Source organism: Nocardioides marmoribigeumensis (assembly GCF_031458325.1).
Lineage (GTDB): Bacteria > Actinomycetota > Actinomycetes > Propionibacteriales > Nocardioidaceae > Marmoricola_A > Marmoricola_A marmoribigeumensis.
Genome location: NZ_JAVDYG010000001.1, coordinates 4,230,177 through 4,286,440 on the forward strand (window position 1 = coordinate 4,230,177; position 56,264 = coordinate 4,286,440).

The window sequence follows — 56,264 nt, forward strand, 5'->3', positions numbered from 1 at the left end:
GCCGCACGGGGCCGGCTTGGGGAACGCGATGCGGGCCACGCGGTCGGCGCGCCGCTCGCCCTCGACGCCCTCCATCAGGCGCTCCGCGCGCTTCATCATCGACTGGGCGGCCTGGGCCTTGGTCGCCTTGGCGCGCATCTTGTTGGCCTGGTCCATCAGCGAGCTGGCCTTGCGCTCGGCGTTGGCGCGCTCGCGCTTGCGGCGGCGCTCGTCGATCTCGCGCTGCTCGAGGTAGGCCTTCCAGCCCATGGCGTAGACGTCGACCTCGGCCCGATTGGCATCGAGGTGCAGCACCCGGTTGACGCACGCCTCCAGGAGCCCGACGTCGTGGCTGATCACGATGAGGCCGCCCTTGTAGGTGCGGAGGTACTCCCGCAGCCACACCACGGAGTCGGCGTCGAGGTGGTTGGTCGGCTCGTCGAGCATGAGGACCTCGGCGTCGGAGAACAGGATCCGTGCCAGCTCGACGCGGCGCCGCTGCCCTCCGGACAGCGTCCGCAGGGGCTGGTCGAGGATGCGGTCCTCGATGTTGAGGCTGGCCGCGATGCGTCGCGCCTCGGACTCCGCGGCGTAGCCACCGCCGGCGTGCAGGGCGGCGTCGGCCCGCTCGTACTTCTTCATCGCCTTGTCGCGGACGACCGGGTCGTCGGAGCCCATCTCGTGCTCGGACTCGCGCAGCCGGCGTACGGCGTCGTCGAGGCCCCGCGCGGACAGGACGCGATGGAGCGCGAGCACCTCCGGGTCACCGCTGCGGGAGTCCTGCGGCAGGTAGCCGATCTCCCCCGAGCAGGTGACCTTGCCGGAGGCAGGCAGTGACTGGCCCGCGAGGACCTTGGTCAGCGTGGTCTTGCCCGCGCCGTTGCGGCCCACCAGGCCGACGCGGTCGCCAGGTCCCACGCGGAACGACACGTGCTCCATGAGCAGTCGAGCGCCGGCGCGTACTTCGAGGTCGGTGACGGTGATCATGGCCGTGTGCAAGCCTACGTGCATGCGTTTCAACCCTCGGGCCCGGCTGGACTCCTCGCAGGTGCAGGTACGCCGCGGCGGGGGTGGCGGTGGCCGTGGCCTGCCGATCCCGATCCCCTCGAGCACGGGCGGCCGAGGTGGTCTGGGCGGCGTCGTGCTGCTGATCCTGATCTTCGTGATCGTGCAGGCGGTCAACGGCGGGGGCGGCGGCGCGGGCGGTGCCGGCGGTGCCGCGCCCGACGACTCGCAGGTGCAGGGGCTCGACTGCACGTCCGGCGCGGACGCCAACAAGACCGAGCAGTGCGCGCTGGTCGCCGACGTCAACAACATCCAGGCGTTCTGGGCCGGCGAGCTGCCCCAGCAGGCCGACGTGGCCTACTCCAAGAGCCTCGCGGTGTTCTTCTCCCGCAGCACGCAGACCGGCTGCGGCGGCGCCACCGCCCAGGTCGGGCCGTTTTATTGTCCGACTGACAAGACTGTCTACCTCGACACGACGTTCTTCAAGGACATGCTCCAGGGTGACCTCGGCGCCAAGGGTGGGCCGTTCTCCGAGGCCTACGTGCTGGCCCACGAGTACGGCCACCACGTCCAGGACCTGCTCGGCACGATGGGCAAGGTGCGCACGCAGAAGGGGCCGCAGAGCGACACCGTGCGCCTGGAGCTGCAGGCCGACTGCTACGCCGGCATGTGGTCGAAGTACGCCACGACGGTCGAGGACGCCAACGGTGAGGTCTACATCCTCGACCTCACCCAGGACGACATCGCCCGCGCGCTCGACGCCGCGGCGGCCGTCGGTGACGACCGGATCCAGCAGAAGTCCGGTGGCCGGGTGAACCCCGAGTCCTGGACCCACGGATCCGCCTCGGCCCGGATGTACTGGTTCAAGACGGGCCTGTCCCAGGGCACGCTCGACGCCTGCGACACCTTCAGCGCCCGCGACCTGCACCTCTGACCGGCCACACGACCTCGAACCGCTCGAACACGACCGGGATGGCGTCGCTGAAGTCCCAGCCGTTGGCCTCGCACTCCCGGCGGAAGAAGCGGGTGTGCGCGTCGAGCCACCAGTCCCGACTGCGGTCACCCTCCCCCTCGTCCCAGGCGAACGCATCGTCGACCGACGAGAGCGGGCCGACCCGCACGTCGGTGGTGCGTACGACGGCCAGCGGGCGCCCGGCACCGTCGAGCACGACGCACCGGTCATCCACCTGAGGCATCGGGTCGCCGTCCCCTCCGAACGCCTGCGCCAGCTCGGCCGTCGCCCGCTTGGGTCCGTGCAGCACCAGCTCCCCCAGCTCGTCGGCCAGCTCGGGGCTGTCGCCGAAGGCGTAGGAGGTGACCAGCGGGCCGTCGTACCCACTCGCGCTGACGTACGACGCCCAGAACGCGGCGACCGTGTCACCCGTCGACTCCACCCCGGCAGGCTACGTCGCCACCCCTGCGGCGCGGATGGTCACCGGCGAGCGGACCACCGGTCATGCCCTTGGTCGCGATCTGGAGCGACCTTGTGCCCGATCCGGCAGGAAACCCTCGCGCCGGCCGTGACCGGTGGCACATCCTGGGACGACATCGCGGAGATGGGGGGCATCATGCGCGAACCTGACACCACCACCCTCTTGTGGGCCTCGACGGCGGTCGTCCTCGGCCTCGGGCCGAGCCGGGAGACCGAGACCTTCCTCACCGGCCTGCTCGTCGTCGGCGCCGCGACCGCGGCCACGGGCCTTCACCACCTGCTCGTGCCGCCTGCGCAGCACGACTGACCGCCGGACGCTGTTTCGTCGCCCAGGATGCGGGGAACCTCCGGATCGAGTCGCACGCTCAGATCTCGGGGGTGTCGTCTTCCAAGCGCACCAGTGCACAGCGTCCTCCCAGGCCGGCACCGGCGCGAACAGAGCCGCCCAGGTCGACGCCCTCCCACGTCGCGGGCGGCTCTCTTGGTCTGCGGTGGTCTGCGGGGCGGCTCTCAGGCGAACTCGTCGGCCACGGCCTGCAGCCGCGCGCGATAGGCCTCCCACCACGCCTCGTCCTCGGGCGGCAGGTTCGGCGCGGTCCGCAGCATCCCGACCGGACCGTCGAGCTGCTCGCGCAGGATGTCCATCTGGCCGGCGTGGCGGTTGGTCTCCGCGACGACGTGGACCAGCACCCGCCGCAGCGAGGGGTGCCGGCGCTCCTCGGGCCACCACGGGACCTCGCCCAGGTCGTCGAGCCCGACGGTCGCGAGCGTGTGGTCGCCGTGCTGCCAGACGCGGCGATAGAGGTCGACCACCCACTCCCGGGACTCCTCCCGGGTGGCCCACATGTCGGCGTTGTGCTCGCCGTCCTCGGCCATCCACGGCATCGGCTCGGGCCACGGGTGGCCGAAGCAGGAGCCGAGGTACTCCACGTCCACGCTCGCCAGGTGCTTCACGACGCCCAGCAGGTTGGTGCCCGTGGGCGTGAGCGGCCGTCGTACGTCCCGCTCGGAGAGGCCCTCGAGCTTCCACAGCACGGTCTCGCGGGCCCGCTGGAGGTAGGTCCTCAGGATGGTCAGGTCGTCCAGGGCGTCGGGCATGGGCCCACCCTCGCACCGGGGCTGGACAGCACGCATGCGCGTTTCCGGTGCGGGTACGACGGCCTCGTGCAGACCGTGCTCCGCTCCCTCCCCTTCGGCCCTCTGGTGATCGCCTGGCACGAGGGCGTCCTCGAGCCCCGTCCCTGGACAGCCGCGCAGTCACGCTGGGCCGCCGCGCTCGCCGCCGACCTGCCCGCCGGGCCGCTGCTCGAGCTCTGCTCCGGAGCCGGCCACATCGGGCTGCTGGCGGCGCACCTGTCCCAGCGCCCGGTCGTGTGCGTGGACGTCTCCCCCGCCGCCTGCGCCCTGACCCGGCTCAACGCCGAGGCCGCCGGCGTCACCGTCGACGTCCGAGAGGGGCCGATGGACGCCGTGCTCGCCGCAGACGAGCGCTTCGGCCTGGTCATCGCCGACCCGCCGTGGGTGACCACGCAGGAGGTCTCGGCCCACCCCGCCGACCCGGTGCTCGCGATCGACGGGGGTGACGACGGGCTCGCCGTCGCGCGGCTGTGCCTGGCTGTCGCCGAGGCGCACCTCGGTCCCGACGGCTTCCTGCTCCTCCAGCTGGGCGACGAGGCCCAGGCCGCGGCGCTGGCCGCCGAGACGGTCCTGTCGCTGGAGGAGGTACGCCGCGAGGAGCGTGGGGTGCTGGCGCTCTGGCAGCGCGTGTGACAGCACCACCCAGATCACTCGAGGTTTGGGCGCACGGCCATCGACACACGATGTGTGCGCAAGCGCATTGATCGTTCGAAGGGACCCCATGCCGTCGACTCACGACCTCACGGTGCACCTGGGACACGACGAGCTGGTGATCCGGCGCCGCTACGAGTCGCTCAGCATCGCCAACGACGTGCTCATCGCGCTGTGGTTCGTCGTGGGAAGCGCGTGGTCCCTCTGGGGGTCGGGCCAGGTCGCCGACTGGCTGTTCCTGCTCGGCAGCGTCGAGTTCCTCGCCCGCCCCGCGATCCGGCTCGCGCGCCGCGTGCACCTGCGACGTGCCGGCCACGAACCCACGAGCGACGCCTCGTCCGACTTCTGACCAGCTCCGACCCGAGGAGATCCATGAACCCCTCCGACCAGATCGTCCACGACCTCGAGCGCCTCCTCCGCGACCACGCCGACCTCGGCCCACTCCTGGAGCGGTCCCTGGTCCAGGCGCGCGAGCGCGCGCACGCCGACCTCGACCCCGAGCTGTGCCACGCGCTCGAGTGGCCCACGGACCTCTCGGAGTACGCCGACTACCTGCGGCGGTTCATCAGGTGGATCCCGCAGCAGACCGACGCCCCCGCCTGGAAGGCCACCGCCCCGGAGGAGAGGTACGCCCAGGAGGTCAGTGACCGGCTCGCGCACTTCTTCTGGCTGGTCGACCAACGGGCCGCAGGCGAGGAGGGGGACGGCCGCGCGATCGCCGAGAGCATCCCGGCCTTCCAGGACTGGCTGACCGACTTCGCCCGGCAGTGGGGCAGCTTCCTCGACACCCCGGAGTCGTTCGGTCCCGACGTGCTCGACTCGTTCCTCGCCAACGCGCCGGAGTACGGCGTCGAGGAGTCCCTGGTCGACGGGCGGCCCAACTCGCCGAGCGGGTGGCTGACCTTCAACCAGTTCTTCGCCCGCGAGCTCAACCCTGGGCTGCGCCCGATCTCCGAGCCGACGGACAACTCGGTGGTGACCTCACCGGCCGACTGCTTGTTCCGCCAGTCCTTCGACATCGACGACGACTCCAACATCCCGGCCGTCACGATCAAGGGCACCCACCGCTACGGCAACATCGCCCAGCTGCTCGAGGGGTCGAGGTACGCCGAGGCGTTCGCGGGCGGCACGTTCGTGCACTACATGCTGCCGCCCTCGTCCTACCACCGCTACCACGTGCCCGTCTCCGGCCGGGTCGAGGAGTCGTTCGTGGTGCCCGGCAGGGTCTACATGGAGGTCGCGCTCGAGGACCACCAGCTCAGCTCCAAGGACCGCACCCAGTCCGGCTACGAGTTCAGCCAGGTGCGCGGCGTGCTGACCCTCGACACCTCCGCCTCCGGCCACGGCGACCTCGGCACCGTGGCGGTGGTCCCGGTGGGCATGTCCCACGTCGCCTCGGTCACCCTCAGCACCGTCCCGGGGACCGTGGTCACCAAGGGCGAGGAGTTCGGCTACTTCCAGTTCGGTGGCTCCGACATCATCATCCTGTTCCAGGAGGGGGTCGACCCGCAGGTCGACACGAGCACCGCGCTGCGCCACGTGGGCTCCCCGGTCGCCCGCATCGGGTCGTCCGGCTGAGCCCGCGACCACCGCTCCGTGCCGACGACGTCGGGCAGGCGTCACGGACGCTTGTCGGGCGGCAGCAGCTTGTGGGTCCCGTCGCACCACGGGAGGTCCTGGGAGCGCCGGCAGCGGCAGACCGCGTTGACCGGGCGGCGGGTCAGGTGCACCTCGCCGTCGGCGTCCTCGACCGGCCGTCCGCGGCCCCTCAGCAGCATCGGACCGCCGGGGCACAGGACGACGTCGGGGTGGTCGAAGGACGCGGTCACGCGACGGACTCCCAGCCCTGCAACGCCATCCGGGCGAAGCGGTCCTCCAGGTCGAGGGACGCCCACGCCCCGAACATCACGTCGTCCCGCAGCGACGGCTCGTCCTCGACCAGCGTGGCGCAGATCGACCGGGCGGCGAGCTGGTCGTGCACGGCGTCGGCCTCGACGTGCTCGCGGTAGTAGTCGACCAGCGGCTCCCCCAGGTCGAGCCGCGAGAGCCCTTGGGCCATGCGGCGCGACGGCACGGAGCTGGTGATCTCGAATGCCGCGAGGTGGCCCATCGCCGCACCGCGCAGCCGGCGCTGCAGGCCGAACATCCGACCGGCGTTGTCCTGCTCGAGCACCTCCAGCGGCGCCTCGTCGACGTAGCGGCCGTAGCCGGACTCGAGACCGGCTCCCTCCAGCCCGAGGACGAACAGGTGGTGGTGCAGACGGTTGGGGTCGCCGGCGCCGTACTCGTCGTACTGCAGCTCGGCCAGGGCCGCCTTGGCCCGCACCGGCAGGGTCGGCACGACCCACGCGACCGGGTCGGACTCGTGCAGGTGGTAGACCGACCTCATCCGCAGCAGCTCGCGCACCTGCTCGGCGCCGGCCTGCGCCTTGACGAACTGCGCGATCGAGGCGCCGTCGTGCGCCTCCACGAGGTCGAAGAGGTCCTGCGCCACGTCACCGGAGTCGGGCCGCTCGGTCACCGCCGCCCACCGCCGGCGCAGTCGCCCCTCGAGCTCGTCCTCCAGGTCGCGCCGCAGGGCCAGCAGCGCCGGAGACCGCTCGGCCCGGTCGTCGACGTCGTCGAAGCCTCGGTGGTGCAGCGAGTGCAGCATCCACAGCGCGATCGCGCGGTCCTCCGCGCCGTCGTCGGGCAGCCCGACGGGCAGCGCGTCGGGGTCGTCGCGGAGGGCGGCGTGCAGGCGCATGCTGAGGCGTCCGCGGGGCTTGGGGGCGTCCATGAGCGGGACGTACCCGACGGGGCGAGTCGCACGCCCTCCCTGGGGGTGATTTCAGTCGGCGGGGTCGGTGACGACCACGACTGCCGACAGCAGGTCGGCGACGGCCTTGTCCACGACGCCGGCGTCGGGGTCGCCGAGCGCCAGGTGCAGGGAGGTACGCCGGGCCGCCACCTCGCGCAGCCGGGCGTCGGCCAGCACGTCCTCGACGGCCTTGCGATCGCCCCCGGTGACCAGGGCCGAGACCCCACCGAGCTCGTCGACCAGCAGGCGCACGGCGTGGTCGGCGGCCGCCTCGAACGCGGTGCGGGCCTGGTTGTCGCGGCGCCGGGCGTAGCGCTGCTGGCTCCAGCCCCCCGCCTTGGTCTTGCCCTGCACGTGCCGGCGACCGACCTTGCGGACGCCGACCGACGGGCCGGCTCCCCCGGCGACCGCGAACCCGCCCCGACGCACGACCAGCAGCCCCCAGCGGACCGGGTCCGCGGTGGCGGCCGCGAAGGCAGCCGGGTCGGCCGGGCCGTCGTACGACCGGTCGAAGGGGAGGTGGGCGACCGCCTGCGCGCCGTCCGACGCCGTGGCCGAGAGGGCGCCGCCGGTGACGGTCAGCGACGCGGCGCCGTGGCGGCCCTCGAAGTTGTCGAACCAGCGGACGACCCGCGCCGCGGGCACGTGCACCCGGCGCGGGTCGGTCATCGACTCAGCCGACCAGGGATCAGACGTTGAAGCCGAGGGCGCGGAGCATCTCGCGGCCGTCGTCGGTGATCTTGTCCGGGCCCCACGGCGGCATCCAGACCCAGTTGATGACGACGTCGTCGACCATGCCCTCGAGGGCCTGACGGGTCTGGTCCTGGATGACGTCGGTCAGCGGGCAGGCCGCGGACGTCAGCGTCATGTCGAGCACGACGTCGTTGCCGTCGATGTTGACGCCGTAGAGCAGGCCGAGGTCGACGACGTTGATGCCGAGTTCGGGGTCGACGACGTCCTTCATGGCCTCCTCGACGTCCTCGACGGTGAGGGTCCCGGCAGCCGAGCCGGCGGTGGACAGGTCCACCTCGGGCAGGTCGCTGTGGTCGGTGGTCATCTGGTCTCCCATCGTCATCGTCCGGCCGCGACCTGCGCGGTCGCGTCCTTCCAGGCCATCCACCCGAGCAGGGCGCACTTCACTCGGGCGGGGAACTTCGCCACCCCCGCGAACGCGACGCCGTCCTCGAGCACGTCCTCGTCGGGCTCCACGTTGCCGCGGCCCTGCATCAGCTCCACGAACGAGTCGAGGATGCGCATCGCCTCGGCGACGGGCTTGCCGATCACCAGCTCGGTCATCACGCTCACCGACGCCTGGCTGATCGAGCAGCCGAGGGCGTCGTACGACACGTCCTCGACGACCGCGTCGTCGCCGCTGCCGTCGAGGTGCACCCGCAGGGTGACCTCGTCGCCGCAGGTCGGGTTGACGTGGTGCACCTCGGCCTCGAACGGCTCGCGCAGTCCGGCGTTCTGGGGGTTCTTGTAGTGGTCCAGGATGATCTCCTGGTACATCGCGTCGAGGTCAGACACAGCGCTCCTTCTCAGCCGACCTTGAAGTAACGCTTGGTGTGCTCGAGACCTTCCACCAGGGCGTCGATCTCGCCCGGCGTCGTGTAGAGGTACGACGACGCGCGCACGCTCGCCTGCACGCCGAACCGCGCGTGGGCCGGCTTGGCGCAGTGGTGACCCGCGCGGATCGCGATGCCCCGGCTGTCGAGCAGCTGGGCCACGTCGTGGGGGTGGACACCGGCGAGCTCGAAGCTGACCGCTCCCCCGCGCTCGTGCGCCGAGGTCGGGCCGATCACCGTGACGCCCGAGACCGAGGCGAGGCCCTCGAGCAGGTAGCCGGTGATCGCCTCCTCGTGGCGGCGGATGTTGTCCATGCCGACGTGGGAGAGGTAGTCCACCGCGGCTCCGAGACCGACGGCCTCGACGATCGGCGGGGTGCCGGCCTCGAACTTGGCGGGGGCGTCGGCGAAGGTCGACCGCTCCATCGTGACGGTGCGGATCATCTCGCCGCCCCCGAGGAACGGCGGCAGCTGCGCGAGCACGTCACGTCGCCCCCACAGCACGCCGATGCCGGTCGGGCCGACGACCTTGTGACCGGTGAAGGCGATCAGGTCGGCACCGCTCTCGGTGACGTCGACCTTCATCTGGGGCGCGGCCTGGGAGGCGTCGAGCACCACCAGGGCGCCGACCGCCTTGGCCCTGGCCGCGATCTCCGTGACCGGGTTGATCGTGCCGAGCATGTTGCTCACCCAGGTCAGCGAGACGACCTTGGTGCGCTCGTTGAGCAGGTCGTCGATGTTGCTCAGGTCGAGCCGGCCGTCGTCGGTGAGACCGAACCACCGCAGCGTGGCGCCCGTGCGCTCGCACAGCAGCTGCCACGGCACGATGTTGGAGTGGTGCTCCATCTCGGTGATGACCACCTCGTCACCGGGACCGACGCGCAGGTCGTCGGGCGCCCACACGAGCGTGTTGGCCACGAGGTTGAGCGCCTCGGAGGCGTTCTTGGTGAAGACCACCTCGTCGCGCTGCGCCCCGATGAACGCCGCCACCTTGTCGCGGCCGCCCTCGAACGCCTCGGTCGCCTCGGCGCCGAGCTGGTGCATGGCGCGCGCGATGTTGGCGTTGTGCCGCTCGAGGTGGTCGACCATCGTGTCGATCACCACCTGCGGCTTCTGCGAGGTGTTGGCTGAGTCGAGGTAGACCAGCGGCTGGCCGTGGTCAAGGGTCCGCTGCAGGATCGGGAAGTCCTTGCGGATCAGGTCGAGGCCGTCGAGGAGCCCGGGCAGCTGGGTCGACATGGTCAGACCGCGGACTTGGTGTACGCGGCGTACCCCTCCGCCTCGAGCTTGTCGGCCAGCTCGGGACCGCCCTGCTCGGCGATCCGGCCGTCGACGAACACGTGGACGTGGTCGGGGGTGATGTAGCGCAGGATGCGCGTGTAGTGCGTGATCAGCAGGACGCCCTTGTCGCCGTCCTTCTTGAACCGGTTGACGCCCTCGGAGACGACCTTGAGCGCGTCGATGTCGAGGCCGGAGTCGGTCTCGTCGAGCACGGCGACCTTGGGGTCGAGCAGCTCGAGCTGCACGATCTCGTGACGCTTCTTCTCACCACCGGAGAAGCCCTCGTTGACGTTGCGCTGGGCGAAGGCACGGTCCATCTGGACCTCGTCCATCGCGGTGTTGACGTCCTTGATCCACGTGCGCAGCTTGGGCGCCTCGCCGTCGATCGCGGTCTTGGCCGAGCGCAGGAAGTTGGACACCGAGACGCCGGGGACCTCGACGGGGTACTGCATGGCGAGGAAGAGCCCCGCGCGCGCCCGCTCGTCGACCGACATCTCCAGCACGTCCTCGCCGTCGAGGGTCACGGTGCCGCCGGTGACGGTGTACTTCGGGTGGCCGGCGATGCTGTAGGCCAGCGTCGACTTGCCCGAGCCGTTGGGGCCCATGATCGCGTGGGTCTCGCCGGCGGTGATGGTCAGCGTGACCCCCTTGAGGATCTCCTTGGGGCCGTCCTCGGTCTCGACCGTGACGTGCAGGTCCTTGATCTCAAGCGTGCTCATCGTTTCTCCGTTAGTTCAGGGGGTTCGCGACGTCGACGAGCACGTCGTCGCCGTCGATGCGGACGGGGTAGACCGGGACCGGCTCGGTCGCGGGCAGGACGTCGGGCTTGCCGGTGCGCAGGTCGAAGCGCGACCCGTGCAGCCAGCACTCCACGTGGCAGTCGTCGACCTCGCCCTCGGACAGCGGGATCGAGGCGTGCGAGCACTCGTCGAAGATCGCGAAGACCTCACCGCAGGTGCGGATCAGGGCCACGTCGACGTCGTCGAGCTCCACCCGGCGCGGCTCGTCCTCGGTCAGCTCGGACAGCGCGCAGACCCGCTCGAACGTCATGCCGGGACCGCCGTGACGTTCTTCTCGAGCTCGGCCTCCACCACCGCGAACAGCTTGTCCTCGATGGCGGGCACGCCGATCCTGCGGATCAGGTCGTTGAAGAACCCGTGCACGACCAGACGCTTGGCCTCGTCGGCCGGGATGCCGCGGGACTGCAGGTAGAACAGCTGCTGGTCGTCGAAGCGGCCGGTCGCCGAGGCGTGGCCCGCGCCCTCGATCTCGCCGGTCTCGATCTCCAGGTTGGGGATCGAGTCGGCACGGCACCCGTCGGTGAGGACCAGGTTGCGGTTCTCCTCGTAGGTCTCGATGCTCTCCGCGACCTTGCGGATCAGCACGTTGCCCACCCACACGGTGTGCGCACCCTTGCCCTGCAGCGCGCCCTTGTAGGAGGCGTGGCTGCGGGTCCTGGGCGCGGTGTGGTCCACGAAGAGCCGGTGCTCGATGTGCTGGCCCTCGTCGGCGAAGTAGAGGCCGAGGAGCTCGGCGTCACCGCCCGGGCCGTCGTACGTCACGTTGGCGTCCATGCGGATCAGGTCGCCGCCGAAGGAGATCGCCGCGTGCTTGTACGACGCGTCGCGGCCCACGCGCGCCTGGTGGTGCGAGAGGTGCACCGCGTCGTCTGCCCAGTCCTGGATGGACACGACCGTGACGTCGGCGCCGTCGCCCACCACGATCTCGCAGACCGCGGCGACCGACGCGGAGCCGGTGTGGTTGACCACGACGACGGCCTTGGAGTGCGTGCCGAAGCGGAACACCAGGTGCCCGCCGGTCGTCTCCGAGGCGTCGGTGCCGGTCACGTCGATGACCAGCGGCTCGGCGACCTCGGTGTCGGCCGGCACGTCGACGAGCACCGTGGCCGGCACCTCGTCGACGACCCGCGCCGACCAGCGGTCGGACGGGGCCCAGCCGCTCACGCCACGCAGCGCGCGGGCGTCGTCACCGGTCACGTAGGACACCGAGGCGCCCTCGACGTCGTTCCAGGTCAGCTTCTGGGTGCGGCCGGACAGACCGGCGTCGGCGTGGAGCCCACGCAGCCGCTTGAGCGGGGTGAAGCGCCACACCTCCTCGCGGCCCGTCGGCGTCGCGTGGTCGGCGACGTCGAAGGAGCCACGCGGGTGGAGGTGGGACTCGACGTGGTCCAGCTCCAGCGCGGACCTCACGTTGTCAGTCAGTGTCACTCGTCTTCTTCCTAGATCGCAGTCGTCACCAAAGGCACCCCGTCGGGCGGGAGGCGCTAGCCGACCGCCCCTTCCATCTGCAGCTCGATCAGGCGGTTGAGCTCGAGGGCGTACTCCATCGGGAGCTCCTTGGCGATCGGCTCGACGAAGCCGCGCACGATCATCGCCATCGCCTCGTCCTCGGCCATGCCGCGGGACATCAGGTAGAACAGCTGGTCCTCGGAGACCTTGGACACCGACGCCTCGTGACCCATCGACACGTCGTCCTCGCGGATGTCGACGTAGGGGTAGGTGTCGGAGCGGCTGATCTGGTCGACCAGCAGCGCGTCGCAGAGCACGTTGGACCGCGATCCGTGCGCACCCTCGTTGATCTGCACGAGGCCGCGGTAGGACGTGCGCCCGCCGCCACGCGCGACCGACTTGGACAGGATCGAGGAGGACGTGTTGGGCGCCGCGTGCACCATCTTGGAGCCGGCGTCCTGGTGCTGGCCCTCGCCGGCGAAGGCGATCGACAGCGTCTCGCCGCGAGCGTGCTCGCCCATGAGGTAGACCGCGGGGTACTTCATCGTCACCTTGGAGCCGATGTTGCCGTCGATCCACTCCATCGACGCGCCGGCCTCGCAGACCGCGCGCTTGGTGACGAGGTTGTAGACGTTGTTCGACCAGTTCTGGATCGTCGTGTAGCGGCAGTGGCCGCCCTTCTTGACGATGATCTCGACGACCGCGGAGTGCAGCGAGTCGGACTTGTAGATCGGCGCGGTGCAGCCCTCGACGTAGTGCACGTGGGCACCCTCGTCGACGATGATCAGCGTGCGCTCGAACTGGCCCATGTTCTCGGTGTTGATCCGGAAGTAGGCCTGCAGCGGGATCTCGACGTGCACGCCCTTGGGGACGTAGATGAACGAGCCGCCCGACCACACCGCGGTGTTGAGCGCGGCGAACTTGTTGTCGCCGACCGGGATCACGGTGCCGAAGTACTCGCGGAACAGGTCCTCGTGCTCGCGCAGCGCGGTGTCGGTGTCGAGGAACAGGACGCCCTGCTCCTCGAGGTCCTCACGGATCTTGTGGTAGACGACCTCGGACTCGTACTGCGCGGCGACGCCGGCGACCAGGCGCTGCTTCTCGGCCTCGGGGATGCCGAGCCGGTCGTAGGTGTTCTTGATGTCCTCGGGGAGCTCCTCCCACGAGGTCGCCTGCTTCTCGGTGGAGCGGACGAAGTACTTGATGTTGTCGAAGTCGATCGTCGACAGGTCCGCGCCCCAGGTGGGCATCGGCTTGCGGCCGAAGAGCTTGAGGCCTTTGAGGCGCAGGTCGAGCATCCACTGCGGCTCGGACTTCTTGCCCGAGATGTCACGGACGACGGCCTCGGTCAGGCCGCGCTGCGCCGCCGCGCCGGCGACGTCGCTGTCGGACCAGCCGTACTCGTACTTGCCCAGGCCCTTGAGCTCGGGGTTGAGCTCCTCGATGGCGTTGGGCGCCACGGGAGCGTCGGGGTGCGTGGTCATGAGGACCGCCTCTCCGAAGGGGTTGGGTGGGGGGTGGTACGGGCAGGGATCGAGGTGGTGCAGACACCGTCGCCGTGGGCGATGGTGGCCAGCCGCTGGACGTGGCTGCCCAGCACGCGCGAGAAGACCTCGGTCTCGGCCTCGCACAGCTGGGGGAACTCGTGGGCGACGTGGGCGACCGGGCAGTGCTGCTGGCACAGCTGCTCGCCCATCGGCCCCTGGAGCACGCCGGCGGCGAAGCCGTGGGTGCGCAGCACCTGGGCGAGGGCCTGGGGCGCGCTCAGCGACGGGTCGGCGGCGCGGACGTCGGCGACCGCCTCCTCGACCCAGGACAGCCGCTGCCGGGCGAAGGCCAGCACGGCGTCGTCGCCGGCGGTCTGGGACAGGAAGCGCAGCGCCTGGGCCGCGAGGTCGTCGTACTGCTGCTCGAACTGGTCGCGACCGGCCGCGGTGAGCGCGAACTCCTTGGCCGGGCGCCCGCGGCGACGCTCCTTGGTGCGGGCGTCCTGGGCGACGACGGCGCCGGTGGCCAGCAGGTGGTCGAGGTGGCGCCGGATCGCCGCCGGCGTCAGGTCCAGCAGCTCGGCCAGCGTGGCCGCGGTGCTGGGGCCGTGCTCGAGGATCGCCCGGGCCACGCGCTGACGCGTGGGCGCGTCGACGTGCTCGAGGACCTCGATTTCCATGACGCCATTGTTGCGTTAATCAAAACCGCCCTTCAAGTAAGGGTCCCCTTAGTCGCCCCGCGACGTGTGACCCGTTCGTCATCCAGGTCCGGCGGGCGGGGCCGTGGGCGCTCCTAGACTGGGGGTCGTGCCGTCCACCCCCTCCTCCCCCGCGTCGACGTCTGCCGTCGACATCCGCGGGCTGGTGATGAGGTACGGCGCCAAGACGGCCGTCGACCACCTCGACCTGACCGTCGAGCGCGGGACCATCACCGCGGTGCTCGGGCCCAACGGCGCCGGGAAGACGACGACCCTGGAGACCTGCGAGGGCTTCCGCCGGCCCCAGGAGGGCACCGTCCGTGTCCTGGGCCTCGACCCGGTGGCCGACCGGCAGGAGCTGCTCCCCCGCATCGGCGTGATGCTGCAGACCGGTGGTGCCTGGACCGGCGTCCGCGCAGTGGAGATGCTCCGCCACGTCGCCTCGCTGCACGCCCACCCGCTGCCCGTCGAGCTGCTCGTCGAACGTCTGGGGCTCGACGACTGCGGCCGCACGGCCTACCGCAGGCTCTCCGGGGGCCAGAAGCAGCGGCTGTCCCTCGCCATGGCGCTGGTCGGCCGGCCCGAGCTGCTCTTCGTCGACGAGCCGACCGCGGGCATGGACCCGCAGGCGCGCCGCGACACCTGGGAGCTGCTCGAGGAGGTCCGGGGCGACGGGGTCACCACGGTGCTCACCACCCACTACCTCGACGAGGCCGAGCGCCTCGCCGACCAGGTCCACATCATCGACCGCGGACGTCTCATCGCCAGCGGCTCCCCGGCCGAGCTGGTCCGCGGTGCCGGCGAGCGCACGCTGCGGCTGACGGCCGTCGCCCCCCTGCCCGCGGACGCCGAGCAGACCCTCGGCGCCGACCTCGGCTCGCTCGGCGAGGTGCACCTGGTCGACGGCCACACGCTGCTGGTCAGCGGCGCGGTGGACGCCAAGGCGCTGGGCGTCGTCGCCACCTGGTGCGAGCGGCGCGACGTCGAGCCCGACGCGCTGGCGATGGGCCAGCGCACCCTGGAGGACGTCTTCCTCCAGCTGACCGGACGGGAGTTCGAGGAGTGACGGCCACCCCCCGTGCGACAGGGACCTTCGCGCCCGCCCCCGGGTCGGCTCCGCTGGGCCGCCAGGTGCTGGCGCAGGCGCGCATGGAGGCGCGGCTGATGCTGCGCAACGGCGAGCAGCTGCTGCTGGCCCTCGCGATCCCGGTGCTCGTGCTGGTCGGCGGCGTGGCCGCGATCGAGCGCCAGAACCTCTCGCTGTCCCACACCGCCATCGACACCCTCGCGCCGGGGGTGCTGGCCCTGGCGATCATGTCGACCTCCTTCACCTCGGTCGCGATCACGACCGCCTTCGAGCGCAGGTACGCCGTCCTGAAGCGGCTCGGTGCCTCCCCGCTCCCCCGCCACGGGCTCCTGCTGGGCAAGGTCGGAGCGCTGCTCGCGGTGCTCGTCGGCCAGGTCGTCGTGCTCGGCGGCTTCGCGCTGGCGCTCGACTGGGACCCGGCCGTCACCCTGCGCGGCGTGGCCGGTGCGCTCGCGACGGCGATCCTGGGCGTCGCGGCCTTCGCCTCGCTGGGCCTCCTCATCGCCGGCACGCTGCGCGCCGAGGCGACCCTGGCCGTGGCCAACCTGATCTACCTCCTCCTCGCCGCCGGCGGCGCGGTCGTCCTGCCGGCCTCGGTCTACGGCCACGGCCAGCACGTCGTCCGCTGGCTGCCGTCCGGCGCGCTCGGCGGCGGCCTGCGCGAGTCGCTGCTCGTCGGGACCTTCCCGCTGACCCCCTGCCTGGTGCTGGTCGCCTGGGCCGCGCTCGGCACCCTGCTCACGGCGAGGACGTTCTCGTGGGACTGACCACCTCCGCGCCCGTCGAGCCCGACGCCGGGGTCGCGGCCTGGGCCCGCCTGCGCCTGGCCGCCTGGGCGTCCCTGGTCGCCAACATCGGCATCGTCGTCACCGGCGGCGTCGTGCGGCTGACCGGCAGCGGACTCGGCTGCCCGACCTGGCCGCGCTGCACCGACGAGGCGTTCACCCCGCACCAGGCGCTGAGCTACCACTCCGCGATCGAGTTCGGGAACCGCACGCTCACCTTCGTGCTCGCCGCGGTGGCCGTGGCGACCTTCGTCGTGGCCTACCGCGTCGGCCGGCGCGGCCCGCTGCGGCTCGCCGTGCTCCTCGCGCTGGGCGTGCCCGCCCAGGCCCTGCTCGGCGGCATCACGGTGCTGGTCGACCTCAACCCGTGGGTCGTGGCGGGCCACCTGCTGCTGTCGATGGCGATGATCTCCGTCGCGGTGCTCCTCCTGCGCCGCGTGTACGACGAGGACCGGCCGCGCGTGCGCGCCGTACCCCCGGCCCTGGCGCGGCTCGCCGCGCTGACGTACGCCGCCGGCTGGGCCGTGCTCTACGTCGGCACCGTGGTGACCGGGTCCGGCCCCCACGCCGGCGACGCCAGCTCACCCCGCAACGGGCTGGACCCGCGCGGCATGAGCCAGCTGCACGCCGACCTGGTGTTCCTGCTCGTCGGCCTCACGGTCGGTCTCCTGCTCGCGTTGCTCGCCACCCGCGCACGACCCCAGGCCGTCCGTGCGGCCAAGGCCCTGCTCGCCGTCGAGCTCGCGCAGGGGCTGGTCGGCTTCGTGCAGTACTTCACCGGGCTGCCGGTGCTGGTCGTGGCCGTGCACCTGCTCGGCTCCGCCGTCGTGGCGGCGGCGATGACCTGGGCGCTCGTGGAGACCCGGGCCGCCGAGCCCTCACGTCACCAGCCCGGTCAGCCCCTGACCTCGTAGCGCACCTGCGCCCCGTCCGGCAGGTCCCGGAGCTGCGCGGCGAGATCGCCGCGCACGCGCATGCCTTCCGTGGCGTCCAGGGCGTAGAGGTTCGCCACGTCGAACGCACCGCCGAGGACGAACGGTCGCTTGGGGACCAGACGTGTCCCCGGCACGAGCGTCCCGTGTCGGGACTGCCAGTCATGAGCGACCGGGTAGCCGGTGAGCTCGCGGTAGTCGGACAGCAGCTGGTCGGCCCAGTCCTCGATGCTCGTGCCCATCGCCCCGACGTCCCCCGTCTCGGGATCGAAGGTCACGACACGGTCTCCTCGCAGGGCGAACTGGACGCCGAACACGTCCTCGGCGAAGAAGAGGAGCCCCTCGGCCAGCTCGCCGTAGGCCACTCTCCACCCGTGCTCGGCGTTCCACTCCTCCAGCGACCCGCCCGTCACCGACGGGCCGGACCCGAAGACGTGGAGAGCGGACTCGAAGGCGTAGAACCCGTTGCGCGCCACCAGCAGCGCGCCCAGCTCCTCGGCCACGGGCCCGCCGTCGAGGCGCACGGCGGGTGTGGCGGGCCCGGACGCGTCCGAGGCGATCGAGAGCAACCTGGTGGTGCGAGGACCGAGCTTCAACAGATCTCCGACTACGCCTGCGGGGCGTGAGGTCTCAGCGGCCCAGCAGCGGGTCGAGCGCGACCGCGAGGAAGAGCAGCGACAGGTACATGTTGGACCAGTGGAAGAGCCGCATCGGCTTGATCTCCACCACGTTGTCGGTGCGCTGCGCCCGTTGCCGCAGGCCCCACGACTCGGCCACGAAGACCGCGCCGAGCACTCCGGCGGCGACGGGGTAGAGCCAGCCCGTGCCGGCCACCGGCCACAGGGCGACCGAGGTCGCCACGGTCACGACGGCGTAGGCGAGGATCTGGTTGCCGACCTCGGCCGCCGGGGCCACCGAGGGGAGCATCGGGACGTCGGCGGCGGCGTAGTCCTCGCGGTAGCGCAGGGCCAGCGCCCAGAAGTGCGGCGGGGTCCAGAAGAAGACCACCAGGAAGAGGACGACGGGGGCCCAGGCCAGCGAGCCGGTGACCGCGGTCCAGCCGATGAGCGCCGGGAAGCAGCCGGCGGCGCCGCCCCACACGATGTTCTGGCTCGTGCGCCGCTTGAGCAGCATGGTGTAGCCGACGACGTAGAAGACGTTGGCCGCGAGCGCGAGGCCCGAGGAGAGCCAGTTGACGGCCAGGCCCAGCAGGAGCGTCGAGACGACGCCGAGCACGAGGCCGAAGACGAGGGCCGCGCGCGGGGTGACCGCGTGGCGCGGCAGGGCACGACGGCGGGTGCGGCGCATGCGCTCGTCGATGTCGCGGTCGTAGACGCAGTTGAGCACGTTGGCGCTGCCGGCAGAGAGCGTGCCGCCCACGACGGTCGCGATGACGAGCCACACGTCGGGCACACCGCGTGCGGCGAGGAACATCACCGGAACGGTGGTGAGCAGCAGCAGCTCGATGATGCGCGGCTTGGTGAGGCCGACGTACGCCGCGAGGACGTCGCGCGTGGAGGCGCGACCGAGGCGGTCGGAGTAGTCGGTGTGCCCGTCCCGCGCGGTCGCGGAGGCCCGTGCACCGGGTTGGGGATCGAGGGCCGTCACGTCGGGAAGTGTAGTGGTCGCGCTCGTCGGGCACCGCCTCCACGTGCCCTTCTGGGCGATCCGAGTGGATGTGCATCTGCTCACTCCACCTCGGTAGGGTCGAGACACCGCCGTACGACGAGAGGAACCCCGTGAGCAAGCTGGAGTGGACCGACCTCGACCGCAGGGCGGTCGACACCGTCCGCGCCCTGTCGATGGATGCCGTCCAGAAGGTCGGCAACGGCCACCCGGGCACGGCGATGAGCCTGGCGCCGGTCGCCTACCTCCTGTTCCAGAAGGTCATGCGCCACGACCCGGCCGACCCCGACTGGATCGCGCGCGACCGCTTCGTCCTCTCGTGCGGCCACACCAGCCTCACCCTCTACAACCAGCTCTTCCTCGGCGGCTTCGGCCTCGAGCTGGAGGACCTCAAGGCGCTGCGCACCTGGGGCAGCAAGACCCCGGGGCACCCCGAGGTGCACCACACCGCCGGGGTCGAGACCACGACCGGCCCTCTGGGCCAGGGCCTCGCGACCGCCGTCGGCATGGCGATGGCCGCGCGACGCGAGCGCGGTCTGCTCGACCCCGAGCCGGCGGTCGGTGAGAGCCTCTTCGACCATCACGTCTACGTGCTCTGCAGCGACGGCGACATGCAGGAGGGCGTCACCGCCGAGGCCTCCTCCCTCGCCGGTCACCAGCAGCTCGGCAACCTCGTCGTCATCTACGACGACAACAAGATCTCGATCGAGGACGACACCTCGATCGCGTTCAGCGAGGACGTCTCCGCCCGCTACAAGGCCTACGGCTGGCACGTGCAGGACGTCGACTGGACCAACGGCGGCGACCACTACGAGGAGGACGTCCCGGCCCTCCACCGCGCCATCGAGAGGGCCAAGGCCGAGACCGGTCGCCCCAGCTTCATCAACCTGCGCACGATCATCGCCTGGCCCGCCCCCCACGCGCAGGGCACCGGCTCCTCACACGGGTCCGCCCTCGGCGAGGACGAGGTGCGGGCGACCAAGGAGATCCTCGGGTTCGACCCCGACCGCACCTTCCAGGTCGACGACGACGTGCTCGAGCACACCCGGTCGCTGCGCGAGCGTGGCGCGGCGGCGGGTGCCGCCTGGGACGAGCGCTACGCCGCGTGGGCCGAGGCCGCCCCGGAGCGGGCCGCGCTCCTGCACCGGCTGCGCGGCCGCGAGCTGCCCGCCGGCTGGAAGGACGTGCTGCCCGCCTTCGACGCCGACGAGAAGGGGGTCGCGACCCGCAAGGCGTCCGGCGAGGTGCTCAACGCGCTCGCGCCGGTGCTGCCCGAGCTGTGGGGCGGCTCGGCCGACCTCGCCGGCTCCAACAACACCACGATGAAGGGCGAGCCGTCCTTCATCCCGTCGGGGCACGCGACCGAGCAGTTCCCCGGCGACCGGTACGGCCGCACGCTGCACTTCGGCATCCGCGAGCACGCCATGGGCGCGATCATGAACGGCATCGCCCTGCACGGCGGGACCCGGGTCTACGGCGGGACGTTCCTCGTCTTCTCCGACTACATGCGGCCCGCGGTGCGGCTCGCGGCCGTCATGCAGGCGCCGGTCACCTACGTCTGGACCCACGACTCGATCGGTCTCGGCGAGGACGGCCCGACCCACCAGCCCGTCGAGCACCTCGCCGCCCTGCGCGCGATCCCGGGCCTGGACGTCGTACGCCCCGCCGACGCCAACGAGACCGCCGTCGCCTGGCGCACGATCCTGGAGAACCCCCACGGCCCGACCGGGCTCTGCCTCACCCGTCAGGACGTCCCGACCTTCCCCCGCGGCCAGCAGGACGACGGCACGTCCTGGGGCTCGGCCGACAGCGCCTCCCGCGGGGCCTACGTCCTGCTCGACGCCGAGGGCGAGGCCGACGTGCTGCTGGTCGGCACCGGCTCCGAGGTCCAGGTCGCGGTCGCGGCCCGTGAGCTGCTCGCCGCCGACGGCATCAAGGCCCGTGTCGTGTCGATGCCGAGTCGCGAGTGGTTCGACCGCCAGGACGCCGCCTACAAGGACACGGTCCTGCCGCCCACGGTCAAGGCGCGGGTCAGCGTCGAGGCGGGCGTGGCACAGGGCTGGCGCGAGATCGTCGGCGACCACGGCCGGTGCGTCTCGCTCGAGCACTTCGGCGCCAGCGCCGCCTACCAGCGTCTCTACGCCGAGTTCGGCATCACCGCGGAGGCCGTCGCGGCCGCCGCCAAGGACAGCATCGAGTCGGCTCGCAACGCCCACCCGTGACCGTCCACTGACGTTTGCAGCGTCCACCGCGACGGGTACGCCGACCCCAACAGGAGGGAAGTTCCATGACTTCGCAGAACGACCAGACCACGAGTGGGTCGGACCGGCTGGGGGCCCTGTCAGACGCAGGCGTCTCCATCTGGCTCGACGACCTCTCCCGCGAGCGGCTCGAGACCGGCAACCTCGCCGAGCTCATGCGCGACAAGCACGTCGTGGGGGTCACCACCAACCCCAGCATCTTCGCCTCGGCGCTCGCCGAGGGTGAGAGGTACGACGACCAGGTCGCCGGCCTGACCCGCGGCGGCGCCGGTGTGGACGACGTGATCACCGAGGTGACCACCGACGACGTCCGCAACGCCTGCGACGTGATGCGTGAGGTCTTCGACCGCACCGACGGGGTCGACGGCCGCGTGTCGATCGAGGTGGCCCCGGGGCTGGCCTTCGACACCGAGGCGACGATCGAGCAGGCCACGCAGCTGTGGCGCAAGGTCGACCGCCCCAACCTGTTCATCAAGATCCCGGCCACGACCGAGGGTCTGCCGGCGATCACCGCGACGCTCGGCGAGGGCATCTCGGTCAACGTGACGCTGATCTTCGGCCTGGCCCGCTACGACGAGGTGATGGACGCCTACCTCGCGGGTCTCGAGCAGGCCCGGTCGCAGGGCATCGACCTCTCCACGATCCACTCGGTGGCCTCCTTCTTCGTCTCCCGCGTGGACTCCGAGATCGACAAGCGGCTCGAGGCCATCGGTGGCGACGACGCGCTCGCGCTCCGGGGCAGGGCGGCGGTGGCCAACGCCCGGCTCGCCTACGAGCGGTTCGAGCAGGTCTTCGCCAGCGACCGCTTCGCCGCCCTCGCCGAGCACGGCGCGCGGCCCCAGCGTCCGCTGTGGGCGTCGACCGGGGTGAAGAACGAGGACTACTCCGACACGCTCTACGTCGCCGAGCTGGTCACCTCCGGCACCGTCAACACGATGCCGGAGAAGACGATGAACGCCTTCGCCGACCACGGCGAGGTGCGCGGCGACACGGTGCGCGGGAGCTACGCCGACGCCCACGACGTGATGGCCGGCCTGGAGAAGGTCGGCGTGGACTACGACGACGTGATCGCCACGCTCGAGCAGGAGGGTGTCGACAAGTTCGTGGCCTCGTGGGACGAGCTGGTCGAGACCGTCAAGGGTCAGATGGACGCCTCCCGCGAGGACTCCGACTCGTGAGCCACCTGCGCGTGAGCGCGACCGGGCCGGCCGCAGACGCCGTGCGCCGGCACGTGCCCGACCTGGTCACCGACCGGTTCGCCTCGCAGCTCTTCGCCCAGGACGCCACGCTGTGGGGCCACGACGCCGAGGAGGAGGCCGGCAAGCGTCTCTCGTGGGTGCAGCTGGCCCACGCCTCGCAGTCGCTCGTCCCGGAGATCACGGCGCTGCGTGCGCAGTTGAGCGCCCAGGGCGTCGACCACGTCGTGCTGTGCGGCATGGGCGGCTCCTCCCTGGCGCCCGAGGTCATCTGCGCGACCGACGGCGTCGAGCTGACCGTCGTCGACTCCAGCGACCCCGACCAGGTCCGCTCCGCACTCACCGACCGCATCGACCGCACGGTCGTGGTCGTGTCGTCCAAGTCCGGCTCGACCGTCGAGACCGACTCCCAGCGCCGGGCGTTCGTGGCGGCCTTCGAGGAGGCCGGCATCGCGCCGACCGAGCGCATCGTGGTCGTCACCGACCCGGGCAGCCCGCTCGACGAGTCCTCGCGCGCCGACGGCTACCGCGTGGTCAACGCCGACCCCGACGTCGGCGGCCGCTACTCCGCGCTCACGGCCTTCGGCCTCGTGCCGTGCGGGCTCGCCGGGGCCGACATCGGTCGTCTCCTCGAGGACGCGGCAGCGGCCACCCCCGCCCTGTCGACCGACGACGAGGCCAACCCCGGCCTGGTCCTCGGCGCGGCGATCGGCGGCACCGACCCGCTGCGCGACAAGCTCGCGATCGTCGACGACGGCTCCCCGCTGGTCGGCTTCGCCGACTGGGCCGAGCAGCTCATCGCCGAGAGCACCGGCAAGCGTGGCACCGGCATCCTCCCCGTCGTGGTGGCGGGCACCGACGACCCCGAGGTGCAGTGGCCCGCGGGCGACGTGACCGTGGCCCGCCTGGTCGCCGAGGACGCCGAGCCGATCGCCGCCGACAGGGACACCGAGCGTGCCGAGATCGTCGTCTCCGGGCCCCTCGGCGCCCAGATGCTGCTCTGGGAGGTCGCGACCGCGGCTGCCGGCCGGCTGCTGGGCATCAACCCGTTCGACCAGCCCGACGTCGAGAGCGCCAAGGTCGCGGCCCGCGAGATGCTCGAGGGCACGCCGGACGACACCGAGCCCGCGTTCGTCGACCAGGGCGTGGAGGTCCGCGCCCTCGGCGGTCGCGGTGACTGGCTGGGTGACGCCGCCACGCTCGAGCAGGCCGTCGCCGGGCTGCTCACCCAGCTCGACCCGGACCGCGGCTACGTCGCGGTGATGGCCTACCTCGACCGGCTCGCCCACGCCGACCTGGCCGGCGTACGCCGCGTGCTCGCGCTGCGCACCGAGCGTCCGGTGACCTTCGGCTGGGGTCCGCGCTTCCTCCACTCGACCGGCCAGCTGCACAAGGGCGGGCCCGCGACCGGGGTCTACCTCCAGGTCACGGGCACCCCGTCGTGCGACGTCCCGATCCCGGGCCGCGAGTTCGGCTTCGCCACCCTCATCAGTGCCCAGGCTGCCGGCGACGCGTCGGTGCTGGCCGACCACGGCCGGCCGGTGCTGCGGCTGCACGTGACCGACCCACAGACCGGGCTGGCCGCCATACGCCGGGCGCTCGAGGGTGGGGCCACAGCGTGATCGACAACCCGCTCCGGGACCCGCAGGACCGGCGGCTGCCCCGCGTCGCGGGACCGTGCGGCATGGTGCTGTTCGGTGTGACCGGCGACCTGGCGCGCAAGAAGCTGATGCCGGCGATCTACGACCTGGCCAACCGTGGCCTGCTGCCGCCCGGCTTCTCGCTGGTCGGCTTCGCGCGTCGCGACTGGGCCGACCAGGACTTCGCCAAGGTCGTCCACGACGCGGTGCGCGAGCACGCCCGCACCGAGTTCCGTGAGGCCACCTGGGCCCAGCTGTCGGAGGGCTTCCGGTTCGTGCCGGGCGACTTCGACGACGACCTCGCGTTCGCCCAGCTCAAGCAGACGATCGAGGACCTCGACCGGCTGCGGGGCACCGGCGGCAACCACGCGTTCTACCTCTCGATCCCGCCGCGGTTCTTCGGCAACGTGATCGGTCAGCTCAAGGAGCACGGCCTCACCGAGGGCCAGGGTGACGCCTGGCGCCGCGTGGTGGTGGAGAAGCCCTTCGGCCACGACCTCGAGAGCGCCCGCGAGCTCAACGCGGTGCTCGCCGACGTCTTCCCGCCCGAGTCGGTCTTCCGCATCGACCACTACCTCGGCAAGGAGACGGTGCAGAACATCCTGGCGATGCGGTTCGCCAACGCGATGTTCGAGCCGATCTGGAACTCCAACTACGTCGACCACGTGCAGATCACGATGGCCGAGGACGGCGGCATCGGCGGTCGTGCGGGCTACTACGACGGCATCGGCGCCGCGCGCGACGTGATCCAGAACCACCTCCTCCAGCTGATGGCGCTCACCGCCATGGAGGAGCCGACGTCGTTCGAGTCACGCAGCCTGCGGCTGGAGAAGCTCAAGGTGCTGGAGGCCGTCACGCTGCCCACGCGCATCGACCAGGGCACCGCCCGGGGGCAGTACTCCGAGGGCTGGTCCGGCGGGGTCAAGGTGCCCGGCTACCACCAGGAGCAGGACATCCCCCCGGGCTCGCGCACAGAGACCTACGCCGCGATCCGGCTCGGCATCGACAACCGGCGCTGGTCCGGGGTGCCGTTCTACCTCCGCACGGGCAAGCGCCTCGGGCGCCGGGTCACCGAGGTGGCGGTGTCGTTCAAGCAGGCACCGCACCTGCCGTTCGGTCCGGCCGCGACCGAGGACCTCTCGCACAACGCGCTGGTGATCCGGGTCCAGCCCGACGAGGGCGTGACCCTGCGCTTCGGCGCCAAGGTGCCGGGCACCGCGATGGAGATCCGCGACGTCAACATGGACTTCGCCTACGGCGGCTCGTTCACCGAGGCGTCCCCCGAGGCCTACGAGCGGCTCATCCTCGACGTGCTGCTCGGCGACCCCCCGCTGTTTCCACGCCACGAGGAGGTCGAGGCCTCGTGGCGCATCCTCGACCCGATCGAGGAGCACTGGGCCGAGCACGGCAAGCCCGACCCCTACGCGGCCGGCACGTGGGGACCGAAGTCGGCCGACGACATGCTGGCCCGCGAGGGCCGCACCTGGAGGCGACCATGAGCACGATCACCCTGGAGGACACCAGCGCCAACGCCATCGCCTCCGCGCTGGTCAGGGCACGCCGCAACGCCGGGTCGCCCGCGATGGGGATGGTGATGACCCTGGTCGTCGTCGTGCCCGAGAAGGACGCCGAGGAGGCGATGAAGGCCGCCGGGTCGGCCGCGCGCGAGCACCCCTCACGCATCCTCGCCGTCGTGGTCGGCAGCGGGCGGGGGTCCTCGCGCATCGACGCCGAGATCCGGTCCGGCACCGGCACGCCGGGTGAGCTGGCGCTGATCCGGCTGTCCGGCGCGGTCACCGGCCACGCCGAGTCGGTGGTCCTGCCCCTCCTGCTGCCCGACTCGCCCGTGGTCGTCTGGTGGCCCACCGACGCCCCCGCCGACCCGGCCGCCGACCCGATCGGCAGGCTCGCCAAACGCCGCATCACCGACGCCGCCCAGGTCCCGCGCGGACGCCAGCAGGCGATGCTCACCCAGTGCTCGTCGTACGTCGACGGCAACACCGACCTCGCCTGGACCCGCATCACGCGCTGGCGCGCCCTGCTCGCCGCCGCGCTGGACCAGGCCCCGGGGCGCGTGACCCGCATCGAGATCACCGGCGAGCGCATCAGTCCCAGCGCCGACCTGCTGGGCGCCTGGCTGGCCGACCGGCTCAAGGCGCCGGTGGAGCGCACGGTCTCCGACGGGCCCGGCATCACCTGCGTGCGCCTGGTCACCAGGACCGGCGAGATCGCGATCACCCGGGGTGACGGCGTCCACGCGACGCTCACCGTCCCCGGCCAGCCCGACCGCCCGGTCGCTCTCCCCCGGCGCGACGTGCCCGACCTGCTGTCGGAGGAGCTGCGACGCCTCGACCCCGACGACATCTACGCCGCGACCGCCAAGCGCCTGCACCGCATGGCCGGCAGCACCGCGCGCAAGGCAGCGGCCACGAAGGGCACAGCCAGGAAGACCACCGCCAAGAAGGCGCCGGCGTCCACGAAGGCGGCCGCGGGCCGCACGGCCAAGAAGGCGGCGAGGAAGTCGTGACCGGTCCCGACCTGCGCCGACACCCCGACCGCACCTCGCTCGCGGCGGCGATGGCCGACGACGTGGTGGCGCTGCTGCGTGGGACCACCTCGCAGCCGGGCGGCTCCCGGATCGTCCTCACCGGCGGCTCGATCTCCCGCGACCTGCACCGCGCGATCGCGGCCCGTGGTGTCGGGGTCGACTGGGCCGCCGTCACCGTGCTGTGGGGCGACGAGCGGTTCGTGCCGCTCGACGACGACGAGCGCAACGACGGCCAGGCGCGGGAGGACCTGCTCTCCCACGTGCCGGTCGGCACGGTCCACCGGATGCCCAGCCCCGACGACGGCGTCGGCCTGGAGGCCGGCGCGGCGACCTACTCCGGCGTCGTCGAGGAGCTCCTCGCCGAACGCTCCGAGCCGGCCTTCGACCTCGTCATGCTCGGCATCGGCCCCGACGGCCACGTGGCCTCGCTGTTCCCCGGCCACACGCACCCCGACGCGCTCGTCGTCGCCGAGGCCGACTCCCCCAAGCCGCCGCCGGCGCGCATCTCGCTGTCGATGGACCTGCTGTGCCGGGCCTCCCGGGTCTGGTTCGTGGCCGCGGGCGAGGAGAAGGCAGAGGCCGTCCGCGGCTCGGTGCACGACGACCCGCCCGCGCTGCCGGCCGGTCTCGCCCGGGGCGTCGACGAGACGCGCTGGTACCTCGACGAAGGCGCGGCCTCCCTGCTCTGAGAGGGCATGCTGGCCGGGTGCGCACCACCCTCCGTGCGGCCTGGCCGGCCGCCCTGACGCTCGCTGTCGTGCTGACCGTGCTGAGCGCCGGCTACGGCTGGCACCGCGACGAGCTCTACTTCCGGATGCTCCCGCGCGCCTGGGGGTACGTCGACCAGCCGCCGTTCACGCCGTGGCTCGTCCGCACGCTCGCGGGCCTCGTCGACCAGCCGTGGATGGTGAGGACGGCCGCGACCCTCGCCGGCGTCGTCGCCGCCCTCCTGCTGGCGGGCATCACCGCCGCCCTCGGTGGCGACGTGCGGGCGCAGCGCGTCGCGGCGTGGGGTGGCGCGTTCGCGGGCTTCCCGGTCCTGCTCGGCCACGTGAGCCTCACCTCGACCTTCGACCACCCGGTCACCCTGGCGGTCGTGCTCACCGCGCTGCTGGCCCTGCGGCGCGACCCGCGCTGGTGGCTGGTCGCGGGGCTGCTGGCCGGCCTGTCGACCTACAACCGGCTGCTGCTCCCCGTCGTCGTGCTGGGCCTCGTGCTCGGCCTGGTCGCCTTCCACCGCACGGCGCTCAGGTCCGTCTGGCTGTGGTCGGGCGCCGGCCTCGGGGCGCTCCTCGCCGTGCCCAACCTGGTCTGGCAGGCCCGTCACGACTGGCCCCAGCTCGCCATGGGCCGCGCCCTGTCCGACAACAACGCCACCGACACCCGGATCCTGCTGCCGGTGGTGCTGGTCGCCGCGGTCGGCCCCTTCCTCGTCGCGTCGGTGCTCCGCGGGGTGCGGGTGGCCTGGCAGACCACCGACACCCGGTGGGTCGTCGTCGCTGCGGCCCTGGTGGTGGTCTTCACGTTCGTCTCCGGGGCGCAGCCGCACTACCCGGTCACGATGCTGTGCGTGCTGTTCGCCGCGGGCTGCGCGTCCGGACGTCTCGCGCGCCGCCGGGCCCTGGTGGCCAACGCCGTCGTCTCGTGCCTCATCGGCCTGCCGGTGCTGCCGGTGGCGCTGCTCGCCCGCACGCCGATCCCCGCGATGAACGTCGTCGCCGCCGACCAGGTCGGCTGGCCGGCGTACGTCGAGCAGGTCGCGCAGGTCTGGGACGAGGCCGGCGACCCGTCCGCGGTCGTGCTCACCGGCAACTACGGCGAGGCCGGGGCGGTCGACCGCCTCGGGCCCGCGCTCGGTCTCCCGCCGGCGTACTCCGGTCACAACGCGCTGGGCCTGCTGCCGCCACCGCCCGAGGACGCCCGGACCGTCGTCGTGGTCGGGCACGCTGTGCGGGCGCTGGAGGGCTCGTTCGACACCTGCCGGGTCGTCCGGCGGCTCGACAACGGGGTCGGCGTCGACAACGAGGAGCAGGGCGTCCCGGTGTCGGTCTGCCGCGGACGCACCGAAGCCTGGGCCACCCTGTGGCCCAGGCTCCGGCACCTGGACTAGAAGATGATCTCTCCGCGCTTGCGACGGTCACGCAGCGACTTGAGCGCCTCGTCGAGGATGTCGGAGGCCTCCTGGTCGGAGCGGCGCTCCTTCACGTAGGCGAGGTGGGTCTTGTAGGGCTCGATCTTCGGCGGCGGGGGCGGGTTCTCCTGGTCCATGCTCGCCGGCAGCCCGCACCGCGGGCAGTCCCACGACTCCGGCACGACGGCCTCGGCGGCGAAGGCCACCTCGAAGCGGTGCTCGTGGGCACAGAAGAAGATCACGCGCTGCCGGGGAGCGGACTCGCCGCGCTCCGCCTCGCCCATGGGTCCTGCTCCGACCCGACTTCCGCGGATCGCGTTGCCACCACCGACTGCCACGGCGGCCCTCCTTGGGGGGTAGATGAGCGGCGCCGTCCCCGTCCGGGGGCACCGCGAGAGATGGGGTGGTGCTGGGCCTAGTTGCTGCCGCCGTACTTGAACTTCATCAGGAGCCCGAGGCCCACGACGCAGACGAACCAGAGCATCCCAGCGCCGACCGTGATGCGGTCGAGGTTGCGTTCGGCAACCGAGGACCCTCCGAGGCCGCTCGACACTCCGCCACCGAACATGTCGGAGAGTCCGCCGCCCCGGCCCTTGTGGAGCAGGATCAGCAGGATCATCAGGAGGCTCGTCATGATGAGCAGAACGGTCAGAGCGGTGATCACGGGGGAAACTCTACGTCAGAGGGTCGGCATGTCGTAGAAGCGGCACACGCCGCCGAACTCGTCCGCCTCGAGGCTCGCCCCGCCGACCAGCGCACCGTCCACGTCGCGCTTGGCCATGATCCCGGCGATGTTGCCCGCCTTGACCGAGCCGCCGTAGAGCACGCGCACGGACTCGCCCGCAGCCTCGCCCCACCGCTCGGCCACGCGCGCGCGGATGGCCGCGCAGACCTCCTGGGCGTCGTCGGGCGTGGCGACCTCGCCGGTGCCGATGGCCCACACCGGCTCGTAGGCGATGACCAGCGCAGCGACCTGCTCGGGCGTGAAGTCGCCGAGGGAGCCGTCGACCTGCTCGAGGGTGAACTCGACCTGGCGCCCCTCCTTGCGCACCTCGAGGCCCTCGCCGACACACACGATCGGGGTCATGCCGGCCTCGACCGTCTTCTGGGCCTTGGCGTGCACCTCGGCGTCGGACTCCGCGTGGTACTGCCGGCGCTCGGAGTGGCCCACCACGACGTAGGAGCAGCCGAGCTTGGCGAGCATCCCGGCGGAGATCTCGCCGGTGTAGGCCCCCGAGTCGTGCGTGGAGACGTCCTGTGCGCCGTACTTGATCTGCAGCTTGTCGCCGTCGACCAGGGTCTGCACGCTGCGCAGGTCGGTGAACGGCGGGATCACCGCGACCTCCGCCTTGGCGAAGTCGTGGTGCTTGTCCGACAGCGTCCAGGCCAGCTTCTGCACCAGGACGACGGCCTCCTGGTGGTTGAGGTTCATCTTCCAGTTGCCGGCCATGAGGGGGGTGCGCGATGCCATGGGTCAGTCCTCCTGCAGGACGTCGATGCCGGGGAGGGGCTTGCCCTCGAGGTACTCCAGGCTGGCGCCACCGCCGGTGGAGATGTGGCCGAAGGCCTTCTCGTCGAAGCCGAGCGTGCGTACGGCGGCCGCGGAGTCCCCGCCGCCCACGACCGACAGCCCGTCGATCTCGGTGAGCGCCTGGGCCACGGCCCGGGTCCCGCCGGCGAAGGCCGGGAACTCGAAGACGCCCATCGGGCCGTTCCAGAAGACGGTGCGGGCGTCGGCCAGCGCGGCGGCGAACGCCTTGCCCGACTCGGGTCCGATGTCGAGGCCCATCTGGTCCGAGGGGATCGCGTCGGCCGCGACGACCGTGGCGGGGGCGTCGGCCTTGAACTCCGGGGCGACCACGACGTCGGTCGGCAGGACGATCTCGACCCCGGACTCCTCCGCGCGGCGGAGGTAGTCGCGGCACACGTCGAGCTGGTCCTCCTCGAGCAGGCTCGTGCCGACCTCGTGGCCCTGCGCCTTGAGGAAGGTGAAGACCATGCCGCCGCCGATGAGCAGCTTGTCGGCCTTGCCGAGCAGGTTGTCGATGACCCCGAGCTTGTCGGAGACCTTGGAGCCACCGAGAACCACGGCGTAGGGCCGCTCGGGGTCCTCGGTCAGCCGGCGCAGCACGTCGATCTCGGTCGCCACCAGGCCGCCCATCGCGTGCGGCAGGAGCTGCGCGACGTCGTACACGCTGGCCTGCTTGCGGTGCACGACACCGAAGCCGTCGGAGACGAAGGCGTCGGCGAGGGCCGCGAGCTGCTGGGCGAACGCGCGGCGCTCGGTCTCGTCCTTGCTGGTCTCGCCCGGGTTGAAGCGGACGTTCTCGAGGAGGGCGAGCTGCCCGTCGCCGAGGCCCTCGACCGTGCTGCGCGCGGACTCCCCCACGGTGTCGGCGGCGAAGGCCACGTCGAGCCCGAGCAGCTCGCCGAGCCGCTCGGCGACCGGACGCAGGGAGTACCTGTCCTCCGGGGCGCCCTTGGGACGCCCGAGGTGAGCGGCCACGACGACCCGGGCACCCGCGTCGAGCAGCCGCTGCAGGGTCGGCAGGCTCGCGCGGATGCGTCCGTCGTCGGTGATCGTGCTCCCGTCGAGGGGCACGTTGAGGTCCGAGCGGACCAGGACGCGCTTGCCGCGCAGGTCCCCCAGGTCGTCGATGGTGCTCACGCGGTCAGAGGCCGGCGCCGACGTGGACGATCAGGTCGACCAGGCGGTTGGAGTAGCCCCACTCGTTGTCGTACCAGCCGACGACCTTGACCTGGTTGCCGATCACCTTGGTCAGCGGCGCGTCGAAGATGCACGACGCCGGGTCGGTCACGATGTCGCTGGAGACGATCGGGTCCTCGTTGTAGCGCAGGAACTTGCCGTCGGCCGCGGCCTTGACCGCGGCGTTGACCTCCTCGACCGAGGTCTCACGGCCGGCCTCGAAGGTGAGGTCGGTGGCGGAGCCGGTCGGGGTCGGCACGCGCAGCGCGTAGCCGTCGAGCTTGCCCTTGAGCTCGGGCAGCACCAGGCCGATCGCCTTGGCCGCACCGGTCGAGGTCGGGACGATGTTGATCGCGGCGGCACGGGCGCGACGCAGGTCGCTGTGCGGGGCGTCCTGCAGGTTCTGGTCCTGGGTGTAGGCGTGGATGGTCGTCATGAGGCCCTTGACGATGCCGAACTCGTCGTTGAGCGCCTTGGCCATCGGCGCCAGGCAGTTGGTGGTGCACGACGCGTTGGAGATGATCGTGTGCTTCGAGGCGTCGTAGTCCTCGTGGTTGACGCCCATCACCACGGTGATGTCCTCGTTCTTGGCGGGCGCCGAGATGATGACCTTCTTGGCGCCGCCGTCGACGTGGGCCTTGGCCTTGGTCGCGTCGGTGAAGAAGCCGGTCGACTCCACGACGACGTCGACCCCGAGGTCGCCCCAGGGCAGGGCCGAGGGCTCGCGCTCGGCCAGGATCTTGAGGGTCTTGTCGCCGTACTGGATGCCGCCGTCGACGACGGAGACGTCGGCGGGGAAGCGGCCCAGGATGGTGTCGTACTTGAGCAGGTGCGCCATGGTCGCCAGATCGCCGAGGTCGTTGGCGGCCACGATCTCGATGTCGGCGCCGGAGGCCTGCACGGCCCGGAAGAAGTTGCGGCCGATGCGGCCGAAACCGTTGATGCCTACGCGGACGGTCACGAGAAGGACTCCTTCATCAGGGTTCGTCAGGGTTCGTCGGTCCTGGGGAGGGCCAGGGTCAGGCCCCGTCAGACGACCCTATCGCCCCCGTGCGGAGCGGGTCATGCCGCGCCGGGGCTACCGGTCCGTACGGCGGACAGCGCCGCCGGGGCTCAGTCGTCGGCGAGCATGTCGGGGGTCAGGCTGGCCTCGGTGTCGGGGATGCCGAGGTCCTGCGCGCGCTTGTCGGCCATCGCCAGCAGGCGACGGATGCGCCCGGCGATCGCGTCCTTGGTGAGCACCGGCTCGTGCAGCTGGCCGAGCTCCTCGAGGGAGGCCTGCTTGTGCTCCAGGCGCAGCTGGCCGGCCTGCTTGAGGTGGTCGGGGACCTCCTCGGCCAGGATCTCCAGCGCCCGGGACACGCGTGCGCCCGCGGCGACAGCCGCACGGGCCGAGCGGCGCAGGTTGGCGTCGTCGAAGTTGGCCAGGCGGTTGGCGGTGGCGCGGACCTCGCGCCGCATGCGCCGCTCCTCCCAGGCCATGAGGGACTCGTGGGCGCCGAGACGGGTCAGCAGCGCGGCGATCGCGTCGCCGTCGCGGATCACGACCCGGTCGACCCCGCGGACCTCGCGGGACTTGGCCGAGATGTCGAGACGGCGGGCCGCGCCGACCAGCGCGAGGGCCGCCTCGGGACCCGGGCAGGTCACCTCGAGCGCCGACGAGCGACCGGGCTCGGTGAGGGAGCCGTGGGCCAGGAACGCACCCCGCCAGGCGGCGACGGCGTCGCAGCTGCCGCCGGAGACGACCTGCGGCGGCAGTCCGCGCACCGGCCGGCCGCGACCGTCGATCAGGCCGGTCTGGCGCGCGAGGGCCTCGCCGTCCTTGACCACGCGCACGAGGTAGCGGCTGCTCTTGCGGATGCCGTGGCCCTGGACCATGGCGAGCTCGGACTGGTGGCCGTAGATCTCGGCGATGTCCTTGCGGAGACGCCGTGCGGTCGCGCCGGAGTCGAGGTCGGCCTCGATCACGATCTGACCGTTGACGATGTGGAGCCCACCGGCGAAGCGCAGCATCGAGGAGACCTCGGCCTTGCGACAGCACGTCTTGGTGACGTGGGTGCTGACGAGCTCCGCCTTGACCTGTGCTGTCATCGCCATGCTCCCGATCCTGCCATGCCCGACCTTGCCCCATCCCGGGCCGGCCAGCTCCCGAAGGCCGTTGGGTGGTGGGGCATCCGGGCCACTGCCTGACCCTGGAACCGGGCTCACCCTACGTGGTCGCCAACGCTCCGGCATAGGCCACCGCCAGCTTGGTCACGTCGTGGCGCGCGGACCCGTCCTCGGAGGCGACGTCGGCCAGCACCAGTCGCGCCCCGACGACCTCGCAGGCGGCCTGCAGCGCGGCCTCGTCGGAGACCGTCGAGGGGTCGGCGAGGACGATGTCGAGGCGCATCCCGGGGGCGTGGTGGGACAGGGTTTCGAGGTGACGCTCGGGCGTGAACCCGGTCGTCTCCCCCGTCTGCGGCGCGAGGTTGAGCACCACCATGCGGCGGGCGGTCGTCTGCTCCAGCGCCGCCCGGAGGTCGGGCACGAGCAGGTGAGGGATGACGCTGGTGAACCACGAACCCGGCCCCAGCACCACCCAGTCGGCCTCGCCGATGGCGGTCAGCGCCTCGCCGCACGGCGCGGGGTCGGCGGGGTCGAGGGCCACCTCGAGCAGCCGGCCCTCGGTCGTCGCGACCTCGACCTGGCCGCGCACCTGCGCGCGCCGGCCGTCGGGCAGCTCGACCTCGGCGGTGATGTCGAGCGGGGTCTCGGCCATCGGCAGGACCCGCCCCTGGGCCTGGAGCAGCCGGCCGACGAGGTCGAGGCCGCCGACGTGGTCGGACAGCAGCTCCCACAGCGCGACGATGAGCAGGTTGCCCACCGCGTGCTCGTCCATCTGGCCCCGGGTCGCGAAGCGGTACTGCAGGACGTCGGCCCAGGTGCGGCCCCAGTCGTCGTCGTCGCACAGGGCGGCCAGCGCCATGCGGAGGTCGCCGGGCGGGAGGCACTGGAACTCCTCGCGCAGACGCCCGGAGGAGCCGCCGTTGTCGGCCACCGTCACCACGGCGGTGAGGTCCTTGACCACACGCCTCAGCCCGGAGAGGGAGGCCGCCAGCCCGTGGCCACCGCCGAGGGCGACCACCTTGAGGTCGAGGCGGTCGTCGACGGCGTGCCGTCCGAGGGCGGTCACTCCCGCCCCAGGTCGCGGTGGTCGGCGCGCGCGTCGACGCCGAGGTCACGCAGCCGCCCGGAGACCTCCTCGGCCATCGCGACCGAGCGGTGCTTGCCGCCCGTGCAGCCGATCGCCACCGTCATGAAGCGCTTGCCCTCGCGGAGGTAGCCCTCCCCGACCCCGCGCAGCAGCGGCACGAACCGCTCGAGGAACTCCTCGGCGCCCTCACGCGACTTGACGTAGTCGGCGACGGGCTGGTCGGTGCCGTTGTGCGGCCGCAGCGCCGGGACCCAGAAGGGGTTGGGCAGGAAGCGCATGTCAGCGACGTAGTCGGCGTCGACCGGGATGCCGTACTTGAACCCGAAGCTGACCACCGTCACCTTGAGCGAGGTGGTGCGGACCGTGCCGAACTCCTGCGCGATCCGCGCGGTGAGCTGGTGGGGGTTGAGGTTGGTGGTGTCGAGGACCAGGTCGGCGTCGCCACGCAGGTCGGCCAGCGCCTGGCGCTCACGCCGCAGGCCGTCGAGCAGCCGGCCACCGGCCTGGAGCGGGTGGGGCCGCCGCGCGGCCTCCTGGCGCCGGACGAGCACGTCGTCGTTGGCCTCGAGGAACAGCAGCGTCGCTCGTCGCGCGAGCGAGCCGTGGGTGAGCATCTCGCGCAACGAGTCGAAGAACGAGCCGGACCGCACGTCGACGACGACGGCGATCGACATGTCGGAGCCGTGGAGGTCGTCGACCATGCGCACCACGTCGGGCAGCAGCGCCGGGGGCAGGTTGTCCACGACGAAGTAGCCGAGGTCCTCCAGCTCCTTGGCGGCCGTGGAGCGCCCCGCGCCGGTCATGCCGGTGACGACCACCAGCTCGCCGCTGCGGGCCGTCTCGTCGTCGAGGCTCAGGGCCCCCGCCTGCTCCATGCCTCAGGTCTCCTCGATGATCTCGCCCGTCGCGGTGTTGATCGTGACCGCAGGGCGCTTGTCGTCGCCCTGGGACGACAAGGCTCCCACGATCGCCTCGGCCGTGCGGAGGCCGATGCCCGGGACCTGCGCGATGTCCTCCACCGACGCGGCCCGGATCTTGCGCAGCGAGCCGAACCGGCTGATCAGGGCCTTGCGGCGCACCTCGCCCAGACCGGGGACGTCGTCGAGGAGGCTCTCGACCATCGACTTGGAGCGGCGACCCCGGTGGTGGGTGATGGCGAACCGGTGCGCCTCGTCGCGCAGGCGCTGGAGCAGGAACAGCGCCTCGCTGGTGCGGGGCAGGATGACCGGGTCCTCCTGCCCGGGCAGCCAGACCTCCTCGAGGCGCTTGGCCAGCCCGCACACGGGGACGTCGTCGATGCCGAGCTCGTCGAGGGCGCGCTGGGCGGCCGCGACCTGCGGAGGTCCGCCGTCGACCACGACCAGACCGGGGGCGTAGGCGAACTTGCGGGCCCGCCCGGTGTCGGGGTCGACCAGCAGCGGCCCGGACTCCCCCGGCTCGACCTGGCCCCCGAGCAGCTCGGGGGTCTCGACCCGCTCGTCGAGCAGCCGCCGGAACCGCCGGGTGATCACCTCGTGCATCGCGGCCACGTCGTTCTGCCCGTCGACGGAGCGGACGATGAAGCGGCGGTACTCGGACTTGCGGGCCAGGCCGTCCTCGAAGACCACCATCGACCCGACCACCTCGGTGCCCTGCAGGTTGGAGATGTCGTAGCACTCCAGGCGCAGGGGCGCCTCGGAGAGCCCCAGCGCCTTCTGGAGGTCCTCCAGCGCCTGGTTGCGGGTCGTCAGGTCGGAGGCGCGCCGGGTCTTGTGCAGCGCCATCGTCTGCTTGGCGTTGCGGGCGACCGTCTCCTGGAGGGTCTTCTTGTCGCCGCGCTGCGGGACCCGGATGCGCACCCGGCTGCCCCGCAGGTCGCTCAGCCAGGTCTCGAGCACGTCGGCGTCGGTCGGCAGGGCCGGCACGAGGATCTCGCGCGGCACACCCTCGCCGGACTCGCCGTCGTAGAGCTGCTGGAGGAAGCGCTCGACCAGGTCACCGAGCTCGGCGTCGTCGGTCTTCTCCGCGACCCAGCCGCGCTGGCCGCGCACCCGGCCGCCGCGCACGTGGAAGATCTGCACCGCGACCTCGAGCGGGTCCTCCTCGAGGGCGACCACGTCGGCGTCGGTGCCGTCGCCCAGCACCACCGCCTGCTTCTCCAGCGCCCGGTTGAGGGCGCCCAGGTCGTCGCGCAGGCGGGCGGCCTTCTCGAAGTCGAGCTCCTCCGAGGCGGCGTACATCTGCTTCTCGATGCGCTTGAGGAAGGCGCTGGTCTGTCCCGCCATGAAGTCGCAGAAGTCGTCGACGATCGCGCGGTGCTGCTCGGCGTCGACGCGACCGACGCACGGGGCGCTGCACTTGTCGATGTAGCCGAGCAGGCAGGGCCGTCCGACCTGCTGGGAGCGCTTGAAGACGCCGGCCGAGCAGGACCTCATCGGGAACACCCTGAGCAGCTGGTCGACGGTGTCGCGGATCGCCCAGGCGTGGGAGTAGGGGCCGAAGTAGCGCGTGCCCTTCTTCTTGGCCCCGCGACCCACCATGACCCGCGGGAACTCCTCGGACACGGTCACCGCGAGCCAGGGATAGGACTTGTCGTCGCGGTACTTGACGTTGAAGCGGGGGTCGAACTCCTTGATCCAGGAGTACTCCAGCTGCAGGGCCTCGACCTCGGTGTTGACCACCGTCCACTCCACCGACGCGGCGCTGGTCACCATCGTCGCGGTGCGGGCGTGCAGCCCGGACAGGTCCTGGAAGTAGGACGTCAGCCGCGCGCGGAGGTTCTTGGCCTTGCCGACGTAGATGACCCGGCCCTTGGCGTCGCGGAAGCGGTAGACGCCCGGCGAGGTCGGGATCGTCCCCGGAGCAGGGCGGTAGGTCGCGGGATCGGCCACCTGACAAGCCTACGGAGCCGCACCGACAGCGCCGTCGGGGACTTGGCGGCGTGTGGGGGTTGTCACCGAGGGGTCAGTGGTACTAGACCGGAGTCTGCTCGGGAAGGGGCCGCACATGAGGCGTCGACGCACCGCACGAGGCATCGCTGGAGTCGTCGGCCTCCTCGCGGCGAGCACGCTGGTCGCAGCCTGCGGTGGCAACGGCGACAAGACCGGGGTCTCGCTGATCCTCAAGACGCAGACCAACCCCTACTTCGTCTCGATGAAGAACGCCGCGCTCGAGCAGGCCAGGGCCGCCGACGTCCACCTCTCCGTCGCGTCGGGCACCGCCGACGGCGACACCCAGAACCAGATCAACGCGATCGACACCGCGATCGCCCGCGGGGACGCCGGCATCCTCATCACCTCCAACGGTCCGGCGGTCAACGCGGCGCTGCGCCAGGCCAAGGACTTCGGCCTGTTCGTCATCGCCCTCGACACCCCGCTCGACCCGATCGAGACCGCCGACGTCACCTACGCGACCGACAACTTCCAGGCGGGCAAGCTCATCGGGGAGTACGCCGCCGCGCGGCTCGACGGCAAGAAGGCCGTCATCGCCATGCTCGACCTGTACGACGACCAGGTCGTCTCGGTCGACATCGAGCGCGACCACGGCTTCCTCTCGGGCATGGGCATCGACCCGGGCAGCAAGAACCTCAACGGCCGCGAGAAGAAGTCGGGGAGCTACAAGAGCCCCACCGGCGGCAAGGGCGGGAAGTACCAGATCGCGTGCCACCAGGCGACGCAGGGCGCGATCGACGGCGGACGCAGCGCGATGGAGCAGTGCCTCTCCCGCAACCCCGGCATCAACGTCGTCTACACGATCAACGAGCCCGCCGGCGAGGGCGCGCACGCCGCGCTGAGCGCCGCGGGCAAGGCGGACCGCGTGCTCATCGTGTCCATCGACGGCAGCTGCAAGGGCATGGACGACGTCGACAAGGGGATCTTCGCCGCCGACGCGACGCAGTACCCCGGCAAGATGGCCGCCCTCGGCGTCAAGGCGGTCGCCGCCGTCGGCGCGGGCGACCGGCCGCCCTCGCTGCCCGAGGGCAAGGACTTCCTCGACACCGGCACCCGGCTGGTCACCGCCGATCCCGTCAAGGGCCTGAAGAGCCAGACCGTCGAGCAGGGTCGCAAGGCCTGCTGGGGCGGCTGAGCGGAGGAGGAGAACCGTGAGCACCACGAGCAGCGACACCGAGGCCCAGCGGGAGCCCGGCACCCCGGGCACCGCCGAGGACCTCGTCCCCCGCTCCCACACCCCCGTCGAACGGCTCCAGCACCTGCTGCATCGCCGCCCGGCGCTCAGCCCGCTCATCGTGCTGGTGGTGAGCGTCGTCGTGTTCGGGATCGTGGCGGACAGCTTCCTGCGCCCGCAGGCACTGTCGCTGCTGGTGCAGCAGATGGCGGTCGTCGGGGCCCTCGCCGCCGGTCAGACGGTGATCATCCTGACCGCGGGCATCGACCTGTCGATCGGCATGGCGATGGTGCTGACCTCGCTGGTGATGGTGAAGCTCAACCACGACCAGGGCGTGCCCGGCCTGCTCGCGCTCCTCATCGGGGTCGCGGTCGCACTCCTGCTCGGCCTGGCCAACGGGGTCCTCGTGACCCGGCTCAACCTGCCGCCGTTCATCGTCACCCTCGGCACGTTCTCGATCTTCACGGCCGTCTCCCTGCTCTACGCCGCCGGGCAGACGGTGGCGCTCGACCCCGGCTCCTTCCTGCTGTGGACCGGCGAGACGATCAAGGTCGGCAGCGTGAGCGTCACCTGGGGCGTACTGCTGATGCTGCTCCTCTTCGCCGTGCTCAGCTTCGCGCTGCGTGAGACGGCGTGGGGCCGTCACCTGTACGCCACCGGTGACGACCGCGAGGCCTCCGACCTCGCCGGCATCGACACCAAGCGCGTCCTGCTCAGCGCCTACGTGGTCGCCGGCGTCGCGGTGGCGGCCGCGGCCTGGATCGTGATCGGCCGCGTCGGCGGGGCCGACCCCAACGCCGGCCTCAACTACAACCTGCAGAGCATCACCGCGGTCGTCATCGGCGGGACGAGCCTGTTCGGTGGGCGCGGCCTGGTGGTGGGCAGCCTCCTCGGCGCGCTCATCGTGCAGGTCTTCAACTCCGGGCTCGCCCTCGCCGGGGTGGACCCCAACTACCAGGTCCTCGCGACCGGAGTCCTGGTGATCATCGCGGTCACCGTCGACCAGTGGATCAGGAGGGTCCGGGCATGAGCGAGACGACCGAGGCACCGCAGCGCCCCTCCGACGACCGCTCGGACCACCCGGTGCTCGAGGCCGAGGGCCTCACCAAGCTCTTCGGGCGCGTCGTCGGTCTGCGGGGCGTCGACCTCCGGCTCCACGCGGGCGAGGTGCTCGCCGTGATCGGCGACAACGGCGCGGGCAAGTCGACGCTGATCAAGTGCCTCACCGGCGCGATGCAGCCCGACCGCGGCACGATCAAGGTCGACGGGCAGGAGGTCTCCTTCCGCTCGACGCAGGAGGCCCGCGCCCACGGGATCGAGACCGTCTACCAGACCCTGGCCGTCGCTCCGGCCCTCGACATCGCGAGCAACCTCTACCTCGCCCGCGAGATCAGGAGACCCGGTCCGCTCGGCAAGTGGCTCCGGATGCTCGACAAGCGGGAGATGGAGAGGAAGTCCGCCGAGCACATCAAGGAGCTCGGCATCACCACCCTGCAGAACATCCACCAGGCGGTGGAGACCCTCAGCGGTGGTCAGCGGCAGGTGGTCGCCGTCGCCCGCACCGGTGCGTTCGGCAGCAAGGTGGTGATCCTCGACGAGCCGACCGCGGCCCTCGGGGTGCGGGAGACGGGTCAGGTCCTGAGGCTGGTCAAGGACCTCAAGGAGCAGGGACTCGGCGTGATCCTGATCAGCCACAACATGCCCAACGTGTTCGAGGTCGCCGACCGCATCCACGTGCAGCGGCTCGGCGGGTGCGCCGGCGTGATCACTCCCGAGTCGCACTCGATGGAGGACGCCGTCGCGATCATGACCGGGGCCAAGGAGCTGTCGCGGGAGGAGCAGGCGCTGCGCTGACCGAGCGCCTCAGTCGCCCGGCGCGGCGGCCCGCTCCTGCGCGCGCGGCTCGGCCCGCTCCTGGCGGTGGGCCTGCGCCCTCAGCGCTGCGTCGCGGGCGCGGTGGACCAGCCCGGAGGGCGTGAACGGATAGGTGCTCACCCGGACGTGCTCCCGGAACACGATCGGCCAGCGCTCCTGCCAGGACTCGGCCCGGCCGAGGTACTCCAGGCCGGTCAGGCCCTCCTCGCAGGCGTGGCGGTGCACCTCGTGCTGGAGCAGGATGCCGGGCGACGCCGCGGCGTGCGCGTCGACGTAGCCGATCTTGAGCTGCCAGAGGTGGCCCCCGTCGACCGCGTAGAGCTGCGCCGCCACGGTGTCCTCGCCCACGGTGAGGAAGAAGAAGCGGATCGCGCCGCGCCCGGCCGCCGCCTCGGCGTACGTCGTCAGCAGGCGCTGCAGCCACGGGTCCTGAGAGATGGCGGTGCCCTCGCGGCCCTTCCAGGACGCCGCCTCGACCAGGGCGAGCCGCTCGAGGAGCGACGCGACCTCACCGGGCTCCGGGCTCAGCGCCTCGAACCCGACGGCTCCGGCCTGCTCGAGCTTGCGGCGCTTGCGACGCAGCCAGGAGCGCGAGCTGGACGACAGCGCTGCCTCGAAGGCCTCCCAGCCGCCGTCGTAGACCGCACGGTTGGTCCGGCGGGGCTCGTCCAGGACGACCGACCCCGGCGCACGCACGCCGTCGCGCAGGAGAGGAAGGGCCGGGGAGTCCACCTCGAGCCGCGGCAGCCGCAGCGGCAGGCGGGTGGCCAGCACGCGCCGGCACAGCTCCTCGACGGAGGCCTGGTCCCGGTGGAGGACGTAGCTCGGCTCGGCCGTGCGGTCGAACAGCGAGACCAGGCGTGCCGGGCGGACCGGTGAGAGCCGCAGCGGAGCCACGCCCACCAGCTCGCCGTCGCGCCGCAGTGCCTGGACCACGACCGGCGACCGGCCCTCCCAGGCCCGGGCGCAGGCGATCGACCAGTCCGGGTGCAGCAACGGGTTGCCCGCGGGTGCCGCGAGCGAGGCCCACTCCGGTGCGAGCGCCGCCAACCGGTCGGGAGCCGAGATCTCCTCGAGGGTGTACACGGGACGGGATCCTTCCATCCCGGGCTGACAGGGGCCTGAGATCGCCGTGCGGCCCGAGGTCAGGCCTTGACCACGTTGCCGCCCTGCACCTTGACTGCGATCTCCGGCAGCGGGTTGGTCGCGGGCCCGTTGTCGACCGAGCCGTCCTTGATCGAGAACCGGCTGCCGTGCAGCGGGCACACCATGTCGCCGCCCTCGACCTTGTCGATCGTGGCGCCCTGGTGGGTGCACACCGCGGAGAACGCCTTGAACTGGCCCTCGGTCGGCTGGGTCACCACGATCTTGACGTCGGTCAGCGCCACCCCGCCGCCCACCGGCACGTCGGCAGCCGCGACGAGCGAGGCACCGGCGGCCGGGGACGTGTCGCCACCACCGCCGCTCGAGCCCGCGGCTCCGTCGGACGAGGAGCAGGCCACCAGGATCGGTCCGGCCACGCCGAAGGCCAGGGCGCAGCCGAGGAACCGGCGTCGCGCCATCGCTCCGGGCTCGAGGGGGGCGTCGGGGGCGTGCGAGCCGGTCTCGGTCATGTCCTCAAAAGTAGCCACGCCGGTGGCGGGGCCGGGAGTGGACGAGGGTCGTAGTACCACCTTCACAGGCAGTCCTCAGGAGTTGCGGGCGACCCTCCGCGCGGCGGCTGACCGCTTGGCCGGCGCCTTCTTGGTGGTGGCCTTGGTGGTGGCCTTGGTGGTGGCCTTGGTGGCGGCCGCCTTGCGGGCGCGCGTGACCTTGGGCTGGGCGACCGGGTCGTGCGCCTCGAGGATCGGCCGGAGGAACGCGCCGGTGTGGCTGTCGTCGTTGGCGGCCACGTCCTCGGGCGTGCCCTCGGCGACCACGGTGCCCCCGCGGCTGCCGCCCTCGGGCCCCATGTCGACGATCCAGTCGGCGGTCTTGATCACGTCGAGGTTGTGCTCGATCACCAGCACCGAGTTGCCCTGGTCGACGAGCCGGCCGAGCACCAGGAGCAGCTTGCGGATGTCCTCGAAGTGCAGGCCGGTGGTCGGCTCGTCGAGGACGTAGACCGTGCGCCCGGTCGAGCGCTTCTGCAGCTCGGTGGCGAGCTTGACCCGCTGGGCCTCGCCCCCCGACAGCGTGGGGGCGGGCTGGCCGAGCCGGACGTAGCCGAGCCCGACGTCGACCAGCGTCGAGAGGTGCCGGTTGATCGCCGGCACCGCGGCGAAGAACTCGACCGCCTCCTCGATCGGCATGTCGAGGACCTCGGCGATCGTCTTGCCCTTGTAGTGCACCTCGAGCGTCTCGCGGTTGTAGCGCGCGCCGTGGCACACCTCGCAGGGGACGTAGACGTCCGGGAGGAAGTTCATCTCGATCTTGATCGTGCCGTCGCCGGAGCAGGCCTCGCAGCGCCCGCCCTTGACGTTGAAGGAGAACCTGCCCTGGAGGTAGCCGCGCATCTTGGCCTCGGCCGTCGAGGCGAAGAGCTTGCGCACGTGGTCGAAGACGCCGGTGTAGGTCGCCGGGTTGGACCGCGGGGTGCGCCCGATCGGCGACTGGTCGACGTGGATCACCTTGTCGACGTTGTCGAGACCCTCGATGCGGCGGTGGCGGCCGGGGACGGTCCGGGCGTTGTAGATCTGCTTGGCCAGCGAGGTGTAGAGGATGTCGTTGACCAGCGTCGACTTGCCCGAGCCGCTCACCCCGGTCACCGCGACGAACAGCCCCAGCGGGAACGCGACGTCGATGTCCTGGAGGTTGTGCTCCTTGGCCCCGACCACCTTGAGCTCGCGGCCAGGCGTGCGCGGACGGCGTACGGCGGGCAGCGGGATCGACTTGCGCCCGGAGAGGTAGAGACCGGTCGGGCTGTCGGGATGGGCCAGCAGGTCGGCGACCGGGCCGGAGTGGACGACCTGCCCGCCGTGCTCGCCCGCCCCCGGGCCGATGTCGACCGCCCAGTCGGCGACCTTGATCGTGTCCTCGTCGTGCTCGACGACGATGAGGGTGTTGCCGAGGTCGCGCAGGCGCAGCAGGGTCTCGATCAGGCGGTGGTTGTCGCGCTGGTGCAGGCCGATCGAGGGCTCGTCGAGGACGTAGAGCACCCCGACCAGGCCCGCGCCGATCTGCGTGGCGAGCCGGATGCGCTGGGCCTCGCCGCCCGAGAGCGACCCCGACGGCCGGTCGAGCGAGAGGTAGTCGAGGCCCACGTCGAGCAGGAACCGCAGCCGCTCCTGGATCTCCTTGAGCACCTGCTCGGCGATCTGCCGCTCGCGGTTGGTCAGCTCGACGGTGCGGAGGAAGTCGGCGGTCTCGTTGATCGGCAGCGCACAGACCTCGGCGATGGACCTGCCGCCGACGGTGACCGCGCGGACGACCGGCTTGAGGCGACTGCCCTCGCACGCGGGGCACGGCACCTCGCGCATGTAGCCCTCGAACCGCTCACGGCTGGTGTCGGACTCGGCCTCGCGGTGGCGGCGCTCGATGTAGGGGCGGACGCCCTCGTAGCCGGTGACGTAGGTGCGCTCGCGGCCGTAGCGGTTGCGCCGGCGCACCGTGACCTTCTTGCCGTGGCCGTCGAGGATCGTCGTGCGGACCTTGGCCGGGAGGTCCTCCCACGGGGTGTCCAGGTCGAAGCCGAGCTCGTCGCCGAGCGCCTGGAGCAGGCCGAGGAAGTAGTCGGCGACGTGGGCGCCGGTCCACGGCGAGATCACGCCGTCGTTGATCGTGGCCGAGGGGTCGGTGACCACCAGCTCGGGGTCGACCTCCATGCGGGTGCCGAGGCCGTGGCACTCGGGGCAGGCGCCGAAGGGCGAGTTGAACGAGAACGACCGCGGCTCGAGCTCGTCGGTCTCGATCGGGTGCTCGTTGGGGCACGCCATCCGCTCGGAGAACTTCTGCTCGCGGTGGGGGTCCTTGGCGTCGCGGTCGACGTAGTCGAAGACCACCAGCCCGCCCGCGAGACCGAGCGCGGTCTCCACGGAGTCGGTCAGGCGCCGCTGGGACGTGGGCTTGACCGCCAGCCGGTCGACCACGACCTCGATCGTGTGCTTCTTCTGCTTGTCGAGCGTCGGCGGCTCGGTCAGGGAGTAGGTCTCCCCGTCCACGCGAGCACGGGAGAAGCCCTGGCTCTGCAGCTGGCGGAACAGGTCGACGTACTCGCCCTTGCGGCCGCGGATCACGGGCGCGAGCACCTGGAAGCGGGTGCCCTCCTCGCCCTGCATCACGCGGTCGACGATCTGCTGGGGGGTCTGACGCGAGATCGGCTCGCCGCAGGTGGGGCAGTGGGCGCGGCCGGCGCGGGCGTAGAGCAGGCGGAGGTAGTCGTAGACCTCGGTGATCGTGCCGACCGTCGAGCGCGGGTTGCGCGAGGTGGACTTCTGGTCGATCGACACCGCCGGGGAGAGCCCCTCGATGAAGTCGACGTCGGGCTTGTCCATCTGGCCCAGGAACTGGCGGGCGTACGCCGAGAGCGACTCGACGTACCTGCGCTGGCCCTCGGCGAAGATCGTGTCGAAGGCGAGGCTCGACTTGCCCGAGCCGGACAGGCCCGTGAAGACGATGAGCGAGTCGCGCGGGAGGTCGAGCGAGACGTCCTTGAGGTTGTGCTCCCTCGCCCCACGGATGATGAGCTGGTCGGCCACCGGAGTCCTTCGGTCGTCGCGTCTTCGAACAGGTGTTCGCCATGCTAGTCCGGTCCACCGACAGGACGCGCCGAGGGCGCGCACCACCTCGCTGTTTGGATGGGTGCCATGACCCCCGTGCCCGGCGAGGCCCCTGGACCGACCCGCTCCTCCCCCGCCCCTGTGTCCGCACTGGCGCACCTGGAGGAGACGGTGCTGGCGACCCAACGCTACCTGGCGACGGTCAACCGCCTCACCTCCGCGGACCTGCGCGGACCGAGCCACCTGCCGGGGTGGAGCCGCGCCCACGTGGTCGCGCACGTCTCCCGCAACGCCGAGGCGGTCCAACGGCTGCTGCACTGGGCCCGCACGGGTGAGCCGACCCCGATGTACGTCTCCGACGAGGTGCGCGACCGCGACATCGAGCAGAGCGCCCGGCTCTCGCCCGAGGAGCTCGCGGCCGACGCCGCCGAGACGGCCGCGCTGCTGGAGGCGGCGGCACGCGGCCTGCCCGCCGACCGGCTGGAGGAGACCGTCTCGAGGACCCTCGGCTCCCCCGCCTTCCCCGTGCGACGGGCCGGCGCGATGCGGCGCATCGAGGTCGAGGTGCACCACGCCGACCTCGACGCCGGCTACGCCGCCCACGACTGGCCCGCGGACCTGCACGACCTGCTGCTCAAGCGACGCAGGCGTGAGCTGACCGAGCGGGCCGGGCTCGTGCTCGCCCTCACCGACCGCGGCGAGGAGGTGCCCCTCGGCCGCGTCTCCTCCGACCCGGCCGTCGTCGCCGGCCTCACCGCGGACGTGGTCTGGTGGCTCCTCGGTCGCGGGTCCGGGGAGGGTCTGCGATGCTCGACAGGACAGCTCCCCGAGCTCGGAAAGTGGGCCTAGACGTGACGTACACCGGCAAGGTCTCCGAGGGCGGCGCGCCCGACGTGCGCGAGCTCGCCCACCTGGTCGTCACCAAGATGGAGGTGGGCGACTTCAGCAACAACACCTACCTGCTGCGGTGCCGTGCGACGGACGAGCAGCTGCTCGTCGACGCCGCGGCCGAGCCCGACCGGCTGGTCTCGCTCGTCGGGTCCGACGGGCTGCGGTCAGTGGTCACCACCCACCGGCACGGTGACCACTGGCAGGCGCTCGCCGAGGTCGTGCAGGCGACCGGCGCGACGACGTACGCCGGGGAGAAGGACGCCGACGGCATCCCCGTGCCGACCGACGTCCCGGTCCGGGACGGCGACCGGATCCGTGTCGGCGAGTGCGAGCTCGAGGCCATCCACCTGGTGGGGCACACCCCCGGCTCGATCGCCCTGCTGTACGACGACCCGGAGGGCACGCCGCACCTGTTCACCGGCGACTGCCTCTTCCCCGGCGGGGTGGGCAACACCTTCGGCGACAGGGACAACTTCGTCTCGCTGCTGCACGACGTGCGGACCAAGCTGTTCGACCGGCTGCCCGACGAGACCTGGTTCTACCCCGGCCACGGCGACGACTCGACGCTCGGCGCCGAGCGGCCCCACCTCGACGAGTGGGAGCAGCGCGGCTGGTGAGCCGGGCCTGGTCTCACACCAGGTCCTCGAGCACCTCCGCGATCGCGATCTGGCGCGACACCACCTTGCGCGCGAGGACCGGGAGCGCCATCCGTCTGGTGCGGGCGAACCTGCGCATCACGCCGAACGCCTCGTCCAGGCTGACGTCGAGGCGTTCGGCCAGGACCCCCTTGGCCTGCTCGATCACGATCCGGGACTGCAGGGCCCGGGCCAGCTGGTCCGCCAGCTGGGTCGCGTCGTGCAGCTGCTCGCGGGTGGCGATCGACAGGGCGACGACGTCGACCACGTCCTGGGCCCGTCGTGCCGCGTCGTCCGAGACCTGCGGGGACCGGAAGAAGAAGTTGACGCACCCCAGCAGGTCGGCGTTGGCCCGCATCGGCACCGCGAGGATCGAGCGGAACCCGTCCGCCACCGCGGCGCCGGCGAGGTCGGGGAACCTCGCGGGTCGCTCGAGGTCCGTCACCAGCACGAGGCGGCCGGTGTGGATGGCCTCGATGCACGGTCCTTCCCCGGTCGTGAGCTGCTGCACCTCGAGCCGGTGAGCCGCGGTGTCGGTCGCGGCCGCCAGGCCCGGGTGCTGGTCGTCGTCGAGCAGGAGCAGCCCCGCCTCGCCTGCCGGGAGCACGTCGACCAGCTCGCGGATCAGGCGGGTGAGCACCGTTCCCAGGTCGTCGCCGTGGTCGGAGTCGCTGATGACGCCGACGACCAGCCGGGCGACCTGGGCCCACCGCGGGTCGCGCTCCTCCGCCTCGGTCTCGTCCTCGTCCCTCACGCGGCGTCACCCCTCACAGGACCGGGGTGGGCCCGATCCACTCACCGCGTCCGGTACCCGTCCGGGCCCCCCGCTCACGCTCGGTCTAGACCGAACGTGCCTGGCACCGGCTCAGTCGTGCACGCGCACGGCGATGAGGCAGATGTCGTCCTCCTGCTCGGCGCCCATCTGGCGCAGCAGGACCTGGTCGCTGAGCACGGCGAGGTGCAGGCCCACCAGCTCGCGGGTCGAGCCCACCAGGCGCACCAGGCCCTCGTCCAGGTCGCTCCCCCGGCGCTCGATCAGTCCGTCGGAGAAGAACAGCACGGTGTCGCCACCACGCAGCACCACCTCGTGCTCGCGGCGCTCGACGCCGGGCACGACCCCGAGCAGCAGGTCGGCGCTGTCCAGGTCCGTGGCGTCGGCGGTGCCGTCGGCCCGGATGACGACGGGTGGGGGGTGACCCGCGCTCGACCAGCGCAGCACCGAGTCCGGGCCCCGGCGGGTCAGCGTCCCGACCACCGCGGTGGCCGTCACGCCCGGGTAGAGCGCATCCATGGCCGAGTCGAGCCCGCCCAGCACCTCGGCCGGCCCGCCCACCTGCCCGAAGCCGATGCCGCGCAGCACCCCACGCAGCTGACCCATCACGGCGGCCGCCTCGAAGTCGTGACCGACCACGTCGCCGACGGTCAGCAGGACGCTGCCGTCCCGGCGTACGAACGAGTCGTACCAGTCGCCGCCCACCTGGGCCTCGTCGGCGGCCGGCACGTAGCGCGCCTCGATCTCCACGTCGGTCAGCACCGGGGGCTCGGTCAGCATGCTGCGCTGCAGCTCCTCGGCCAGGGCCCGTTGCCGGCGGTTGGCCTCCAGCACCTCGAACGCCGCACCGGTGCGGCGCCCCACCTCCGTCGCCACGTCCAGCTCCGCCCCGGTGTACGCCGGCTCGCCGGGCCCGCGGAACACCGCGATCGACCCCAGGACCCCTCGGCTCCCCAGGAGGGGCACGACGATCGCGCTGGCCGCCCCCATCCGCCTCAGGAGGACCCGGGTCTCCTCGTCGCGGGTGGTGCTGCGCAGGAGCTCCTCGGTCACCTCGGGGATGAGCATCGCCCGGCCGCCGGCTGCGATGCGCCGGCTCGGGGTCTCCTCGGTCACCGCCTCGGGCAGCATCTCCATCGCGGCGGCCGCGTCCTCGGCACGCGCCGGGTCACGGTGCTCGATCAGCACGCGCGCGGTGGCTCCCCTGGCGTCGTACGCCTGGAACGAGGCCCAGGTGGCGAACGAGTCGACCAGCTCGGCGCCGAGCGCGTGCAGGGCCTGGTCGGGGTCGTGGGCACCGAGCAGCGCGTCGGAGACGCGACCCAGCAGCGAGACGTGGCCGCTGTAGCGGTCGCGCTCGGCCTCCACCCGCAACCGGGAGGTGGCGTCCTCCAGCATCAGCAGGACCACGGGCTCGGCGTCCTCGGTGCGGGACCAGGTCGCGGTCAGGTCCACCGGGCGGCCGCTCGTCGTGTGCACCGAGACCTTGCCGCTCGCCTCGTCGGTGCGGGCCTTCCAGGTCTGGGCGACCAGGTCGTCCACGACGCCCGGAGGCTCGATCAGGTCGCGCACCGGACGACCCCGGTCGCTCGGCTCCAGCTCGAGCAGCGCGGACCCGGCGCGGTTCCAGGCGCGCACGTGGTGCTCCTCGTCGACCACCAGCACGCCGAGCGGCACGTGCCGCAGCAGCGTGCCGAGCCTCACCGGCCGCTCCTGGTCGGCGGCGGTGCCTGGCGCCGTCGTGCGCGGGGTCGCGGGCGACGGGTCGGGAGAGCTCATGGTGACGCCTCCCTCTCCGGACGGGGAGCTCGTGGGCCTCGACTCTAGCGGCGCCCGGCGCCGCGGGACGGGCTGACGCGAACGCTCCAGACCTCTAGCCTGTCCCCGTGGCGAACCAGGTGCTCAAGATCAACGACGCGGGATGGCTCCACGCCGAGACGTTCCGCACGCCGATGCAGGTCGGCGTGCTGGCCAACTTCACGATGCCCGAGGACGCCGACGACTGCTACCTCGAGGACCTGGTCAACATGTGGCGCACCCACAAGACCTTCCAGCCACCCTTCAACTACAAGCTGCGCGGCACCGCGGTCCCACGGTGGGAGGTCCTGCCCGACGAGGAGATCGACCTCGACTACCACCTGCGGCACTCCGCCGTCCCGTCCCCGGGCGGCGAGCGTGAGCTCGGCATCCTGGTCTCGCGGCTGCACGCGATGAACATGGATCGCCGCTACCCCCTGTGGGAGTGCCACGTGATCGAGGGTGTCGCCCCCGGCCGCTGGTCGCTCTACATCAAGGTGCACCACTCGCAGATCGACGGGGTGGGGGGCATCCGGATGGCGCGCCGCATGTTCACCACCGACCCCGACGCCCGCGGGCTGCTGCCGCCGTGGGCGGTCGGCACGCACGGGGTCGACCAGTCCGGTCTGCCTCCCAAGGAGAAGAAGACCGACGTCGCGGTGCGGTCCGGCGGTGGGCGTCTCGGTGCGGTCACCGGCGCGGTCAGGTCCACGGCCGCGATCGGCGGTGCGCTCGCCCGCACCTACCGCGAGAGCGCCATCGGGTCGGGCGACGACCTGCGTGCGGTCCCCTACCGCGCGCCCAAGTCGATCCTCAACGGGCGCATCAGCAAGCCGCGCCGCTTCGCCACGCAGGCCTACCCGATGGACCGTGTGCGCCAGGTCGCCAAGGCCGCGGACGGCAGCCTCAACGACGTGTTCCTGGCGCTGTGCGCCGGCGCGCTGCGGCGTTACCTGATCGAGATCGGTGAGCTGCCCAAGCAGTCCCTCACCGCCAACGTGCCCGTCTCGGTGCGCGCCGGCGACGGGGCCAAGGTCGGCAACGCGATCAGCTTCCTCTACGCCAAGATCGGCACCGACATCGAGGACCCGGTCGAGCGGGTCAAGGCGATCCACGAGTCGACCAGGCTCGGCAAGGAGCGCCTGCCCAAGGCAGGGGCCGGCGCGATGGACATCTACACCGCCGGTCTGATGGGGCCCTTCCTCGGCCAGGCGATGCTCGGCGTCGGCGGCATCGGCCGCCCCGCCTCCAACATCGTGATCTCCAACGTGCCGGGGCTCCAGGAGACCCGCTACATCGAGGGCTCCACGATGGAGGAGTACTACCCGATCAGCCTGCTGTTCCACGGCCAGGCGCTCAACATCACCGCGGTCAGCAACGCCTCGATGTTCTGCGTCGGGTTCACCGGCTGCCGGGACACCCTGCCCAGCCTGCAGAAGATCGCGGTCTACATGGGCGAGGCGCTGGCCGAGCTCGAGGACGCCCTCGGGGTCACCTGGACCGCCTGACACCCCCGTTGGTCGAGCTTGTCGAGACCACACCCCGATGGTCCACCCCCGGTGGTCGAGCTTGTCGAGACCACACCCCGATGGTCCACCCCCGGTGGTCGAGCTTGTCGAGACCACACCCCGGTGGTCCACCCCCGTTGGTCGAGCCTGTCGAGACCACACCCCGATGGTCCACTCCCGGTGGTCGAGCCTGTCGAGACCACACCCCGATGGTCCACCCCCGGTGGTCGAGCTTGTCGAGACCACCCGCCTGTCCACAGCCGCGGCCAGGTCGACAACACAGACCCACGCCAGCGCTCAGGCTCAGCGCATGGCATGGGTCTACATCCTCGAGTGCAGCGACTCGTCGTACTACGTCGGCAGCACGACGAACATCCACGTCCGGCTACACGAACATCAGTCCGGTCGTGGCTCCGCCTAGACGCGGCACCGATTGCCCGTCCAGCTGTTGTGGTCCTACGAGACGCCGTTGGTCGCGCACGCCTTCGCGTTGGAGAAGCAGATCCAGAACTGGTCCCGCAAGAAGCGGGAGGCACTGATGGCCGGGCGGTTCGACCTGCTGCCGGAGCTTGCTCGCGGTCGAACGGGACGGCCACAGTCCTGAGTGGTGCGCCGAGCACCACGGTGTGGTCTCGACAAGCTCGACCACCCTTGCCCCCCGTGGTCTCGACAAGGTCTCGACAAGCTCGACCACCCTTGCCCCCGTGGCCTCGACAAGCTCGACCACCCTTGCCCCCGTGGCCTCGACAAGCTCGACCACCCTTGCCCCCGTGGCCTCGACAAGCTCGATTACTGTCGGGTCAGCCGCTGTAGGAGACCTTGACCGTGTCGGTCACCGGGAGGCTCTGGCAGGCCAGGCGGATGCCGTCGGCGAGGTCGTCGTCGTCGAGGACCTCGTTGTGCCGCATCTCCACCTCGCCCTCGAGCACGATGCAGGCGCAGGCCGAGCAGTTGCCCTCGCGGCAGGAGTACGGCGCCCCGACGCCCTTGCTGAGCAGGAAGTCCAGCAGCGGCTGGTCGGGCGCCCACCCCTCGAGCGCGAACTCCTCGCCGTCGAGGTCGCCGGTGACGGCGGCGGGCGAGTCACGGAACACCGACGGCTGCGCGGGGACGGCGAGGTCGTCCTCCCCCGTCATCCCCTCAGCGGCCGCGATCTCGCCGCTGATGTCGTCGGCGTGCTCACCGAACGGGTTGCCCCCCAGGGACACGAACTTCTCCTGGTGGCGCCGCTCGCGCGGGAAGCCCAGCTCCTTGAGCGCGGCCACGGTCCCCTTCATGAACGGACCGGGCCCGCACACGAACGCGTCGTACGACGGGAAGTGGGCCGCGACCGCCCGCATGTGCTCGGCGGTGGGCAGGCCCTGCACCGACTCGAGCCAGTGGACGACCACGAGGCGGTCGGGGTGCTCGGCAGCGAGCTCACGCAGCCGCTCGGCGAAGATCACCGACTGCTCGTCACGGTTGGCGTAGACGAGGACGACCTGGCCGGAGCCGTGGGCCAGCGCGCTCTTGGCGATCGAGATCACCGGGGTGATGCCGCTGCCGCCAGCGAAGAGGAGGAAGTCGTGGTCGAGGTCGCTCGGGGTGAAGATGCCGCTGGGCGCGAGGGCGGTGACGATGTCGCCGGGCGCGATGTGGTCGTTGATCCAGTTGGAGGCGTAGCCGTCGACGGTGCGCTTGACCGTGACCTGGAGCAGGTCGGTCTCGTGCGGCGCGCTCGACAGCGAGTAGCAGCGGGCGACCGTGCCGGTTCGGGTGCTCGGGACGGCGAGGGTCAGGAACTGCCCCGAGGTGTAGGCGACCTCCCGGTCGGCCCGGAAGACCAAGGAGCAGGCGTCGGCGGTCTCGCGGACCACGTCGACGACCTCGAGCTTGAGGACGTCCTCGCTCACCTCAGTCGACCCCTTCGCCGACCGGGACCCGGCCCTCGGCCACCGCGCGGGCGATGCTCGCGCGCATGCGGCTGCAGCCCTCCGGCAGGCCGAGCCGCCCCTCGGCGCGGGCACGGGTGAACTCCGCGCAGGACGCGACCGAGTCCCCGGACCACTGGATGGAGGTCTGGTGCTCGCTGTGCTTGCGCACGCCGACGACTGCCAGGCAGTCCAGGCAGGCCACCTCGGCGAGGTGCTCGTCGAGGTAGCGCCGCCGGTCGGCGTACGTCTCCTGCGACAGGGGTGCGAAGGAGACCATCAGACGCCACCGGGCATCGTCGGCGCAGGGACGCCGTGTTGCGCGTCCTCCTCCTGGCGACGCCGGAGGTTGTCCTCCACCTCCCGCCTCCAGTTCTCGTTGGCGTGGGTGGTGTCGACCTCGAACTCGAAGCGCTGGGTCATCTCGGGGGTCACGTCGGCGACGTCGACGTAGAACTGCTCGTACCACCGGCGCAGCTGGTAGACGGGCCCGTCCTCCTCGCACAGCAGGGGGTTCTGGATCGGCGACTTGTTGAGCCAGATGTGGACGTCCTGCATGAAGCCCTCACCGAACATGTCGCTGTACTTCTTGGCGATCTTGGCCGACGTCTCGTCGTCGAGGCCCTCGGGCTTCTTCACCATCAGGCCGTACTGCAGCGCGAAGCTGTTGTCGTCGACCGGGTAGTGGCAGTTGATCAGGATGACCTCGATCTCGAAGCCCTTGTAGGTCGTCGTGAGCGGGTTGATCATGTACGACGGCCCGAAGTACGACGCTTCGGACCTCAGCAGCAGGTCCTGGTCGCCGTAGCCGGCCCCGGCCATGTCGGGGCGGCCGCTGGAGTGCATGTACTGCGTGGCGACGTGACCCTCGAACACGTTCTTGAAGTACTTCGGGAACGCGTAGTGGATGTAGAAGAAGTGCGCCATGTCCACGACGTTGTCGACGATCTCGCGGCAGTGGGCGTTGGGCACGTCGAGGACGTTCCACGTCCAGTCCGTCCACTCGCCGGTCGCGATCTCGGGGATCTCGGGGATCATCTGGTCCTCGATCGGGCCGTTGCCCTCGGCGTCGTGCCAGACGAAGAGCTGCTGGTTGCGCTCCATCGCGTGCCAGGTGCGGGTGCGCGCGCGCAGCGGGATGCGCTTGGCGTACGGGATCTGCTTGCACTTGCCGTCGCCGCCCCAGCGCCAGTCGTGGAACGGGCAGGCGATCTCGTCGCCCTTCACGGTCCCCTGGGTGAGGTCGCCGCCCATGTGGCGGCAGTAGCCGTCGAGCACGTTGAGCGTGCCGTCGGAGGCGGCGAACACCACGAGCTTGGTGCCGAACGCCATCACCTGGTGGGGCTTGCCGTCCCGGAACTGCTCCGCGAGCCCGAGGCAGTGCCAGCCGCGCGCGAACCGCTCGGGCGGCGTGCCCTTGTCGATGATCCGCGGGTCCAGCCTGGTGCTCATCTCACTGCCCTCCACGCGTGTCTTCCGGTCAATATTGAAACACGTTACAGTTTTGCCCGGCCGCTTGAACAGTGACACGGCCCACGCCTCTCACCCTCCAGGAGACCACGGTGCACCTCGCTCTCACCCCGGAACAGGAGAGCCTCCGCGCCGAGCTGACGGCGTACTTCGCCGAGCTCGTCACCCCCGAGGTCCGCGCCTCCCTCCAGGCCAGCACCGGCGAGTTCGGTGACACCGACGCCTACAAGGCCGTCATCCGTCAGATCGGGCAGGACGGCTGGCTCGGCATCGGCTGGCCCGAGGAGTACGGCGGCCAGGCGCGCTCGATGGTCGACCAGCTGATCTTCTCCGACGCCGCTGCCGTGGCCGGTGTGCCGATCCCCTACCTGACGCTCAACACGGTCGGGCCGACGATCATGCGCTACGGCACCGACGAGCAGAAGCAGGAGATGCTCCCCAAGATCCTCAAGGGCGAGCTGCACTTCTCGATCGGCTACTCCGAGCCGGGCTCCGGCACCGACCTCGCCTCGCTGCGCACGCGGGCGCGCCGGGAGGGCGACGAGTGGGTGATCAACGGCCAGAAGATGTGGACCTCGCTGATCCAGTACGCCGACTGGATCTGGCTGGCCTGCCGCACCGACCCCGACCTCCCGCGCCACAAGGGGCTCTCGATCATCCTGGTGCCGGCCGACGCCGCCGGGTTCTCCTACACCCCGGTCCACACGGTCGCCGGCGTCTCCACCAGCGCGACGTACTACGAGGACGTGCGCGTCCCGGTGACCAACCTGGTCGGCGAGCTCAACGGCGGCTGGCCGCTGATGACCAACCAGCTCAACCACGAGCGCGTCGCGCTGACCTCCGCGGCGCCACTGCAGCAGTCGGTCCGGCTGGTGCGCGAGTGGGCCCAGCAGACCAAGCAGCCGTCGGGCGAGAGGGTGATCGACGCGGAGTGGGTGCAGGTCCTCCTCGGCCGCTGCCACGCCCGCACCGAGATGCTCGCCCTGCTCAACTGGCGCATCGCCTCCTCGGCCGACGACCTCTCGCCGGCCGACGCGTCGGCGACCAAGGTCTACGGCTCCGAGCTGGCCACCGAGGTCTACCGCGCGCTGATGGAGGTCGTCGGCCCCAACGCCGCGGTCAAGCCCGACTCCCCCGCGGCCGTCCTCGCCGGCCGCCTCGAGCGCTTCCACCGCTCGTCGCTGGTGATGACCTTCGGCGGCGGCACCAACGAGATCCAGCGCGACATCATCGGCATGGTCGGTCTCGGCCTGCCCGCGGCCAGGCGCTGACGGACCCAGGAGCACTGATGGACTTCACCCCCACCGACGGCCAGGACGACACCAGGTCCCTCGCCGCCCAGGTCTTCTCGGGCCGCTGCACCAACGAGCGCCAGCAGCAGGTCGAGGCCGGCGGCGACCGGTTCGACCGCGAGCTGTGGGCCGAGGCCGGGTCGCTGGGCCTGCTCGGCATCCCGCTCCCCGAGGAGCACGGCGGTGCCGGGCTCGGCGTCCTCGAGCTGGCCACGCTGCTCGTCGAGGCGGGCCGCGTGATCGCCCCACTGCCCCTGCCCACCCACCTGGCGTCGGCCCGCGTGCTCGCCGAGGCCGGCACGGCCGAGCAGCAGGCCACCTGGCTGCCCGACGCCGCCGCCGGGGACTCGGTGCTCACGGCGGCGGTCGCCGAGGACGGCGTCGACGTGCCCGAGGTGCCGGTCACGACCGCCCGCCGCACCGACGCCGGCTGGCAGCTCGACGGCACCAAGACCACCGTGCCCGCAGGCACGGTGGCCGGGCTCTTCCTCGTCCCTGCCGCGACCGACGAGGGCACCCGCGTCTTCCTGGTCCGGCCCGACGACGGCGGCGTCACCGTCACCTCGCAGCGGCTCAGCGACGGCGACGTGGCCGGCCGGGTCGAGCTCTCCGGCGCGCTCGTCGGCGACGACCGCCTCCTCGGTGACTCCGCCACCGTCACCCGGCTCCTCGCGCTCCTCACCCTGGCCGACTGCGCCTGGCAGCAGGGGGTCTGCGAGGGCGCGCTCGCCCTCACCTCGTCGTACGCCCGGACGCGGGAGCAGTTCGGCCGCCCGATCGGCACCTTCCAGGCCGTCTCGCAGCGGCTGGCCGACGGCTACATCGAGGTCCAGGGCCTCGGGCTCACGGTCACCCACGCGGCCTGGCTGCTCGACCAGGGCCGGGAGGCCACGGTCGAGGTCGCGACGGCCAAGCTGTGG

The 56,264-nt window shown here is 71.7% G+C and carries 57 protein-coding genes (2 of these 57 cut by a window edge); 24 read left to right on the forward strand and 33 right to left on the reverse strand.

Features of this window, described 5'->3' with window-relative positions; all coding sequences use genetic code 11:
- On the reverse strand, positions 1–966 hold the 5' portion of the coding sequence (locus tag J2S63_RS20230) for an ABC-F family ATP-binding cassette domain-containing protein (protein WP_310306148.1). Its footprint begins 633 nt before the window's first position; the window shows 966 of its 1,599 coding nt (coding positions 1–966); the start codon lies at positions 964–966; the stop codon falls past the left edge of the window.
- Between the two features lie 22 nt (positions 967–988).
- Between J2S63_RS20230 and ypfJ the strand changes: the two genes are divergently transcribed.
- Positions 989–1,918, forward strand: a complete 930-nt coding sequence (gene ypfJ, locus J2S63_RS20235) for a KPN_02809 family neutral zinc metallopeptidase (RefSeq protein WP_310306150.1) — start codon at positions 989–991, stop codon at positions 1,916–1,918.
- Here ypfJ and J2S63_RS20240 read toward each other — a convergent pair.
- On the reverse strand, positions 1,893–2,378 hold the full coding sequence (locus J2S63_RS20240; RefSeq protein WP_310306152.1) for an ASCH domain-containing protein: 486 nt from the start codon (positions 2,376–2,378) through the stop codon (positions 1,893–1,895). The two genes, ypfJ and J2S63_RS20240, sit on opposite strands and share 26 nt — an antisense overlap.
- A gap of 174 nt (positions 2,379–2,552) precedes the next feature.
- On the opposite strand from J2S63_RS20240, the gene J2S63_RS20245 reads away from it, so the two are divergent.
- Positions 2,553–2,723 (forward strand): hypothetical protein, encoded by a 171-nt coding sequence (locus J2S63_RS20245; protein ID WP_310306154.1) that lies wholly within the window; start codon positions 2,553–2,555, stop codon positions 2,721–2,723.
- A gap of 203 nt (positions 2,724–2,926) precedes the next feature.
- On the opposite strand, the gene J2S63_RS20250 is transcribed toward J2S63_RS20245, so the two are convergent.
- A complete protein-coding gene (locus tag J2S63_RS20250; protein WP_310306155.1) occupies positions 2,927–3,514 on the reverse strand; it encodes a DinB family protein in 588 nt (195 codons plus the stop codon).
- Positions 3,515–3,580: 66 nt separating this feature from the next.
- Here J2S63_RS20250 and J2S63_RS20255 point away from each other — a divergent pair, with 66 nt between their 5' ends.
- The 3 genes from J2S63_RS20255 (at position 3,581) to J2S63_RS20265 (ending at position 5,782) form a co-directional block, all read left to right on the forward strand.
- Positions 3,581–4,186 (forward strand): methyltransferase, encoded by a 606-nt coding sequence (locus tag J2S63_RS20255; RefSeq protein WP_310306156.1) that lies wholly within the window; start codon positions 3,581–3,583, stop codon positions 4,184–4,186.
- A gap of 88 nt (positions 4,187–4,274) precedes the next feature.
- On the forward strand, positions 4,275–4,553 hold the full coding sequence (locus tag J2S63_RS20260; RefSeq protein WP_310306157.1) for a YrhK family protein: 279 nt from the start codon (positions 4,275–4,277) through the stop codon (positions 4,551–4,553).
- A 23-nt stretch (positions 4,554–4,576) separates the two neighbouring features.
- On the forward strand, positions 4,577–5,782 hold the full coding sequence (locus tag J2S63_RS20265; RefSeq protein ID WP_310306159.1) for a phosphatidylserine decarboxylase: 1,206 nt from the start codon (positions 4,577–4,579) through the stop codon (positions 5,780–5,782).
- 41 nt (positions 5,783–5,823) lie between these two features.
- Here J2S63_RS20265 and J2S63_RS20270 read toward each other — a convergent pair whose 3' ends face one another.
- The 11 genes from J2S63_RS20270 to J2S63_RS20320 form a co-directional block, all read right to left on the reverse strand.
- A complete protein-coding gene (locus J2S63_RS20270) occupies positions 5,824–6,033 on the reverse strand; it encodes a CDGSH iron-sulfur domain-containing protein (RefSeq protein WP_310306161.1) in 210 nt (69 codons plus the stop codon).
- A complete protein-coding gene (locus tag J2S63_RS20275; protein ID WP_310306162.1) occupies positions 6,030–6,983 on the reverse strand; it encodes an iron-containing redox enzyme family protein in 954 nt (317 codons plus the stop codon). Before J2S63_RS20275 ends, J2S63_RS20270 begins: the two co-directional genes overlap by 4 nt.
- A 51-nt stretch (positions 6,984–7,034) precedes the next feature.
- Complete coding sequence (locus tag J2S63_RS20280; RefSeq protein ID WP_310306163.1) at positions 7,035–7,673, reverse strand: acVLRF1 family peptidyl-tRNA hydrolase; 639 nt, start codon at positions 7,671–7,673, stop codon at positions 7,035–7,037.
- A 19-nt stretch (positions 7,674–7,692) separates the two neighbouring features.
- On the reverse strand, positions 7,693–8,061 hold the full coding sequence (locus J2S63_RS20285; RefSeq protein ID WP_310306165.1) for a metal-sulfur cluster assembly factor: 369 nt from the start codon (positions 8,059–8,061) through the stop codon (positions 7,693–7,695).
- 14 nt (positions 8,062–8,075) lie between these two features.
- Positions 8,076–8,513: a Fe-S cluster assembly sulfur transfer protein SufU gene (gene sufU / locus J2S63_RS20290; protein ID WP_310306760.1), complete on the reverse strand. Its 438-nt coding sequence runs from the start codon at positions 8,511–8,513 to the stop codon at positions 8,076–8,078.
- Positions 8,514–8,542: 29 nt separating this feature from the next.
- Positions 8,543–9,808: a cysteine desulfurase gene (locus J2S63_RS20295; RefSeq protein ID WP_310306167.1), complete on the reverse strand. Its 1,266-nt coding sequence runs from the start codon at positions 9,806–9,808 to the stop codon at positions 8,543–8,545.
- 2 nt (positions 9,809–9,810) lie between these two features.
- Positions 9,811–10,569, reverse strand: a complete 759-nt coding sequence (gene sufC, locus J2S63_RS20300) for a Fe-S cluster assembly ATPase SufC (RefSeq protein WP_310306169.1) — start codon at positions 10,567–10,569, stop codon at positions 9,811–9,813.
- A gap of 10 nt (positions 10,570–10,579) precedes the next feature.
- Positions 10,580–10,900, reverse strand: a complete 321-nt coding sequence (locus J2S63_RS20305) for a non-heme iron oxygenase ferredoxin subunit (RefSeq protein ID WP_310306171.1) — start codon at positions 10,898–10,900, stop codon at positions 10,580–10,582.
- Positions 10,897–12,072: a Fe-S cluster assembly protein SufD gene (gene sufD / locus J2S63_RS20310; protein WP_425573316.1), complete on the reverse strand. Its 1,176-nt coding sequence runs from the start codon at positions 12,070–12,072 to the stop codon at positions 10,897–10,899. The genes J2S63_RS20305 and sufD overlap by 4 nt, the downstream gene beginning before the upstream one ends.
- A gap of 62 nt (positions 12,073–12,134) precedes the next feature.
- On the reverse strand, positions 12,135–13,583 hold the full coding sequence (gene sufB, locus J2S63_RS20315; RefSeq protein ID WP_310306175.1) for a Fe-S cluster assembly protein SufB: 1,449 nt from the start codon (positions 13,581–13,583) through the stop codon (positions 12,135–12,137).
- Entirely contained in the window at positions 13,580–14,266 is a 687-nt protein-coding gene (locus J2S63_RS20320; RefSeq protein WP_310306177.1) for a helix-turn-helix transcriptional regulator, read from the reverse strand. Before J2S63_RS20320 ends, sufB begins: the two co-directional genes overlap by 4 nt.
- A gap of 127 nt (positions 14,267–14,393) precedes the next feature.
- Between J2S63_RS20320 and J2S63_RS20325 the strand changes: the two genes are divergently transcribed.
- Genes J2S63_RS20325 through J2S63_RS20335 form a run of 3 tightly spaced genes read left to right on the forward strand, consistent with a single transcriptional unit; the run spans position 14,394 to position 17,070 of the window.
- On the forward strand, positions 14,394–15,350 hold the full coding sequence (locus tag J2S63_RS20325) for an ABC transporter ATP-binding protein (protein ID WP_310306180.1): 957 nt from the start codon (positions 14,394–14,396) through the stop codon (positions 15,348–15,350).
- Positions 15,347–16,138, forward strand: coding sequence for an ABC transporter permease (locus J2S63_RS20330; RefSeq protein ID WP_310306182.1), 792 nt, complete (start codon positions 15,347–15,349; stop codon positions 16,136–16,138). The genes J2S63_RS20325 and J2S63_RS20330 overlap by 4 nt, the downstream gene beginning before the upstream one ends.
- Positions 16,129–17,070 (forward strand): COX15/CtaA family protein, encoded by a 942-nt coding sequence (locus J2S63_RS20335; RefSeq protein WP_310306184.1) that lies wholly within the window; start codon positions 16,129–16,131, stop codon positions 17,068–17,070. Before J2S63_RS20330 ends, J2S63_RS20335 begins: the two co-directional genes overlap by 10 nt.
- Here J2S63_RS20335 and J2S63_RS20340 read toward each other — a convergent pair.
- Both J2S63_RS20340 and J2S63_RS20345 read right to left on the reverse strand, forming a co-directional pair.
- The gene (locus J2S63_RS20340) at positions 17,052–17,684 is read right to left on the reverse strand and encodes a DUF2625 family protein (RefSeq protein ID WP_310306186.1); all 633 of its coding nucleotides are present in this window, start codon (positions 17,682–17,684) and stop codon (positions 17,052–17,054) included. The genes J2S63_RS20335 and J2S63_RS20340 overlap by 19 nt on opposite strands.
- Before the next feature lie 34 nt (positions 17,685–17,718).
- The gene (locus J2S63_RS20345; protein ID WP_310306188.1) at positions 17,719–18,696 is read right to left on the reverse strand and encodes a heme o synthase; all 978 of its coding nucleotides are present in this window, start codon (positions 18,694–18,696) and stop codon (positions 17,719–17,721) included.
- Between the two features lie 68 nt (positions 18,697–18,764).
- Here J2S63_RS20345 and tkt point away from each other — a divergent pair, with 68 nt between their 5' ends.
- The 7 genes from tkt to J2S63_RS20380 all read left to right on the forward strand — a co-directional run bounded on the left by tkt (position 18,765) and on the right by J2S63_RS20380 (position 28,469).
- Entirely contained in the window at positions 18,765–20,936 is a 2,172-nt protein-coding gene (gene tkt / locus J2S63_RS20350; protein WP_310306190.1) for a transketolase, read from the forward strand.
- 65 nt (positions 20,937–21,001) lie between these two features.
- Positions 21,002–22,153 (forward strand): transaldolase, encoded by a 1,152-nt coding sequence (gene tal / locus J2S63_RS20355; protein WP_310306192.1) that lies wholly within the window; start codon positions 21,002–21,004, stop codon positions 22,151–22,153.
- On the forward strand, positions 22,150–23,793 hold the full coding sequence (locus tag J2S63_RS20360; protein ID WP_310306194.1) for a phosphoglucose isomerase-related protein: 1,644 nt from the start codon (positions 22,150–22,152) through the stop codon (positions 23,791–23,793). The genes tal and J2S63_RS20360 overlap by 4 nt, the downstream gene beginning before the upstream one ends.
- Positions 23,790–25,310, forward strand: a complete 1,521-nt coding sequence (zwf, locus tag J2S63_RS20365; protein ID WP_310306196.1) for a glucose-6-phosphate dehydrogenase — start codon at positions 23,790–23,792, stop codon at positions 25,308–25,310. The genes J2S63_RS20360 and zwf overlap by 4 nt, the downstream gene beginning before the upstream one ends.
- Positions 25,307–26,338, forward strand: a complete 1,032-nt coding sequence (locus tag J2S63_RS20370; protein ID WP_310306197.1) for a glucose-6-phosphate dehydrogenase assembly protein OpcA — start codon at positions 25,307–25,309, stop codon at positions 26,336–26,338. Before zwf ends, J2S63_RS20370 begins: the two co-directional genes overlap by 4 nt.
- Positions 26,335–27,048 carry a 6-phosphogluconolactonase gene (gene pgl, locus J2S63_RS20375; RefSeq protein WP_310306199.1) on the forward strand — a complete coding sequence of 238 codons (714 nt, stop codon included), beginning with the start codon at positions 26,335–26,337 and terminating at the stop codon, positions 27,046–27,048. The genes J2S63_RS20370 and pgl overlap by 4 nt, the downstream gene beginning before the upstream one ends.
- A gap of 17 nt (positions 27,049–27,065) precedes the next feature.
- Positions 27,066–28,469: an ArnT family glycosyltransferase gene (locus tag J2S63_RS20380; protein ID WP_310306201.1), complete on the forward strand. Its 1,404-nt coding sequence runs from the start codon at positions 27,066–27,068 to the stop codon at positions 28,467–28,469.
- Here the strand turns inward: J2S63_RS20380 and J2S63_RS20385 are convergent.
- The 9 genes from J2S63_RS20385 to uvrC form a co-directional block, all read right to left on the reverse strand.
- Positions 28,466–28,828, reverse strand: a complete 363-nt coding sequence (locus tag J2S63_RS20385; protein ID WP_310306203.1) for an RNA polymerase-binding protein RbpA — start codon at positions 28,826–28,828, stop codon at positions 28,466–28,468. The genes J2S63_RS20380 and J2S63_RS20385 overlap by 4 nt on opposite strands.
- 77 nt (positions 28,829–28,905) lie before the next feature.
- A complete protein-coding gene (gene secG / locus J2S63_RS20390) occupies positions 28,906–29,154 on the reverse strand; it encodes a preprotein translocase subunit SecG (protein ID WP_310306205.1) in 249 nt (82 codons plus the stop codon).
- 15 nt (positions 29,155–29,169) lie between these two features.
- Positions 29,170–29,961 carry a triose-phosphate isomerase gene (gene tpiA, locus J2S63_RS20395; protein ID WP_310306207.1) on the reverse strand — a complete coding sequence of 264 codons (792 nt, stop codon included), beginning with the start codon at positions 29,959–29,961 and terminating at the stop codon, positions 29,170–29,172.
- Positions 29,962–29,964: 3 nt separating this feature from the next.
- On the reverse strand, positions 29,965–31,158 hold the full coding sequence (locus tag J2S63_RS20400) for a phosphoglycerate kinase (RefSeq protein WP_310306208.1): 1,194 nt from the start codon (positions 31,156–31,158) through the stop codon (positions 29,965–29,967).
- Positions 31,159–31,162: 4 nt separating this feature from the next.
- Positions 31,163–32,158 carry a type I glyceraldehyde-3-phosphate dehydrogenase gene (gap, locus tag J2S63_RS20405; protein WP_310306210.1) on the reverse strand — a complete coding sequence of 332 codons (996 nt, stop codon included), beginning with the start codon at positions 32,156–32,158 and terminating at the stop codon, positions 31,163–31,165.
- 152 nt (positions 32,159–32,310) lie between these two features.
- Positions 32,311–33,294: a DNA-binding protein WhiA gene (whiA, locus tag J2S63_RS20410; RefSeq protein ID WP_310306211.1), complete on the reverse strand. Its 984-nt coding sequence runs from the start codon at positions 33,292–33,294 to the stop codon at positions 32,311–32,313.
- Positions 33,295–33,406: 112 nt separating this feature from the next.
- Positions 33,407–34,372: a gluconeogenesis factor YvcK family protein gene (locus tag J2S63_RS20415; protein ID WP_310306213.1), complete on the reverse strand. Its 966-nt coding sequence runs from the start codon at positions 34,370–34,372 to the stop codon at positions 33,407–33,409.
- Positions 34,369–35,268, reverse strand: coding sequence for an RNase adapter RapZ (gene rapZ, locus J2S63_RS20420; RefSeq protein ID WP_310306214.1), 900 nt, complete (start codon positions 35,266–35,268; stop codon positions 34,369–34,371). Before rapZ ends, J2S63_RS20415 begins: the two co-directional genes overlap by 4 nt.
- Positions 35,269–35,271: 3 nt before the next feature.
- Entirely contained in the window at positions 35,272–37,263 is a 1,992-nt protein-coding gene (gene uvrC, locus J2S63_RS20425; protein WP_310306216.1) for an excinuclease ABC subunit UvrC, read from the reverse strand.
- A gap of 115 nt (positions 37,264–37,378) precedes the next feature.
- On the opposite strand from uvrC, the gene J2S63_RS20430 reads away from it, so the two are divergent.
- From J2S63_RS20430 to J2S63_RS20440, 3 genes are read left to right on the forward strand one after another with little or no spacing between them, the layout of a single operon-like run.
- Positions 37,379–38,458 carry a substrate-binding domain-containing protein gene (locus J2S63_RS20430; RefSeq protein WP_310306218.1) on the forward strand — a complete coding sequence of 360 codons (1,080 nt, stop codon included), beginning with the start codon at positions 37,379–37,381 and terminating at the stop codon, positions 38,456–38,458.
- A gap of 16 nt (positions 38,459–38,474) precedes the next feature.
- Positions 38,475–39,527, forward strand: coding sequence for an ABC transporter permease (locus J2S63_RS20435; RefSeq protein WP_310306220.1), 1,053 nt, complete (start codon positions 38,475–38,477; stop codon positions 39,525–39,527).
- Positions 39,524–40,351, forward strand: a complete 828-nt coding sequence (locus J2S63_RS20440) for an ATP-binding cassette domain-containing protein (protein ID WP_310306222.1) — start codon at positions 39,524–39,526, stop codon at positions 40,349–40,351. Before J2S63_RS20435 ends, J2S63_RS20440 begins: the two co-directional genes overlap by 4 nt.
- Before the next feature lie 9 nt (positions 40,352–40,360).
- Here the strand turns inward: J2S63_RS20440 and J2S63_RS20445 are convergent, their stop codons facing one another.
- The 3 genes from J2S63_RS20445 to uvrA form a co-directional block, all read right to left on the reverse strand.
- Positions 40,361–41,458 carry a GNAT family N-acetyltransferase gene (locus tag J2S63_RS20445; RefSeq protein WP_310306224.1) on the reverse strand — a complete coding sequence of 366 codons (1,098 nt, stop codon included), beginning with the start codon at positions 41,456–41,458 and terminating at the stop codon, positions 40,361–40,363.
- Between the two features lie 59 nt (positions 41,459–41,517).
- Entirely contained in the window at positions 41,518–41,985 is a 468-nt protein-coding gene (locus J2S63_RS20450; RefSeq protein ID WP_310306226.1) for a Rieske (2Fe-2S) protein, read from the reverse strand.
- Positions 41,986–42,060: 75 nt separating this feature from the next.
- The gene (gene uvrA, locus J2S63_RS20455; protein WP_310306228.1) at positions 42,061–45,048 is read right to left on the reverse strand and encodes an excinuclease ABC subunit UvrA; all 2,988 of its coding nucleotides are present in this window, start codon (positions 45,046–45,048) and stop codon (positions 42,061–42,063) included.
- A 108-nt stretch (positions 45,049–45,156) separates the two neighbouring features.
- Here uvrA and J2S63_RS20460 point away from each other — a divergent pair, with 108 nt between their 5' ends.
- Both J2S63_RS20460 and J2S63_RS20465 read left to right on the forward strand, forming a co-directional pair.
- Positions 45,157–45,918, forward strand: coding sequence for a maleylpyruvate isomerase family mycothiol-dependent enzyme (locus J2S63_RS20460; RefSeq protein WP_310306230.1), 762 nt, complete (start codon positions 45,157–45,159; stop codon positions 45,916–45,918).
- Between the two features lie 2 nt (positions 45,919–45,920).
- On the forward strand, positions 45,921–46,577 hold the full coding sequence (locus J2S63_RS20465) for an MBL fold metallo-hydrolase (RefSeq protein ID WP_310306231.1): 657 nt from the start codon (positions 45,921–45,923) through the stop codon (positions 46,575–46,577).
- 13 nt (positions 46,578–46,590) lie between these two features.
- Here J2S63_RS20465 and J2S63_RS20470 read toward each other — a convergent pair whose 3' ends face one another.
- Together J2S63_RS20470 and J2S63_RS20475 are read right to left on the reverse strand one after the other, a co-directional pair.
- Positions 46,591–47,349, reverse strand: a complete 759-nt coding sequence (locus J2S63_RS20470; protein WP_310306232.1) for an ANTAR domain-containing protein — start codon at positions 47,347–47,349, stop codon at positions 46,591–46,593.
- A gap of 111 nt (positions 47,350–47,460) precedes the next feature.
- Positions 47,461–49,146, reverse strand: coding sequence for a SpoIIE family protein phosphatase (locus J2S63_RS20475; RefSeq protein ID WP_310306234.1), 1,686 nt, complete (start codon positions 49,144–49,146; stop codon positions 47,461–47,463).
- Positions 49,147–49,253: 107 nt separating this feature from the next.
- On the opposite strand from J2S63_RS20475, the gene J2S63_RS20480 reads away from it, so the two are divergent.
- A complete protein-coding gene (locus J2S63_RS20480) occupies positions 49,254–50,672 on the forward strand; it encodes a WS/DGAT/MGAT family O-acyltransferase (RefSeq protein WP_310306236.1) in 1,419 nt (472 codons plus the stop codon).
- Positions 50,673–50,982: 310 nt separating this feature from the next.
- Entirely contained in the window at positions 50,983–51,093 is a 111-nt protein-coding gene (locus tag J2S63_RS20485; protein ID WP_310306238.1) for a GIY-YIG nuclease family protein, read from the forward strand.
- A 379-nt stretch (positions 51,094–51,472) separates the two neighbouring features.
- On the opposite strand, the gene J2S63_RS20490 is transcribed toward J2S63_RS20485, so the two are convergent.
- From J2S63_RS20490 to J2S63_RS20500, 3 genes are read right to left on the reverse strand one after another with little or no spacing between them, the layout of a single operon-like run.
- Complete coding sequence (locus J2S63_RS20490; RefSeq protein WP_310306240.1) at positions 51,473–52,564, reverse strand: 2Fe-2S iron-sulfur cluster-binding protein; 1,092 nt, start codon at positions 52,562–52,564, stop codon at positions 51,473–51,475.
- A gap of 1 nt (position 52,565) precedes the next feature.
- Complete coding sequence (locus J2S63_RS20495) at positions 52,566–52,862, reverse strand: hypothetical protein (protein ID WP_310306242.1); 297 nt, start codon at positions 52,860–52,862, stop codon at positions 52,566–52,568.
- Positions 52,862–54,034: a 3-ketosteroid-9-alpha-monooxygenase, oxygenase component gene (locus tag J2S63_RS20500; RefSeq protein WP_310306244.1), complete on the reverse strand. Its 1,173-nt coding sequence runs from the start codon at positions 54,032–54,034 to the stop codon at positions 52,862–52,864. Before J2S63_RS20500 ends, J2S63_RS20495 begins: the two co-directional genes overlap by 1 nt.
- 110 nt (positions 54,035–54,144) lie before the next feature.
- Here J2S63_RS20500 and J2S63_RS20505 point away from each other — a divergent pair, with 110 nt between their 5' ends.
- Together J2S63_RS20505 and J2S63_RS20510 are read left to right on the forward strand one after the other, a co-directional pair.
- Entirely contained in the window at positions 54,145–55,323 is a 1,179-nt protein-coding gene (locus tag J2S63_RS20505; RefSeq protein ID WP_310306246.1) for an acyl-CoA dehydrogenase family protein, read from the forward strand.
- 17 nt (positions 55,324–55,340) lie between these two features.
- Positions 55,341–56,264, forward strand: the 5' portion of a protein-coding gene (locus J2S63_RS20510; RefSeq protein WP_310306248.1) for an acyl-CoA dehydrogenase family protein. The gene runs 183 nt beyond the window's last position; 924 of the gene's 1,107 nt are visible here — the first part of the coding sequence; it begins with the start codon at positions 55,341–55,343; its stop codon lies beyond the right edge, outside the window.

What these genes read in the sequence shown, in the direction of transcription:
- ypfJ (WP_310306150.1), top strand. Translation starts at nt 989, where the DNA reads ATGCGTTTCAACCCTCGGGCCCGGCTGGACTCCTCGCAGGTGCAGGTA.
- J2S63_RS20245 (WP_310306154.1), top strand. Translation starts at nt 2,553, where the DNA reads ATGCGCGAACCTGACACCACCACCCTCTTGTGGGCCTCGACGGCGGTC.
- J2S63_RS20250 (WP_310306155.1), bottom strand. Translation starts at nt 3,514, where the DNA reads ATGCCCGACGCCCTGGACGACCTGACCATCCTGAGGACCTACCTCCAG.
- J2S63_RS20260 (WP_310306157.1), top strand. Translation starts at nt 4,275, where the DNA reads ATGCCGTCGACTCACGACCTCACGGTGCACCTGGGACACGACGAGCTG.
- J2S63_RS20265 (WP_310306159.1), top strand. Translation starts at nt 4,577, where the DNA reads ATGAACCCCTCCGACCAGATCGTCCACGACCTCGAGCGCCTCCTCCGC.
- J2S63_RS20275 (WP_310306162.1), bottom strand. Translation starts at nt 6,983, where the DNA reads ATGGACGCCCCCAAGCCCCGCGGACGCCTCAGCATGCGCCTGCACGCC.
- J2S63_RS20280 (WP_310306163.1), bottom strand. Translation starts at nt 7,673, where the DNA reads ATGACCGACCCGCGCCGGGTGCACGTGCCCGCGGCGCGGGTCGTCCGC.
- J2S63_RS20285 (WP_310306165.1), bottom strand. Translation starts at nt 8,061, where the DNA reads ATGACCACCGACCACAGCGACCTGCCCGAGGTGGACCTGTCCACCGCC.
- sufU (WP_310306760.1), bottom strand. Translation starts at nt 8,513, where the DNA reads ATGTACCAGGAGATCATCCTGGACCACTACAAGAACCCCCAGAACGCC.
- J2S63_RS20295 (WP_310306167.1), bottom strand. Translation starts at nt 9,808, where the DNA reads ATGTCGACCCAGCTGCCCGGGCTCCTCGACGGCCTCGACCTGATCCGC.
- sufC (WP_310306169.1), bottom strand. Translation starts at nt 10,569, where the DNA reads ATGAGCACGCTTGAGATCAAGGACCTGCACGTCACGGTCGAGACCGAG.
- J2S63_RS20305 (WP_310306171.1), bottom strand. Translation starts at nt 10,900, where the DNA reads ATGACGTTCGAGCGGGTCTGCGCGCTGTCCGAGCTGACCGAGGACGAG.
- sufB (WP_310306175.1), bottom strand. Translation starts at nt 13,583, where the DNA reads ATGACCACGCACCCCGACGCTCCCGTGGCGCCCAACGCCATCGAGGAG.
- J2S63_RS20320 (WP_310306177.1), bottom strand. Translation starts at nt 14,266, where the DNA reads ATGGAAATCGAGGTCCTCGAGCACGTCGACGCGCCCACGCGTCAGCGC.
- tkt (WP_310306190.1), top strand. Translation starts at nt 18,765, where the DNA reads ATGTGCATCTGCTCACTCCACCTCGGTAGGGTCGAGACACCGCCGTAC.
- tal (WP_310306192.1), top strand. Translation starts at nt 21,002, where the DNA reads ATGACTTCGCAGAACGACCAGACCACGAGTGGGTCGGACCGGCTGGGG.
- J2S63_RS20370 (WP_310306197.1), top strand. Translation starts at nt 25,307, where the DNA reads ATGAGCACGATCACCCTGGAGGACACCAGCGCCAACGCCATCGCCTCC.
- tpiA (WP_310306207.1), bottom strand. Translation starts at nt 29,961, where the DNA reads ATGGCATCGCGCACCCCCCTCATGGCCGGCAACTGGAAGATGAACCTC.
- whiA (WP_310306211.1), bottom strand. Translation starts at nt 33,294, where the DNA reads ATGGCGATGACAGCACAGGTCAAGGCGGAGCTCGTCAGCACCCACGTC.
- rapZ (WP_310306214.1), bottom strand. Translation starts at nt 35,268, where the DNA reads ATGGAGCAGGCGGGGGCCCTGAGCCTCGACGACGAGACGGCCCGCAGC.
- J2S63_RS20430 (WP_310306218.1), top strand. Translation starts at nt 37,379, where the DNA reads ATGAGGCGTCGACGCACCGCACGAGGCATCGCTGGAGTCGTCGGCCTC.
- J2S63_RS20440 (WP_310306222.1), top strand. Translation starts at nt 39,524, where the DNA reads ATGAGCGAGACGACCGAGGCACCGCAGCGCCCCTCCGACGACCGCTCG.
- J2S63_RS20450 (WP_310306226.1), bottom strand. Translation starts at nt 41,985, where the DNA reads ATGACCGAGACCGGCTCGCACGCCCCCGACGCCCCCCTCGAGCCCGGA.
- J2S63_RS20460 (WP_310306230.1), top strand. Translation starts at nt 45,157, where the DNA reads ATGACCCCCGTGCCCGGCGAGGCCCCTGGACCGACCCGCTCCTCCCCC.
- J2S63_RS20475 (WP_310306234.1), bottom strand. Translation starts at nt 49,146, where the DNA reads ATGAGCTCTCCCGACCCGTCGCCCGCGACCCCGCGCACGACGGCGCCA.
- J2S63_RS20485 (WP_310306238.1), top strand. Translation starts at nt 50,983, where the DNA reads ATGGCATGGGTCTACATCCTCGAGTGCAGCGACTCGTCGTACTACGTC.
- J2S63_RS20495 (WP_310306242.1), bottom strand. Translation starts at nt 52,862, where the DNA reads ATGGTCTCCTTCGCACCCCTGTCGCAGGAGACGTACGCCGACCGGCGG.
- J2S63_RS20500 (WP_310306244.1), bottom strand. Translation starts at nt 54,034, where the DNA reads ATGAGCACCAGGCTGGACCCGCGGATCATCGACAAGGGCACGCCGCCC.